Annotated in this window: 50 protein-coding genes and 1 tRNA gene (2 of these 51 cut by a window edge); 22 read left to right on the top strand and 29 right to left on the bottom strand. The window is 64.1% G+C overall.

The annotated features are described in order from the left end of the window. On the top strand, window positions 1-415 hold the 3' portion of the coding sequence (locus FFS37_RS01875) for an ActR/PrrA/RegA family redox response regulator transcription factor (RefSeq protein WP_137929226.1). It extends 149 nt beyond the left edge of the window; only the last 415 of its 564 coding nucleotides appear in the window; its start codon lies beyond the left edge, outside the window; its stop codon occupies window positions 413-415. Between the two features lie 75 nt (window positions 416-490). Beyond that, a complete protein-coding gene (gene nhaA, locus FFS37_RS01880; protein WP_137929227.1) occupies window positions 491-1,687 on the top strand; it encodes a Na+/H+ antiporter NhaA in 1,197 nt (398 codons plus the stop codon). 251 nt (window positions 1,688-1,938) lie between these two features. On the opposite strand, the gene FFS37_RS01885 is transcribed toward nhaA, so the two are convergent. Beyond that, complete coding sequence (locus FFS37_RS01885; protein ID WP_137929228.1) at window positions 1,939-2,439, bottom strand: MmcB family DNA repair protein; 501 nt, start codon at window positions 2,437-2,439, stop codon at window positions 1,939-1,941. Window positions 2,440-3,004: 565 nt separating this feature from the next. On the opposite strand from FFS37_RS01885, the gene FFS37_RS01890 reads away from it, so the two are divergent. Then, complete coding sequence (locus FFS37_RS01890; RefSeq protein WP_137929229.1) at window positions 3,005-3,283, top strand: hypothetical protein; 279 nt, start codon at window positions 3,005-3,007, stop codon at window positions 3,281-3,283. Between the two features lie 9 nt (window positions 3,284-3,292). On the opposite strand, the gene FFS37_RS01895 is transcribed toward FFS37_RS01890, so the two are convergent. Together FFS37_RS01895 and cueR are read right to left on the bottom strand one after the other, a co-directional pair. After that, window positions 3,293-3,366: transfer RNA gene (locus FFS37_RS01895), tRNA-Cys, on the bottom strand. A 71-nt stretch (window positions 3,367-3,437) separates the two neighbouring features. Next, window positions 3,438-3,842, bottom strand: coding sequence for a Cu(I)-responsive transcriptional regulator (gene cueR, locus FFS37_RS01900; RefSeq protein ID WP_137929230.1), 405 nt, complete (start codon window positions 3,840-3,842; stop codon window positions 3,438-3,440). Between the two features lie 226 nt (window positions 3,843-4,068). Here cueR and FFS37_RS01905 point away from each other — a divergent pair, with 226 nt between their 5' ends. Next, window positions 4,069-4,686, top strand: a complete 618-nt coding sequence (locus FFS37_RS01905) for a L,D-transpeptidase (protein WP_137929231.1) — start codon at window positions 4,069-4,071, stop codon at window positions 4,684-4,686. A 140-nt stretch (window positions 4,687-4,826) separates the two neighbouring features. On the opposite strand, the gene FFS37_RS01910 is transcribed toward FFS37_RS01905, so the two are convergent. From FFS37_RS01910 to FFS37_RS01940, 7 genes are all read right to left on the bottom strand, one after another. Beyond that, window positions 4,827-5,396: a NifU family protein gene (locus tag FFS37_RS01910; protein WP_137929232.1), complete on the bottom strand. Its 570-nt coding sequence runs from the start codon at window positions 5,394-5,396 to the stop codon at window positions 4,827-4,829. Between the two features lie 190 nt (window positions 5,397-5,586). Then, window positions 5,587-6,078 (bottom strand): universal stress protein, encoded by a 492-nt coding sequence (locus FFS37_RS01915; protein ID WP_137929233.1) that lies wholly within the window; start codon window positions 6,076-6,078, stop codon window positions 5,587-5,589. A gap of 111 nt (window positions 6,079-6,189) precedes the next feature. Then, window positions 6,190-7,257, bottom strand: coding sequence for a tryptophan--tRNA ligase (gene trpS / locus FFS37_RS01920; protein WP_137929234.1), 1,068 nt, complete (start codon window positions 7,255-7,257; stop codon window positions 6,190-6,192). Window positions 7,258-7,464: 207 nt separating this feature from the next. Then, window positions 7,465-9,063, bottom strand: coding sequence for a murein biosynthesis integral membrane protein MurJ (murJ, locus tag FFS37_RS01925; RefSeq protein ID WP_137929235.1), 1,599 nt, complete (start codon window positions 9,061-9,063; stop codon window positions 7,465-7,467). Window positions 9,064-9,109: 46 nt separating this feature from the next. Then, complete coding sequence (locus tag FFS37_RS01930; protein WP_137929236.1) at window positions 9,110-11,911, bottom strand: [protein-PII] uridylyltransferase; 2,802 nt, start codon at window positions 11,909-11,911, stop codon at window positions 9,110-9,112. A gap of 217 nt (window positions 11,912-12,128) precedes the next feature. Then, the gene (locus FFS37_RS01935; protein WP_137929237.1) at window positions 12,129-12,932 is read right to left on the bottom strand and encodes a glycosyltransferase family 25 protein; all 804 of its coding nucleotides are present in this window, start codon (window positions 12,930-12,932) and stop codon (window positions 12,129-12,131) included. A gap of 283 nt (window positions 12,933-13,215) precedes the next feature. Then, on the bottom strand, window positions 13,216-14,028 hold the full coding sequence (locus tag FFS37_RS01940) for a glycosyltransferase family 25 protein (protein WP_137929238.1): 813 nt from the start codon (window positions 14,026-14,028) through the stop codon (window positions 13,216-13,218). A gap of 196 nt (window positions 14,029-14,224) precedes the next feature. Here FFS37_RS01940 and FFS37_RS01945 point away from each other — a divergent pair, with 196 nt between their 5' ends. The 3 genes from FFS37_RS01945 (at window position 14,225) to FFS37_RS01955 (ending at window position 18,102) form a co-directional block, all read left to right on the top strand. Further along, window positions 14,225-16,735, top strand: coding sequence for a heavy metal translocating P-type ATPase (locus tag FFS37_RS01945; RefSeq protein ID WP_137929239.1), 2,511 nt, complete (start codon window positions 14,225-14,227; stop codon window positions 16,733-16,735). 43 nt (window positions 16,736-16,778) lie between these two features. Beyond that, window positions 16,779-17,168, top strand: a complete 390-nt coding sequence (gene copM / locus FFS37_RS01950; protein WP_137929240.1) for a CopM family metallochaperone — start codon at window positions 16,779-16,781, stop codon at window positions 17,166-17,168. A gap of 88 nt (window positions 17,169-17,256) precedes the next feature. Next, a complete protein-coding gene (locus FFS37_RS01955) occupies window positions 17,257-18,102 on the top strand; it encodes an aldo/keto reductase (protein ID WP_137929241.1) in 846 nt (281 codons plus the stop codon). Between the two features lie 15 nt (window positions 18,103-18,117). Here FFS37_RS01955 and FFS37_RS01960 read toward each other — a convergent pair whose 3' ends face one another. From FFS37_RS01960 to mutS, 3 genes are all read right to left on the bottom strand, one after another. Beyond that, window positions 18,118-18,717 (bottom strand): hypothetical protein, encoded by a 600-nt coding sequence (locus tag FFS37_RS01960; RefSeq protein ID WP_137929242.1) that lies wholly within the window; start codon window positions 18,715-18,717, stop codon window positions 18,118-18,120. A 13-nt stretch (window positions 18,718-18,730) separates the two neighbouring features. After that, window positions 18,731-19,126 carry a hypothetical protein gene (locus tag FFS37_RS01965; RefSeq protein ID WP_137929243.1) on the bottom strand — a complete coding sequence of 132 codons (396 nt, stop codon included), beginning with the start codon at window positions 19,124-19,126 and terminating at the stop codon, window positions 18,731-18,733. Window positions 19,127-19,237: 111 nt separating this feature from the next. Then, the gene (gene mutS, locus FFS37_RS01970) at window positions 19,238-21,970 is read right to left on the bottom strand and encodes a DNA mismatch repair protein MutS (RefSeq protein ID WP_137929244.1); all 2,733 of its coding nucleotides are present in this window, start codon (window positions 21,968-21,970) and stop codon (window positions 19,238-19,240) included. A 254-nt stretch (window positions 21,971-22,224) separates the two neighbouring features. On the opposite strand from mutS, the gene FFS37_RS01975 reads away from it, so the two are divergent. Next, complete coding sequence (locus FFS37_RS01975; RefSeq protein ID WP_137929245.1) at window positions 22,225-24,504, top strand: NADP-dependent malic enzyme; 2,280 nt, start codon at window positions 22,225-22,227, stop codon at window positions 24,502-24,504. A gap of 46 nt (window positions 24,505-24,550) precedes the next feature. On the opposite strand, the gene FFS37_RS01980 is transcribed toward FFS37_RS01975, so the two are convergent. After that, complete coding sequence (locus FFS37_RS01980; protein WP_137929246.1) at window positions 24,551-25,261, bottom strand: MbcA/ParS/Xre antitoxin family protein; 711 nt, start codon at window positions 25,259-25,261, stop codon at window positions 24,551-24,553. Window positions 25,262-25,673: 412 nt separating this feature from the next. After that, window positions 25,674-26,666, bottom strand: coding sequence for an adenosine kinase (locus FFS37_RS01985; RefSeq protein WP_137929247.1), 993 nt, complete (start codon window positions 26,664-26,666; stop codon window positions 25,674-25,676). Between the two features lie 281 nt (window positions 26,667-26,947). On the opposite strand from FFS37_RS01985, the gene FFS37_RS01990 reads away from it, so the two are divergent. Continuing rightward, a complete protein-coding gene (locus tag FFS37_RS01990) occupies window positions 26,948-27,850 on the top strand; it encodes an EamA family transporter (RefSeq protein ID WP_137929248.1) in 903 nt (300 codons plus the stop codon). Window positions 27,851-27,971: 121 nt separating this feature from the next. Continuing rightward, window positions 27,972-28,676, top strand: a complete 705-nt coding sequence (locus FFS37_RS01995; protein ID WP_137929249.1) for a sulfate transporter family protein — start codon at window positions 27,972-27,974, stop codon at window positions 28,674-28,676. Here FFS37_RS01995 and FFS37_RS02000 read toward each other — a convergent pair. From FFS37_RS02000 to FFS37_RS02025, 6 genes are all read right to left on the bottom strand, one after another. Beyond that, entirely contained in the window at window positions 28,668-29,666 is a 999-nt protein-coding gene (locus FFS37_RS02000) for a proline racemase family protein (RefSeq protein ID WP_137929250.1), read from the bottom strand. The two genes, FFS37_RS01995 and FFS37_RS02000, sit on opposite strands and share 9 nt — an antisense overlap. Then, entirely contained in the window at window positions 29,663-30,457 is a 795-nt protein-coding gene (locus tag FFS37_RS02005) for an isocitrate lyase/PEP mutase family protein (RefSeq protein WP_137929251.1), read from the bottom strand. The genes FFS37_RS02000 and FFS37_RS02005 overlap by 4 nt, the downstream gene beginning before the upstream one ends. Window positions 30,458-30,531: 74 nt before the next feature. Continuing rightward, the gene (locus tag FFS37_RS02010) at window positions 30,532-31,401 is read right to left on the bottom strand and encodes a hypothetical protein (RefSeq protein ID WP_137929252.1); all 870 of its coding nucleotides are present in this window, start codon (window positions 31,399-31,401) and stop codon (window positions 30,532-30,534) included. A 65-nt stretch (window positions 31,402-31,466) separates the two neighbouring features. Next, complete coding sequence (locus FFS37_RS02015; RefSeq protein ID WP_137929253.1) at window positions 31,467-32,129, bottom strand: HAD family hydrolase; 663 nt, start codon at window positions 32,127-32,129, stop codon at window positions 31,467-31,469. Then, window positions 32,126-32,611 carry a dUTP diphosphatase gene (dut, locus tag FFS37_RS02020; RefSeq protein ID WP_137929254.1) on the bottom strand — a complete coding sequence of 162 codons (486 nt, stop codon included), beginning with the start codon at window positions 32,609-32,611 and terminating at the stop codon, window positions 32,126-32,128. The genes FFS37_RS02015 and dut overlap by 4 nt, the downstream gene beginning before the upstream one ends. Window positions 32,612-32,716: 105 nt before the next feature. Next, window positions 32,717-33,187: an Lrp/AsnC family transcriptional regulator gene (locus tag FFS37_RS02025; protein ID WP_137929255.1), complete on the bottom strand. Its 471-nt coding sequence runs from the start codon at window positions 33,185-33,187 to the stop codon at window positions 32,717-32,719. Window positions 33,188-33,300: 113 nt separating this feature from the next. On the opposite strand from FFS37_RS02025, the gene FFS37_RS02030 reads away from it, so the two are divergent. The 3 genes from FFS37_RS02030 (at window position 33,301) to FFS37_RS02040 (ending at window position 36,008) form a co-directional block, all read left to right on the top strand. Beyond that, window positions 33,301-33,549 carry a DUF6356 family protein gene (locus FFS37_RS02030; protein ID WP_137929256.1) on the top strand — a complete coding sequence of 83 codons (249 nt, stop codon included), beginning with the start codon at window positions 33,301-33,303 and terminating at the stop codon, window positions 33,547-33,549. A gap of 129 nt (window positions 33,550-33,678) precedes the next feature. Next, a complete protein-coding gene (locus tag FFS37_RS02035) occupies window positions 33,679-34,479 on the top strand; it encodes a class II glutamine amidotransferase (RefSeq protein WP_137929257.1) in 801 nt (266 codons plus the stop codon). Window positions 34,480-34,634: 155 nt separating this feature from the next. After that, window positions 34,635-36,008 (top strand): amidase, encoded by a 1,374-nt coding sequence (locus tag FFS37_RS02040; protein ID WP_137929707.1) that lies wholly within the window; start codon window positions 34,635-34,637, stop codon window positions 36,006-36,008. On the opposite strand, the gene FFS37_RS02045 is transcribed toward FFS37_RS02040, so the two are convergent. Next, entirely contained in the window at window positions 36,002-37,075 is a 1,074-nt protein-coding gene (locus tag FFS37_RS02045; RefSeq protein WP_137929258.1) for an NAD(P)/FAD-dependent oxidoreductase, read from the bottom strand. The genes FFS37_RS02040 and FFS37_RS02045 overlap by 7 nt on opposite strands. 263 nt (window positions 37,076-37,338) lie before the next feature. Here FFS37_RS02045 and FFS37_RS02050 point away from each other — a divergent pair, with 263 nt between their 5' ends. The 3 genes from FFS37_RS02050 (at window position 37,339) to FFS37_RS02060 (ending at window position 42,348) form a co-directional block, all read left to right on the top strand. Continuing rightward, the gene (locus FFS37_RS02050; RefSeq protein WP_137929259.1) at window positions 37,339-38,931 is read left to right on the top strand and encodes a peptide chain release factor 3; all 1,593 of its coding nucleotides are present in this window, start codon (window positions 37,339-37,341) and stop codon (window positions 38,929-38,931) included. 301 nt (window positions 38,932-39,232) lie between these two features. Further along, window positions 39,233-40,843 carry a glycosyltransferase gene (locus FFS37_RS02055; protein ID WP_137929260.1) on the top strand — a complete coding sequence of 537 codons (1,611 nt, stop codon included), beginning with the start codon at window positions 39,233-39,235 and terminating at the stop codon, window positions 40,841-40,843. Between the two features lie 86 nt (window positions 40,844-40,929). Next, window positions 40,930-42,348: a glycosyltransferase gene (locus FFS37_RS02060; protein WP_171026141.1), complete on the top strand. Its 1,419-nt coding sequence runs from the start codon at window positions 40,930-40,932 to the stop codon at window positions 42,346-42,348. Between the two features lie 36 nt (window positions 42,349-42,384). Here FFS37_RS02060 and FFS37_RS02065 read toward each other — a convergent pair whose 3' ends face one another. The 3 genes from FFS37_RS02065 to FFS37_RS02075 form a co-directional block, all read right to left on the bottom strand. After that, window positions 42,385-42,855: a VOC family protein gene (locus tag FFS37_RS02065; RefSeq protein ID WP_137929262.1), complete on the bottom strand. Its 471-nt coding sequence runs from the start codon at window positions 42,853-42,855 to the stop codon at window positions 42,385-42,387. A gap of 29 nt (window positions 42,856-42,884) precedes the next feature. After that, window positions 42,885-43,412 (bottom strand): SRPBCC family protein, encoded by a 528-nt coding sequence (locus FFS37_RS02070; protein ID WP_137929263.1) that lies wholly within the window; start codon window positions 43,410-43,412, stop codon window positions 42,885-42,887. 117 nt (window positions 43,413-43,529) lie between these two features. Then, window positions 43,530-43,874, bottom strand: a complete 345-nt coding sequence (locus FFS37_RS02075; RefSeq protein ID WP_137929264.1) for an ArsR/SmtB family transcription factor — start codon at window positions 43,872-43,874, stop codon at window positions 43,530-43,532. Between the two features lie 196 nt (window positions 43,875-44,070). Here FFS37_RS02075 and ilvD point away from each other — a divergent pair, with 196 nt between their 5' ends. Beyond that, on the top strand, window positions 44,071-45,915 hold the full coding sequence (gene ilvD / locus FFS37_RS02080) for a dihydroxy-acid dehydratase (RefSeq protein ID WP_137929265.1): 1,845 nt from the start codon (window positions 44,071-44,073) through the stop codon (window positions 45,913-45,915). Window positions 45,916-46,078: 163 nt separating this feature from the next. Here the strand turns inward: ilvD and FFS37_RS02090 are convergent, their stop codons facing one another. After that, complete coding sequence (locus tag FFS37_RS02090) at window positions 46,079-47,833, bottom strand: ABC transporter ATP-binding protein (RefSeq protein WP_137929708.1); 1,755 nt, start codon at window positions 47,831-47,833, stop codon at window positions 46,079-46,081. 207 nt (window positions 47,834-48,040) lie between these two features. Here FFS37_RS02090 and FFS37_RS02095 point away from each other — a divergent pair, with 207 nt between their 5' ends. The 3 genes from FFS37_RS02095 (at window position 48,041) to FFS37_RS02105 (ending at window position 50,725) form a co-directional block, all read left to right on the top strand. Then, window positions 48,041-49,333, top strand: coding sequence for an amidohydrolase family protein (locus FFS37_RS02095; RefSeq protein WP_137929267.1), 1,293 nt, complete (start codon window positions 48,041-48,043; stop codon window positions 49,331-49,333). An 87-nt stretch (window positions 49,334-49,420) separates the two neighbouring features. Further along, window positions 49,421-49,681, top strand: a complete 261-nt coding sequence (locus FFS37_RS02100) for a hypothetical protein (RefSeq protein WP_137929268.1) — start codon at window positions 49,421-49,423, stop codon at window positions 49,679-49,681. Between the two features lie 120 nt (window positions 49,682-49,801). After that, on the top strand, window positions 49,802-50,725 hold the full coding sequence (locus FFS37_RS02105; RefSeq protein WP_137929269.1) for a DMT family transporter: 924 nt from the start codon (window positions 49,802-49,804) through the stop codon (window positions 50,723-50,725). On the opposite strand, the gene FFS37_RS02110 is transcribed toward FFS37_RS02105, so the two are convergent. After that, a complete protein-coding gene (locus FFS37_RS02110; RefSeq protein WP_137929270.1) occupies window positions 50,722-51,624 on the bottom strand; it encodes a phosphotransferase family protein in 903 nt (300 codons plus the stop codon). The genes FFS37_RS02105 and FFS37_RS02110 overlap by 4 nt on opposite strands. A gap of 93 nt (window positions 51,625-51,717) precedes the next feature. Here FFS37_RS02110 and FFS37_RS02115 point away from each other — a divergent pair, with 93 nt between their 5' ends. Next, entirely contained in the window at window positions 51,718-52,350 is a 633-nt protein-coding gene (locus tag FFS37_RS02115; protein ID WP_137929271.1) for a class I SAM-dependent DNA methyltransferase, read from the top strand. Between the two features lie 122 nt (window positions 52,351-52,472). On the opposite strand, the gene FFS37_RS02125 is transcribed toward FFS37_RS02115, so the two are convergent. Together FFS37_RS02125 and FFS37_RS02130 are read right to left on the bottom strand one after the other, a co-directional pair. Beyond that, on the bottom strand, window positions 52,473-54,926 hold the full coding sequence (locus FFS37_RS02125) for a GcvT family protein (protein WP_137929272.1): 2,454 nt from the start codon (window positions 54,924-54,926) through the stop codon (window positions 52,473-52,475). Then, window positions 54,923-55,810: a phosphotransferase family protein gene (locus tag FFS37_RS02130; RefSeq protein ID WP_137929273.1), complete on the bottom strand. Its 888-nt coding sequence runs from the start codon at window positions 55,808-55,810 to the stop codon at window positions 54,923-54,925. Before FFS37_RS02130 ends, FFS37_RS02125 begins: the two co-directional genes overlap by 4 nt. 455 nt (window positions 55,811-56,265) lie before the next feature. On the opposite strand from FFS37_RS02130, the gene FFS37_RS02135 reads away from it, so the two are divergent. Further along, on the top strand, window positions 56,266-56,852 hold the 5' portion of the coding sequence (locus FFS37_RS02135; protein ID WP_137929274.1) for a DeoR/GlpR family DNA-binding transcription regulator. 190 nt of this gene lie beyond the right edge of the window; 587 of the gene's 777 nt are visible here — the first part of the coding sequence; the start codon lies at window positions 56,266-56,268; its stop codon lies beyond the right edge, outside the window.

A 56,852-nucleotide genomic window follows, 5' to 3' on the forward strand; every position in this document is an offset into this window, starting at 1 on the left:
GGCGGTGGGCAAGGCGCGCGCCAACCCGCCGGCCTACGCCGTGGTGGACATGCGGCTCGGCGACGGCAACGGCCTCGACGTCGTCGCCGCCATCCGCGAAAAGCGCCAGGATTCCCGCACCATCATCCTGACCGGCTACGGCAACATCGCCACCGCGGTCACGGCGGTGAAGCTCGGCGCTGTCGACTACCTGTCGAAGCCGGCCGATGCCGACGATGTCTTCGCCGCGCTCACCCGCACGACAGGCGAGCGCGCGGCGCCGCCGGAAAACCCGATGTCGGCCGACCGCGTGCGCTGGGAGCATATCCAGCGCGTTTACGAAATGTGCGAACGCAACGTGTCCGAGACCGCGCGCCGGCTCAACATGCATCGCCGTACGCTTCAGCGGATTCTGGCCAAGCGCGCGCCGCGCTGAGAGCCATCGCTCTAGAGCCTTGAGGGGCCGGCAGCGAGTGACGCTGCCGACGCCCGGCAAAAATCAGGAGGCGACATGCAGGATCAGAAGCAGCGGCCGGTATCCGTCTTCCGCGAATTCCTCGACAGCGAGGCGGCCGGCGGCATCATCCTGATGGTGGCGGCTGCATTGGCGCTCATCGTTGCGAACTCGCCGCTTGCCGAAACCTATTTCTCGGCCCTGCACGCCTATCTCGGCCCGCTCAGCGTCTCGCACTGGGTCAATGACGGGCTGATGGCGGTGTTCTTCCTGCTCGTCGGGCTGGAGATCAAGCGCGAGATGCTGGACGGGCAGCTTTCGACCTGGCCACGCCGGGTGCTGCCGGGCATCGCGGCGGCCGGCGGCATGGTGGTGCCGGCCCTGGTCTACGTCGCCATCAATCGAAACAACGGTCCCGCACTCTCCGGCTGGGCGATCCCGACCGCCACCGACATCGCCTTCGCGCTCGGCGTGCTGTCGCTGCTCGGCAGCCGCGTTCCGGCCTCGCTGAAGGTATTCCTCACCGCGCTTGCCATCATCGACGATCTAGGCGCGGTCATCATCATTGCCATCTTCTACACCAGCGGCCTGTCGCTGGCCTATCTCGCGGCGGCCTTTGCCGTCATTGCCGTGCTCATCGTGCTCAACCGCATGCGGGTCATGAGCCTCGTGCCCTATCTGGTGCTCGGCGCCATCCTGTGGGTTCTGGTGCTGAAATCGGGCGTCCATGCCACGCTCGCCGGCGTGGCGCTGGCGCTCACCATTCCGCTCGAACGCTCACCGGGCCTCGGCCATGATCTCGACCATTCGCCGCTGCACCGGCTCGAACATGGCCTGCACAGGATCGTGCCTTTCTTCATCATCCCGATCTTCGGCTTCGCCAATGCCGGCGTCTCGCTCGCCGGCCTCAGCTTCGGCGCGCTGATCGAACCCCTGACGCTGGGCGTCGCCGCGGGCCTGGTCATCGGCAAGCTGGTCGGTGTCTTCGGTTCCTCCGCGCTTGCCATCCGCTTCGGCCTTGCCGACCTGCCGGCCAACGCCGGCTGGTCACACATGCTCGGCGTCTCGCTGCTCTGCGGCATCGGCTTCACCATGAGCCTGTTCATCGGCCTGCTCGCCTTCGCCAGCGATGTGGCGCTGCAGGATGCGGTCAAGGTCGGCATCCTCGCCGGCTCGCTTGTCGCCGCCATTCTTGGCGCCGCCGTATTGCTTATGGCGCCGGCTGCCGGTGGGGTGGACGAGGGCGAGGAGTAGAGTCCGTCAACAAGCCTGGTTCCTCGCCCCCGCAAGGCGGGGGAGAGGTGGCCCGGCGAAGCCGGGACGGAGAGGGGGACGACCTCCGCGAAGCCAGGGCGGTGAGGAATAGAGTGCCAGACTGGCCATGTTACGACGTCTGTCTGGCCTTTGACGCAACAATACTCGGACGCAGCGCTGCCCCTCTCCGTCCCGGCTTCGCCGGGCCACCTCTCCCCACTTCGTGGGGCGAGGAACCCAAGATCTGCGAACTACTCGCTCTCCCCCTCCAGCGCCGGCACCGAGACGCCGGCCAGTTCCGCCGCCAGCAGGCGCGCGGCGCCCGCGCGCGCTATCCGCAGCATCAGCGCCTTGCGTGTCGCAGCCGCCATGCGGTGCTCCGGCGCATCGCGCAGGATTTCCGCGCCATAGCCGTCGGAGAGGATGAAGCCGCATTCCTCCGGGAAGATCTCTGCCGGGACACCCGGATGGGTGGCGAAGAAGAAGCGGTCGGAGTGCAGCCGGTAATCGGGCCATTTGCGGTCGACCCGGAAATCCTCGATCGAGGATTTGATCTCAATGATCCAGATGTCGCCCTGCCGCGTCAGCGCCACGAGGTCGGCGCGCCGCCCGGTCGCCAGCGACAGTTCAGGCAGGACATGCGCGCCCATCTGCATCAGCAGCCGCTGCACGCCGCGCCGCACCAGCATGGCGCGCTCCGACTGACGGCCGTCGATGAGCGGGTTGAGGGGAATCGGGGAAATGATCGGCATGGTGGCACCATGCCAGATTTTGTTCACGGTTTGAACCCGGTTCGTGAGGGGCGATTATACATTTGACGGACCCACGCCTTACGGTTGTCGGCTACCTCTCCGCAACGGAGCCGTTTGAACCAGTTGCGTTATCGACGCTGACAGTTATTTCCTCACCTCTCTTCGCGCGGAAAAATTTGCGCTGTGCCCGTGACATTCTGTTGTTGAAGCTTCCTAAAAGATAACCCCCCGGCAATACGCACATTATCCCGGTTACGACGTTATTCAGAAGAACGAACTTCAAGAGCGCCATACCGACACAAGTTACAATAAATATCCACAATACCGTTCCCAGTGCGTCTTGCCACATGCGATTTGCAGGAAGGAATTGCTCCATCCATGGCATTACCAACGGGTTCTTATCCCAACACTGGTCAATTCGAATTGGGTCTTGTGGCATGGCTCCAGACGCTCCGCAGGCCACGGATTGGCCGACGTCACCATGCGCCCCGATGATAAGATGAAACCAATCACAAGCACGGCACTATCGTGACCCGGTCCCAAACCAGCGGATGAACGCGGCTCATTGTGGATTGTGGTTAAAAAGCACCAAGATAAGCCACAGGTAAAGCGCGAAGCTAGCGGGAACGCTCAAAGCCACTGCCAGGATGAATACGAAAAGTCGCTGATGTATCTCAAGGTTGCGAGACAGGAACACAACCAGCCCCAACACCGGCAGTATGATCATGGTGATTACGGCGACAATGGCGGTCACCTTGATGGCCTTCGCCTTACGATATTCGGCCGCTACGCCTTGGCCAGATTCGATTTAAAGCAGCGAATTTTGGACAGCAAAGCAAATTGACGCGGTTGCTGGAGGTCTGAATGGGAATTGAACCCATTACGTCGGTTTTGCAGACCGATGCGTCACCGTCCCGCCCTCAGACCTTGTCCGCACCTATGCGCAATCCGCGAGCATGTCGTCAAGCCATTCGGCGAGCAGCGCAGAACGCACGCCTTCAGGCGGATGCAGAAACGGCGCCCCCCGCCATGTCATCCAAGATCGGACAATCCGGCCGCTCGTCGCCATGGCAGGCGTGGACCAGCTTCTGCAGGGTCGCGCGCATCGACTGCAACTCGCGCACCTTCTCCTCGATTGCCGTGACATGCGCCGCCGCGATGGCGCGCACGTCGTGGCTGGCGCGCCCGCGATCCCTGTAGAGCGCCATCAACTGGCGACAATCCTCGATGGAAAAGCCGAGGTTGCGCGCCCGGCGCAGGAAGGCCAGCCGGTGGATGTCGTCGCCGGAATAGTCGCGATAGCCATTGGCGGCGCGCGCCGGCGCGATCAGGCCGATCTCCTCATAGTAGCGGATGGTCTTGGCCGGCAGGCCGGACCGGTTGGCTGCATCACCCACATTCATGGCCGATCCTCGATTCCAGGTAACCGTTTGATGTCGCCCTCATTGAATTTCCTTCACAATCCGGTGAGGGCTGTTGCCGAAATGCCATAGTGATACGCATACCAGCTCGTAAGTCTGCGCATATAGGCATCGTGTGCTTGGCAAGCAAAGCAAATGCCAGCATGAATGAAGGCGACAAAGCGGCCGACTCGTGCCGCACTGGTTTTGGCGGGGCACGGATCACCTCATGCGCATGAAGTCGCTAGCAGTCATTGCCGCACTGGCGCTCTCCACTGCACTCGCCGGTTGCAGCACCATCGGCGGGCAGATCTTCTCCAACGACTACGGCGCGGTGACCGATGCCGGATACCAGCTGCCGCGCATCCCGATCGAAAAGGTGCCGAGGCAGTATCACCGGCAAGAGGTGAACTACGACACCAAGGAAAAGCCGGGCACCATCATCGTCGATACGCAGAACAAGTTCCTCTACTTCGTCGAAGGCGACGGCCGCGCCATCCGCTATGGCATCGGCGTCGGCCGCGAGGGCTTCGAGTGGCACGGCACCGCCCATATCGCGCTGAAGCGCGAGTGGCCGACCTGGACGCCGCCCCGCGAGATGATCAAGCGCCAGCCGGAACTCGCCAAGTTCGCCAACGGCATGGATCCCGGCCTGAAGAACCCGCTCGGCGCGCGCGCCATGTACCTGTTCAACAAGGGCGGCGACATGGGCTACCGCCTGCACGGCAGCCCGGAATGGAATTCGATCGGCAAGGCGATGTCGTCGGGCTGCATCCGGCTGATGAATCAGGACATTATCGACCTCTACGACCGCGCCTCGGTCGGCGCCAAGGTCATCGTGATGTAAGGATCTTGCCCGTCAGGGCATGGCGAGAAAGACAAAGTTTCGTACGCGGACCGTCTAGGCAACAACGGACGTCCCAAACAAAAAACCGGGCAATTCGGCCCGGTTTTTTGTTGTCTCGAGACGGTGAATTTCGAGGAAGTCTACGAAACCTGTTCGACCTGCTGCACTTCGGGAACGAAGTGGCGAAGCAGGTTCTGGATGCCATGCTTCAGTGTCGCCGTCGACGACGGGCAGCCGGCGCAGGCGCCCTTCATGTGCAGGAAAACGGTGCCGTTCTCGAAGCCGCGGAAGGTGATGTCGCCGCCGTCCTGGGCGACGGCCGGGCGCACGCGCGTGTCGAGGAGTTCCTTGATGGTGACGACGAGCTCTTCATCGGCCTTGTCGTAGAATTCGCCGGTCTCGCTGGTTTCGGCGGCCGGTCCGGTCCTTGCCATGACAGGCGCGCCGGACATGAAATGCTCCATGATGGCGCCCAAGATCGCCGGCTTCAGGTGCTGCCAGTCGGGACCATCCTTGGTCACGGTGATGAAGTCATAGCCGAAGAAGACGCCGGTCACGCCCGGTATCTCGAACAGCCGGCCAGCCAGCGGCGAGGCGGCCGCGGCGCTGTCGGCATCACGGAAATCGGCGGTGCCTTCCAGCAGCACTTCCTTGCCGGGCAGGAATTTCAGCGTCGCCGGATTGGGCGTCGATTCGGTCTGGATGAACATGGCCGTCTCCATGCCCTGTTCGGGCAGCTAGTTTGGAATAGTTCTAAATAGGCTCTATCGGCTGGACATTCAAGCGAAACGCGTCGCCCGAACAGCTGGCTGGCGGAATGTTTTTGCTGGCTGGGGACCAAAATCCCGGGCAGGCTTCACGCGAGGCCGTCGGCCGGCCTCGGCTGAATATCAACACTTCTCAGGCGAGGCTGTCGATCTCCTCGTCCGAAAGGTTTTGTGGCACCACGGTCACCGGAATGGGGAAGGCCGCACCCTTGCCGGCCACCGCACCGACCAGCGGTCCGGGGCCTTCCTTGCCGGCGCCGGCCGCCAGAACCAGGATGGCGATGTCCTGGTCTTCCTCGATCAGCTTGTGGATCTCTTCGGTCGGCTTGCCCTCGCGAACCACCATTTCCGGTTCGATGCCAAGCTTCTGGCGCACCTTGTTGGCGTAGCTGTCCAGCGCCGCGCGTGCCGTTGCGGTCGCCTCCTCGCGCATGATCTTCTCGACACCCAGCCAATGCTGGAAATCGTCCGGCACGATGACATAGAGCAGCACCAGCGTGCCGCTGGTGCTCTGCGCCCGCTTCGAGGCATAGGCGACGGCGCGCTCGCATTCCGGCGTGTCGTCGATGATCGTCAGGAATTTCCGGCGATGACCGGCTTCGCGGCTGAGGCGTTTGGAGACCATGTCTATCTACTCGGTGTCATTTCGGCCGCAATCTGCCACCGCGGCGGACCGGCGGCAAGCCGCCGGTCTTGGGCCAGTATAGGCCTGCCATCGTCTCGTGGTGCGGACGGCTCAGTCCTGCAGCAGCCCGATAATGTCGCGCACGGTCTTCATCGTCGACTCGGCGAGCGTGCCGGCGCGTTCGCCGCCATCCCTGAGCACCGCGTCGACATAGGCGCTGTCGCCCTGGATGCGGCGCATCTCGCCGGCGATCGGCGCCAGTCTCTCCACCGCAAGGTCGGCCAGCGCCGGCTTGAACACGGAAAACTGCTGGCCGCCGAATTCCTTCAGCACGTCGGCCTTCGACATCTCGGCCAGACCCGCGTAGATGCCAACCAGGTTTTCCGCTTCCGGCCGGCCTTCCAGCCCGTCGACCTCGCCCGGCAAGGCTTCCGGGTCGGTCTTGGCCTTGCGGATCTTCTTCGAGATCGTGTCGGCGTCGTCCGTCAGGTTGATGCGCGACAGGTCCGACGGGTCGGATTTCGACATCTTCTTGGAACCGTCGCGCAGGCTCATGATGCGCGCCGCCGGTCCGCCGATGACCGGTTCGGTGATCGGGAAGAAGCCGTTCACCGTCTCTTCGCCAACCTGCATCTCGACGCCGACGCCCAGGGCCGCGATGCGGTCGGAGAAGTCGTTGTTGAACTTCTGCGCGATGTCGCGGGTCAGCTCCAGATGCTGCTTCTGGTCCTCGCCAACCGGCACGTGGGTGGCGCGGTAGAGCAGGATGTCGGCGGCCATCAGCGAGGGATAGGCGAGCAGGCCCAGCGAGGCATTCTCGCGGTCCTTGCCGGCCTTGTCCTTGAACTGCGTCATCTTGTTCATCCAGCCGATGCGCGCGACGCAATTGAAGATCCAGGCGAGTTCGGCGTGCTGCATAACCCGCGACTGGTTGAAGACGATATGCTTCTTCGGATCGATGCCGGAGGCCAGGAACGCCGCGGTGATCGAGCGTGTCTGGTCGGCAAGGTCCTGATGGACGAGCTGGGCGGTCAGCGAGTGCAGGTCGACGACGCAGTAGATGCAATCGGACGTGTCCTGCAGCGCGACGAATTTCTTGATGGCGCCGAGATAGTTGCCGAGATGCAGATTGCCGGTCGGCTGAACGCCGGAAAAGACGAGTGGCTTGAAGGCGGACATGGAGGTTTCCTCAGGGCTTGTGGAGGGCCGTTTCGCGCGCGGCGAAAGTCTTTTGGACGGCGCGCTTATGGACGAAGGGTGCGGCGGGATCAAGAGGTGTTGGCAATCGCGTCAGCCTAGTAAATAGGTACACGAACCGCTGATACGCACAGTCCGTGACGAATTGTCTGGCGAAGACTGATGCCTGTCGACGGCCGAAGTCAGGCTTCAAGGATCTGGAGACTGTTCTTTAGGTGCCGGTGGCCCCCTGCGTCCGACATTGCGCCGGATCATGCCGAAATCGGCGCCGCCGATGGCGAAGGCGGTGACGAAATAGAGTAGCGCCCCGCCACCAACCAGAGCCAGCAGCGTCGTCGCCTTGACGAACAGTGGTGAGCCGGGGCCGAGCCTGACGGCCAGCCAGTGCTCGGCGAAATACAGCGCCACGCCCATCACCACCGCCGACAGGATGAGGCGCGGAATGCGCTTCAGCAAAGGCACGTCGCGGCCCCAATGGCCGCGCCGGATCAGCACGGCAAGCAGCATCAGCGCGTTGACCCAGCCGGCCACCGCCGAGGCCACCGCGATGCCAGGTGCTCCCATGGAGGGAAACAGCGTCAGCGCGGTGATCACGTTCACCCCCACCGAAATGGCGGCGAAGATCATCGGCGTGCGCGTATCCTCGCGCGCGAAATAGCCCGGCGTGAAGGCCTTGATCAGCACGAAGGCGGGCAGGCCTAGGCCGAAGATGGCCAGGATCGCCGCCACTGTCGGTGTCGAATGGTTGGCGGCGAACGCGCCGCGCTCATAGACCAGCCGCACGATCGGCTCCGACATCACCCACAGCGCCACCGCGGCCGGCAGGGTCATGAACAGCGTGAACTCGACAGAACGGTTCTGCAGATTGGCCGCCTCGATCAGGTTGCCGGACTTCAGCGCCCGCGACAGTTCCGGCAACAGCACGATCGCCACCGCGACGCCGACCACGCCCAGCGGCAGCTGGTAGACGCGGTCGGCATAGGCGAGCGAGGAGACCGCGCTGTTTTGCGCCGAGGCGATCGCCGTGCCGATCAGCTGGTTGATCTGGGTGATGCCGCCGGTGATCGCCGCCGGCAGCGCCAGGATCAGCAGGCGTTTGACGTTCGGCGTCATGTGCGGACGGCGAAAACCGATCGAGATGCCGGCGTTGCGCACCGCCACCCAGACGATCGCGAGCTGCACGATGCCCGCGGCCAGCACGCCCCAGGACAGGGCAAAGCCGACATCATGAGCATCCAGGCCATGATACCAGGCATAGCCAAGCACGCTGATCAGGATGATGTTGAGGAAGGCGGGCGCGATGGCGGCGGCGAAATAGCGGCGCAGCGAATTCAGCATGCCGGCCATCATGGCGGCGAGCGACATGCAGATGAGATAGGGGAACATGATCGTCGCGAGCTGGACGGTGGTCTCGAACTTGCCGGGCGTTTCGGCAAAGCCCGGCGCCACGAGGTAGCGCACGATCAGCGGCATCGCCAGTTCCATGGCGATCGTCAGCACCAGCAGCGCGGAGAACAGCACACCGAACACTTCCTCGGAAAAGCGCTTGGCCCCGTCGGTGCCATGCGTCTCTATCTCCTTGGCGAACAGCGGCACGAAAGCGGCGTTGAAGGCGCCTTCGGCAAACAGCCGGCGGAAGGTGTTGGGAAACTGGAAAGCGGCGTTGAAAGCGTCGGCGACCGGCCCGGTGCCGAGCGCGGCCGCCATCAGCATCTCGCGGCCGAAGCCGAGCGCGCGGCTCATCAACGTGCCGGAAGCGACGGTAGCGAATTTCTTGACGAGGCTCATGCGTTCGGAAACTGCCTGTGGGATTGGGACGAAGTGATGGTCACGCTCACTCGGCGGCCGCCCTGGCCTTGCCGCCGCGCTCGGCCGCGATGCCTTCGAGCGTCGCCATCAGCCGGTTGCGGATGGTAGTGATACGGGCCGGGTTGTCGATCTTCTGGCCGGTCAGATCGGTGACGTAGAAGGTGTCGATGACCTTCTCACCGAAGGTGGTGATGTGCGCCGAGGCGATGTCGAGCGACAGGTCGGACAGCGTGCCGGTGATCTCCGACAACAGGCCTGGCCGGTCGAGCCCTTCGACCTCGATAACTGAAAACCGGTTCGACAGCGTGTTGCGGATTTCGGCACGTGGCGGAATCTTGAAAACCTTGGCGCCGCGCCTGGGCTTGGTCCGCTTCTCGATCATCTCCGGTAGCCAGCTCTTGCCCGACAGCACGTCCTCGATCAGCCGGCCGACCCGCTCGGCGCGCCGCCGCTCGTCCTCGTCGCGGTCGAATTCCCTGGAAATCAGGATCGTGTCGAGCGCGCGGCCGTCGGAGGTGGTGAAGATCTGGGCGTCGACGATGTTGCCGCCCGCGGCCGCGCAGGCACCGGCGATCACTGACAGCAGCCTGGGATGGTCCTGCGCCAGCACGGTGATTTCGGTCACCGCCTCGAACTGGTGCGTCTTGACCATGGTGGCGAGCTTCTTGCCGGCCGCGTCCGCCTCATGGACGAAGCCTGCGTGGCGAAGCTGATCCGGCAGGTCGACGGTCAGCAGATAGTTCTCATAGTGAAGTCCGACATAGCGTCCGCGCTGCTTTTCGGGCCAATCGGCGAGCGCCGCGGCCAGCTGCTCGCGCGCCGCCGCCGTGCGTTCGGCGCGCGACACTTCCGAGAAACCGCCGGTCAACAACAATTCGGTTTCATAGTAGAGCGTGCGCAGCAGCTGGCCCTTCCAGCCGTTCCAGACACCCGGTCCGACGCCCCTGATGTCGCAGACGGTGAGGATCAGCAGCAGCTTCAGCCGCTCGACGGACTGCACGATCGAGGCGAAATCCTCGATGGTCTTGCGGTCGTTGAGGTCGCGGGTCTGTGCGGTCATCGACATGACGAGATGGTTCTCGACCAGCCAGGCGACCGTTTCGGTGTCGGCGGCGGACAGTCCCATATGCGGGCAGATGCGCCGCGCGATGCGGGCGCCAGCCTCGGAGTGATCTTCCGGCCTGCCTTTGGCGATGTCGTGCAAAAGCACGGCGACGTAGAGCGCCTCGCGGCTCTTCTTGAGCCCCGGCATCAGCGAGTGCGACAAAGGATGGATCTTTTCACCGTCGCCGCGCTCGATCTCGGCCAGCACGCCAATGCAGCGGATCAGGTGCTCGTCGACCGTGTAGTGGTGGTACATCGAGAACTGCATCATGGCGACGATCTTGCCGAAATCGGGGATCAGCCTGCCCAGCAGCCCCGCCTCGTTCATGCGCCGCAAATTGAGTTCGGCGTTGCGGTCCGAGGTCAATATGTCGAGGAACAGCCGGTTGGCCTCCTCGTCGCGCCGCAGCGACTTGTTGACCAGGCCGAGCGAGCGGGTCAAAAGCTTCAGCGCGTCGGGATGAAATTCCAGCCCGTGCTTGTCGGCGAACCAGAACAGTCTCAGCAGATTGACCGGATCGCGCTCGAATACACTGTCATCGGCGACATTGATGCGGTGATTGTCGACGATGAAATCGGACGTGCCGGCGAGCTTGCGCTTGCGCCTCTGAAAGGTGAGGAAGATGCGGTTGAAGCCTGGCACGTGCTTGGCCTGCTCTTCCTCGAGCGCCGCGCAGAAGATGCGTGTCAGGTCGCCGACATCCTTGGCGACCAGGAAGTAGTGCTTCATGAAGCGCTCGACCGCCGACAGGCCGGGATGGCTGGTATAGCCGAGCCTTTCGGCGATCTCGCGCTGGATATCGAAATGCAGCCGCTCCTCGGCCTTGCCGGTGAGAAAATGCATGTGGCAGCGCACCGCCCACAGGAAATCCTCGGCCTTCTGGAATTCCCGGTACTCGGCCTCGGTGAAGACGCCTTTCTCGACCAGTTCCTGGCCGGTGCGCACGCGGTAGAAATATTTGCCGATCCAGAACAGCGTCTGCAGGTCGCGCAGCCCACCCTTGCCGTCCTTGACGTTCGGTTCGACAAGGTAGCGGCTCTCGCCTGCCTTGGCGTGGCGCTCGTCGCGTTCGGCGAGCTTGGCCTGGACATATTCCGGGCCGGTCGTGCGCACCACCTCGTGGTCGAAGCGCAGCATCAGCTCGTCATAGAGCTTGCTCTCGCCCCACAGGAACCGCGCTTCCAGAATCGATGTGCGGATGGTGATGTCGGTGCGCGACAGCCTGAGGCATTCGTCGATGTTGCGGGTGGCGTGACCGACCTTAAGCCCCATGTCCCACAGCATGTAGAGCATGTATTCGACGATCTGTTCGCCCCAGGGCGTCTGCTTGTAGGGCAGCAGGAACAACAGGTCGATATCGGATCCGGGCGCCAGCGTGCCGCGGCCATAGCCGCCGACGGCAACGACCGCCATGCGTTCGGCAGCCGAGGGGTTCTTCACCCTGTAGACATGGGTCGCGGCGAAATCGTAGAGCGCCCGGATCAGCTCGTCCATGAGATGCGAGAGCCGTTCGGCGCAGGCATTGCCGCCGCCATCCTCTTTCAGCATGGCCTCTGCTGTCCGGCGCCCCTCGGCCAGCCGGCTCTTGAGAAGCTGCAGCACGCCGCCGCGGGCGGCGGGTCCCGAGCCGTCTCCCGCCGTTGCCGCCGTCAGCGCGGTCATTTCGTGGCGCAAGGCTTCGCCGTCGATCAGTTCATCGAGCTTCAGGGTGATTTTCGCCATAGGTACCGGTTGGCCTTGCCTTTTGGGCGGCGTCTATAGCGCGTTTTCGCGACGCTGGGTATGGGGCCTGCCGACACCCCGGCAACCAGCCCGGAGGCCGGATGATTTCAGGGTAGATTCGGACTGAGACATGAATCCGGCGCTAAATCAGAAGGATGTCTGGACGAACGGAGACGTTCGTCCGGGAAAACCGCTTCGCACTTTTCGGCGTCATGCGCTAGTCGCCGGCCTCGACAGGTCCGAGGGGAACGACAATCTGCCGCCGCAGCCTGCAGAAATCGGCAGCCCACCGCGCCATCCGCCAGGCTTCCCTCCTGATCCGCGCCATCACCGGTTTTTTGCGCTCAGCCGCAAGTCCGCTGGCGGCCCATGCGGCGTCCCTGTCCTCGGCAAGCAGGCTGGGTAGCTTGGCGCCAACGAACCGTTCTTGGGCGCAAAGGGCGGGGACAAGCTGGTAGATCGTCTTGCCGGTCGATATTGCGAATGCCGGATCAAAAATGAGATTGTCCACCGCCACGTTGATGTCGGCGGTCACCAGGAGAAGGTCGCGGGCCGCCTTCCTTGAGATCAGGTAGCCTCCGGCCCCGATATGGTTCTTGCGAAGCCGGAACATGGAAAAGCCGTGACCGACGGGAAATCGCTCTCTCTGGATCACCGTGGTGTGGAAGTACGTTTCAAGCTTGACCACATCGGCATCTGCTGGAATCCAGCTCGCGTCGGCAAGCAGTGCGCCGGCATTGGCCGAAAACACCATGTCGTCCTCGAAGACGGCGCCATAGGATGCTTCGCCTTGTGCAATGATGGTCCAGCAGGCGCGATGACTGTGCAGGCACGCAACCTCACCGGCGGACAGCCTTTGCGCGGCGTGCTTTGGGTGCTGGGATTGCAGTGCCAGTTCCGGGTGTTGCCGCGCGTCGATCGCCGCGACACGCTCAAACCCGATGCCGAGGCGGGCAAACTGCGCCGCCATGTGGGCAAGCCGGTTGGGTGAGCGATCCAGATTTATGACGAGGCACTTCATTTCCGCACGAAATCTTTACTATCAGGCGAGCTGCGGGCATCCGTCTAGCACGGGTAATATCACGGTTTGATGATTTTTTCTGGGTAGATTCTTTCGCGGCGATTAAAGGAAACGCCCAGGCGCAAGCGTAGACGCCAGACATTACTTCAAGGTTACATTCTCCGTGGGCACTCGATCTTCATGATGGATTCCATGACGACAGACCGCGTGTCAAGCAGGTCTGTCAGTCTGACCAGGAGGGCAGCGAGCGCGACAAATGTGTAGTGCCGCAGGCAGCGGCGGGCTAATCCCTTGGCGTCGGCGAATCGAGAGGAATGATCGTCCGTCGCCGAAATTTGCAGAAGTCGACGACCCGTCCAATGATCCGTCCGGCCTCGGTCCGGAGCTTTTCAGCCGCTGGCCGCCGGCGCTTTGTCGACAGCCCGCTGGTAACCCATTTGGTGTCCCGCTCTTGGTCGAGCAGGCTTGGCAACACCGCCGCCATGGGGCCGAGGAACTGGCCCTGCGCGCACAGCGCAGGGACAAGCTGGTAAATCGTTTTGCTGGGCAGGTTCGAGAACGCCGGGTTGAAGACTAGGTCGTCGGCGGTCAGATTGACCCTCTCTGTCGCTTCGAGAAGATCGCGCGCGGCTTGTCTGGAGATGATGTAGCCCCCGGTTCCCGGGTGGAACCTGCAGAGCCGGAACACGGAGAAACCGTGACCGGCGAAAATCCTGGTTCGGTGGATCATGGTCTTGCTGAAGAAGGTCTCCAGCTTGACGATGTCAGCGTCGGGAGGAATCCAGCCGCTGCCGGCAAGTACCCGGCCTGCATTCGCCGAGAAAACCACATCGTCCTCGAAGACGGCGCCGTATGGTGCATCGTCTTGCACGATGATCGACCAGCAGGCGCGATGGCTGTGCAGGCAAGCGATCTCGCTGCTCGACAACTGCCGGGCCCCGTACATCGGATGCTGGGGCTGTTGTTCGAGCTCCGGCCGGTTGGAACCGTCGACTGCCACGACGCGCTCGAAGGCGATGCCGATCCGGGCAAACTCGGCCGTCATATGGGCTAGCCGATCCGGTGATCGATCCAGATTTATGACCAGGAGCTTCATTGTCGACCGCGATCTGACGGGATGAACCTGAAACGCAGAGCAATATTGGAAATCTAAGCTTTAGCACCGGATATACGCTTGTGGGTGTTCGGTCAATTTCGCGGTGCTGTAGCAAGAAAAGCAAAACGGCCCTTGACCTTCCAGTTACTGGAAGCACTACCTCGGACCCGAAGCAGTCACATTAAGGCATTTTGAAATGACGCATTCGCACCACGACAACCACTCCCATGGGGCACATGGTGGCTGCTGTGCGCCGAAAGGCGCGGCCGTGGCGGCGGCGGTCCTGCGCGATCCGGTTTGCGGCATGACCGTGGATCCGGCGGCCGGCAAGCCGACATCGCAGCATGGCGGAACGCTCTATCACTTTTGCAGCGAGGGATGCCGTAAGAAGTTCCAGGCCAACCCGGACAGCTATCTGACGGCCACCGATCCGGTCTGCGGCATGAGCGTCGACCGCGCCACGGCCAAGCACTTTGTCCGCCACGAGGGGCAAGGCTTCTATTTCTGCTCCGCCGGCTGCAAAGCCAAGTTCGAGGCAGCGCCGCAAAACTATCTTGGCGACAGGCCGGCACCGGCACCGATGCCGAAGGGCACGCAATACACCTGTCCGATGCACCCCGAGGTCATCAGGGACAAGCCCGGCTCGTGCCCGATCTGCGGCATGGCGCTGGAGCCGATGGGCGTGCCGTCGGGCGATGAAGGACCAAATCCCGAGCTGGTCGATTTTACAAGGCGGTTCTGGGTGAGTGCTGTCCTGTCTGTTCCGCTGCTGATCATCGCCATGGCGCCGATGGTTGGGCTGAGCCTCGAAACCCTGATCAGCGACCGGGCGAAAACCTGGCTGGAGCTCGCTTTGGCGAGCCCGGTGGTGTTGTGGGCCGCCTTGCCATTCTTCCATCGCGGCTGGAGTTCGATCCTCAACCGCAGTCCCAACATGTGGACGCTGATTTCGCTGGGTGTCGGCGCGGCCTATCTCTACAGCATCGTCGCGACGCTGTTTCCCGACATCTTCCCGCATCAGTTCCGCGTCCATGGTGGCGGGGTACCGGTCTATTTCGAAGCCGCGGCCGTCATTGTCGCCCTGGTCTTCCTCGGCCAGGTGCTGGAACTGCGCGCCCGCGAAAAGACCGGTTCGGCAATCCGTGCCTTGCTTGATCTCGCGCCCAAGACCGCGCGCCGCATCGCCCAGGACGGCAGCGAGGGCGACGTGCCGCTCGACAGCGTCAACACCGGCGATCGCTTGCGTGTCCGGCCAGGCGAAGCGGTGCCGGTGGACGGCGTCGTGCTCGAAGGCCGCTCTTCCGTCGATGAATCGATGATCACGGGTGAGCCCTTGCCGGTCGAGAAGGCGCAAGGCGATGCCCTCACCGGCGGCACGCTCAACAAGAACGGCTCGCTGGTCATGCGCGCCGAGCGTGTCGGCGCGGAGACCACCCTTTCGCGCATCGTTGAACTGGTCGCCAAGGCACAGCGCTCGCGTGCGCCCATTCAAGGCCTGGCGGACCGGGTTTCCTTCTATTTTGTCCCGGCCGTCGTCCTTGTCGCCATCGTGGCCTTCTTTGCCTGGGCGGTCTTCGGTCCCGAACCCAGCCTCATCTTCGCCATCGTCTCGGCTGTATCGGTGCTGATCATCGCCTGCCCCTGTGCGCTGGGCCTCGCCACGCCGATGTCGATCATGACCGCCACAGGGCGCGGCGCGCATGCCGGCGTTCTGATCAAGGAGGCCGCCGCGCTCGAACGCTTTGCTTCCGTCGACACGCTGATCATCGACAAGACAGGCACATTGACCGAGGGCCGGCCGAAATTGACCGATGTCGTCGCCGCCGCCGGCGTTTCAGAGGACGAATTGCTGGCATTGGCCGCGAGCCTGGAGAAAGGCTCGGAGCATCCGCTGGCCGAGGCCATCGTCGAAGGCGCGGCCCAGCGCGGCATAGCCGTCGCCGATGCCGTCGATTTCGAAGCCGTCACCGGGAAAGGCGTTTCCGGCACGGTATCGGGCAGGGCTGCCGCGCTCGGCAATGCCGCCATGATGCACGACCTCGGTGTCGATGTTTCCCCGATCCTGGCCAGCGCGCAAGCGCTGCAGGGCGATGGCAAGACGGCGATGTTCGTCGCTGTCGGCGGCAGGCTGGCCGGCATCCTGGCGGTCGCCGACCCGGTCAAGGCGACCACGGCTGAGGCGATCAAGGCCCTGCATGAAGGCGGCTTGCGGATCATCATGGCGACCGGCGACAATGAGCGCACCGCCAGGGCGATTGCCGGAAAGCTCGGCATCGATGAGGTTCGCGCCGGCTTGCTGCCGGAACAGAAGGCGGCGCTCGTCGACGAACTGCGCGGCAAGGGCGCCGGCGTCGCCATGGCCGGCGACGGCGTCAATGACGCACCGGCTTTGGCCGGCGCCGATGTCGGCATCGCCATGGGCACGGGCGCCGATGTCGCCGTTGAAAGCGCCGGCATCACGCTGGTCAAGGGCGATCTCAACGGCATCGTGCGGGCACGCACGCTGGCCCGCGCGACCATCCGCAACATCAGGCAGAACCTGTTCTTTGCCTTCCTCTACAACGTGCTCGGCGTGCCGGTCGCGGCCGGAGTCCTCTATCCGCTTACCGGCACGCTTCTGTCGCCGATGCTGGCGGCTGCGGCGATGAGCCTGTCCTCGGTCTCGGTCATAGCAAACGCATTGCGGCTGCGGACGTTGAAACTCTGATCCAAACCCCCAAATACGAACCCCAGACAACAGGAGATCATGAATGACCTTGGCTAAGAAACTCGTGCTTTTGCTGATGGCGGCTGGAATGCTGCTCGCCGTCTTCCTCGAAAGCGTTCCGGCGCAAAGCGAGGAGATGAAACACGACATGGCCGGCATGGCGACGGATGCCACCACCCCTTCGACCGAAGGCTACAAGGCGGCGATGGACAAGATGCACGGCGACATGATGATCGACTATACCGGCAATGCCGATGTCGATTTCGTCCGTGGCATGATCCCGCATCACCAGGGCGCCATCGACATGGCCAAGGTCGAACTCGCCAATGGCAAGGATCCGGAAATCCGCAAGCTGGCCGAAGGCGTCATTGCCGCGCAAGAAGCCGAGATCAAGCAGATGCAGGACTGGCTCGCCGCTCATCCGGTCAAGTAGGCCCTTTCGCCACGGAAGGATTTGGGTGAGAACGCCTCTGGATTCTCACCCGCCTTGCAAGACGATCCGGCCTCGAATGGAGCCTGCCATGCCATCGACCATCAGAACCACCGCGCTGCCTTCTGGCGAAGCCGTTCAAGTGCTCGGTCAGGGCACGTGGAAGATGGGCGAGGATTCGCGCCGGCGCGTTCAGGAAGTGAACGCGCTCAAGCTTGGTCTCGATCTCGGCATGACACTGATCGACACCGCCGAAATGTACGCCGGCGGCGGTGCCGAGGAAGTCGTGGCCGAAGCGATTGCCGGGCGCCGCGACGAGGTTTTCCTGGTCTCCAAGGTCCTGCCGTCCAATGCTTCGCGCGCCGGCGTGCGGCGTGCCTGCGAAAGCAGTCTCGAGCGCCTCGCAACCGACCGCATCGACCTCTATCTCCTGCATTGGCCCGGCAGCGTGCCCTTGGGCGAGACAGTCGAGGCCTTCGAGGCCTTGAAGAAAGCCGGCAAGATTCGCCATTGGGGCGTCAGCAATTTCGACACCGAGGATATGGAGGATCTGGTCGGCCTGCGTGAAGGTGCCAATGTCCAGACCAACCAGGTGCTCTACAATCTGGTCAGGCGCGGGCTCGAATTCGATCTCGCACCCTGGAGCCGGCAGCGCGGTATCCCGCTGATGGCCTATTCGCCGGTGGAGCAGGGCGCGCTGGCGCACAATGCCAGGCTGGAGACCATTGCCACCCGCCACAACGTCACGGCGGCCCAGATCGCCCTGGCCTGGGTGATCGCGCGGGACGGCGTCATCGCCATCCCGAAGGCCAGCAGCCAGGAACATGTGAGGCAGAATTTTGCCGCTCTCGACATCAGGCTGACGGAGGAGGATTTCGCCGATCTCGACCGTGCCTTCCCGCCGCCGACCCGCAAGCGCGGTCTGGAGATGATATAGCAAGCCTCTGACCCGTCAGAAGCGGATCAGGGCGAGCACGATGTTCTTCAAGGTTGGATAGATCACCGTGAGCGCGCCGATGGCCAGCAGCAACGCCACGGCCATGCGGTGGATCGGGCGCCGGTACTGCCGCAGATTGAGGTCGGCATGATAGAGGCTCTTGGCGCTGTCTTCCCATGAACCGCCGGACGTCAATTTCCTCGCAATGTCGATCTGCTGGCGCAGGAACATCATCGCTCCGTCCGGCGGATTGAAATAGATGCTGCCCTGCGCCGACTGAAGGAGGTTGGTTGCGAGCAGCAGCCGGGACTGGAAGAAATTCCAGTCGGCAAGGCCGCCCATGCGGCCGACGATCTCGTCGATTTCGCCGGCGCGCCGGAACTCGATCGGCGCCAGCACGGCGAAAGACAGATATCCGGCCAGGAAGACGAACCCGCCCCAGAAGACGAAGCGGGCCGAATCCATGTCCATGCCGGCCTCCTCGAGTTTCGGGGCGGCATTGGCCAGCACGAAGGCGGCAAGCGACAGGGCCGTCAACGCCTTCGACAGGAACGAATTGCGTATCCGTCCAAGTGAGGTCCAGGATATCCAGCCATTGATCGTCTGCCAGTCCATGACGACAGGCTCGCTAAGCTGCTCTTGGGATCTGCCGGCCTGTCGCCGCGGCCAGCGTCTCGATGACTTCGGACAGGCTCTGTTGCCGCCATTCGGCGCTAAAACGCTCATCTCCCCGTTCGATCACCAGCCGTTCGAGCCAGCTCCGGTCGTCGGCGGTTTCATCCGGCGCGAAGCCGCGAATGGCAAGCGCCATCCGCGCGAGCACCGCACCCCTCACCCCCACCACGCGGCCCGACAGGCTCGAAACCCGGTCCTTATTGCGAAACAGATTGGTCATGGCCGTAGAGAACTCGTCCTGGTCACAGCCCGCCATGCAGGGTCCGTAGGGGTCGACGAAAACCGCGTATCCCGATCCCGGGCAGTCGATGCTGCAATCGGGATGCCCCGGACTTGAAATGGTTGCCATGACAATCCCCCGCAGGACGTTGCACCGCAGGGCCGGAGCTTAGACCAGATGCGCCTCCAGGCAAAGCCGGCAGTAACGGCCGCCACGAGTTGTTCGGCAGCCCGGCGCGGCCTAGCTTCTGCCGGCGATCCCCTTCAGCCGGTAAAGCGCCTCCAGCGCTTCTCTCGGCGTCATTTCGTCGGGATTGATCTCGTCGAGCGCCACGCCCAGCGCGTCGCTCTTCACCGGCTTTGGCGCTTCGCGCTTCACGGCGACCGAAAACAGCGGCAGGTCGTCGACCAGCCGGTTGGTCTTGCCCGAAACCTCGCCTTCCTCAAGCTGGTGCAGCACCGCCTTGGCGCGGTCGACGACCACTTCAGGCAGGCCGGCGAGCCGCGCCACCTGCACGCCGTAGGAACGGTCGGCGGCACCCTTGCCGACCTCGTGCAGGAAGACGACGTCGCCCTCCCACTCCTTGACCCGCATGGTGACGTTGGAGAGCCGCGCCAGCTTGCCGGCGAGCGAGGTCATCTCATGGAAATGCGTGGCGAAGATCGCCCGGCAGCGGTTCTTCTCGTGCAGATACTCCACCGCCGCCCAGGCGATCGACAGGCCGTCGAACGTCGCGGTGCCGCGGCCGATCTCGTCGAGGATGACGAGTGCCCGTTCGCCGGCCTGGTTGAGGATGGCCGCAGTCTCAACCATCTCGACCATGAAGGTCGAGCGGCCGCGCGCGAGGTCGTCCGAGGCGCCGACGCGCGAGAACAGCCGGTCGACGACGCCGATATGCGCGGACGCCGCCGGCACGAACGACCCGGTCTGAGCCAGGATGGCGATCAGCGCGTTCTGCCGCAGGAATGTCGACTTACCGCCCATGTTCGGGCCGGTGAGCAGCCAGATGGCGCCGTTCCTGGCGCTGCCCTCGGGCGAGAGGTCGCAATCATTGGCGACGAACGGCCCTTCGCCCGAGCGGCGCAGCGCCTGCTCCACGACCGGGTGCCGGCCGCCCGAAATATCGAAGGCAAGACTGGCATCCACGACAGGCCGGCACCAGGCTTCGCTCTCCGAAAGCAGGGCAAGTGCGGCCGAGACGTCGAGCACGGCCAGCGCATCGGCGCCGGCGCGGATCGCCTCGGCCTCGCTGACGGCTTCAGCCGTCAGCGCGTCGAAGGCCGCCAGCTCGATGCTCAATGCCCGGTCCGCGGCATTGGCGATCTTGGTCTCCAGCCCGGCAAGTTCCGTCGTGGTGAAACGCATGGCGTTGGCCATGGTCTGGCGATGGATGAAGCGCGCCTTGGCGTCGTCGCTGCCGGTCATCACGGCATGGTGGTTGGCCGTCACCTCGATGTAATAGCCAAGCACGTTGTTGTGCCGGATTTTCAGCGACCGGATGCCGGTCTCCTCGATCAGCGAGCGCTCCATGCCGGCGATCACCTTGCGGGATTCATCGCGCAGCGCCCGCATCTCGTCGAGCTCCGGGTGGTAGGCGCCCCGCACGAAGCCGCCATCGCGCTTCAGCAGCGGCAGTTCCTCGCCCAGCGCCTGCGCCAGGTGCCCGGCGAGCCCTCGCGGCAGGGCCTTAATGGCGCCGAGCGCGGCGGCAAGCTCGTGGGGCAGGGCGGTCGCGGCAAAGATTTCGGCGATGGCGCCGGCCGCCTCGAAACCGGCGCGCAGCGCGCCGAGGTCGCGCGGGCCGCCGCGATTGAGCGCCAGCCGCGACAGCGCGCGCGGCATGTCGGCGACGCTCTTCAGGCTTGTCCGCACCGCCTGGCAAAGCCGCGTCTCCGAGCGGAAGAACGATACCGAATCCAGCCTGGCGCCGATCGCGGCGGGATCGGTCAGCGGCGCCATCAGGCGGTCGGCCAGCAGCCTTGCGCCGCCGCCGGTCACCGTGCGGTCGATCGCCTTGAACAGCGAGCCTTCGCGGCTGCCGGACAGTGTGCGCAAAAGTTCGAGATTGCCGCGCGTCGCCGGGTCGATGAACAGGGTCGAGCCCTGCGCCTCGCGCTCCGGCCGCGACAGCGGCGGCCGCTCGGCCTTCTGCGTCTTCTCGATATAGGCTATGGCGCCGGAGATCGCCGACAGTTCCGCACGCGAGAAGGTGCCGAAACTGTCGGGGGTTGCCACATCGAAGAAGCGCGCGATGCGCCCGGTGGCCGAGGCCGAATCGAACAGCGACGGCGGCTGCGGGCTGGCGACGCGGCCGAGCACGTCGAAGATGGGCTTCAGCTCGGGATCGTAAAACACCGGCTCGGCCAGGATCAATTCGCGCGGGTCGACGCGGAAGATGTCGGCGAGCAGCCGGTCGGCGGTGGTCTCGGCGACGCGGAAGGCGCCCGTCGAGATGTCGATCCAGGCTATTGCGAAGGAATGGTCCGCCCCGCCCTTCACCCGCCCCAGCGCCATCAGGAAGCTTGATTCGGCCGGCGCCAGCAATTTGTCCTCGGTGATCGTGCCTGGTGTAACCAGCCGCACCACGTCGCGGCGCACCACGGATTTCGAGCCGCGCTTCTTGGCCTCGGCCGGATCCTCGATCTGTTCGCAGACGGCGACGCGGAATCCCTGGCCGATCAGTTTCTGCAGATAGTCGTCGGCCGCATGCACCGGCACGCCGCACATCGGAATGTCGTGACCCTGGTGCTTGCCGCGCTTGGTCAGCACGATGCCCAGCGCCCGGCTCGCCTTCTCGGCGTCGTCGAAGAACAGCTCGTAGAAATCGCCCATGCGGTAGAACAGCAGCGAATCCGGGTTCGCCGCCTTGATCTCGATGAACTGCTCCATCATCGGCGTCACCCCGGCCGTGCCGGGCTGCGGTGGCGTGATCACCTCGGGGGCGTCGGGTTCGCTGGGGCTGTGCATGTTCATGGCGCGGCACGCTAGCAGATGTGGCGGCGCGATTTAATGCCGGAGCCTCGAAAAACAGGGGACGACGGCCCGCCGCCGACGCTGAGAACTCCGGCGCTCACACCGGCCCGCAAGGACCTTCGACCGGCCTCGTTCGCATTGAAGCAGCTTTGCCGAGCTTGGCGGTTTACAGCGCGCCGCGCGTAGTCTTAATTCGAACCCTGCAAGGCGCCCGCTTCAAGGAGGCGCTGCAATGGCGAGGACATCAAGACATCATGGCAAGGAAAACCGAAAACAGCGGTCCGTCGGTCAGCGCGCAGGAAGCGCTCGAATTCCACGCCATGGGCCGGCCGGGCAAGCTGGAGATCGTCGCCACCAAGCCGATGACGACGCAGCGTGACCTGAGCCTCGCCTATTCGCCCGGTGTCGCCGTGCCGGTGCGCGCCATCGCTGAGGACCCCAGCCGTGCCTTCGACTACACGACGCGCGGCAACATGGTCGCCGTCATCTCCAACGGCACCGCCATCCTCGGCCTCGGCAATCTCGGTGCGCTGGCCTCGAAGCCGGTGATGGAAGGCAAGGCGGTGCTGTTCAAGCGCTTCGCCGACGTCGATTCCATCGATCTCGAGGTCGACACCGAGGACGCCGACGAATTCATCAACTGCGTGCGCTTCCTCGGCCCCTCCTTCGGCGGCATCAACCTGGAAGACATCAAGGCGCCGGAATGCTTCATCATCGAGCAGCGCCTGCGCGAACTGATGGACATCCCCGTCTTCCATGACGACCAGCATGGCACGGCCATCATCTCGGCCGCCGGTCTGATCAACGCGCTGGAAATCACCGGCCGCGACATGAAGACCACCAAGCTGGTCTGCAACGGCGCCGGCGCGGCCGGCATCGCCTGCATCGAATTGATGAAGGCGATGGGCTTCGCGCCGGAAAACATCATCCTGTGCGACACCAAGGGCGTGGTCTTCCAGGGCCGCACCGAAGGCATGAACCAGTGGAAGTCGGCGCATGCCGTGAAGACGGAAGCGCGCAGCCTCGCCGAGGCGCTCGACGGCGCCGACGTCTTCCTCGGCCTCTCGGCCAAGGGCGCGCTGACCACCGCCATGGTGCAGTCGATGGCCAAGAACCCGGTCATCTTCGCCATGGCCAATCCGGATCCCGAGATCACGCCGGAGGAAGTTGCCGAGATCCGCACCGACGCCATCATGGCGACCGGCCGGTCGGACTATCCGAACCAGGTCAACAACGTGCTCGGCTTCCCCTACATCTTCCGAGGCGCGCTCGATGTGCGCGCCACCACCATCAATGACGACATGAAGATCGCCGCCGCCCGTGCCTTGGCCGAACTGGCGCGCCAGGACGTGCCTGACGACGTTGCCGCTGCCTATCAGGGCAACCGGCCGAAATTCGGCCCCAACTACATCATCCCGGTGCCGTTCGACCCGCGCCTGATCTCGGCCATTCCTCTGGCCGTGGCCAGGGCGGCCATGGAATCCGGCGTCGCCCGCAAACCGATCCTCGACCTCGACCGCTACGCGCAGGAACTGTCGGCCCGCCGCGACCCGATCGCCTCGACGCTGCAGCGCATCTATGACCGCGTACGCCGCCAGCCCAAGCGCATCGTCTTCGCCGAGGGCGAGGAGGAGCAGGTCATGCGCGCCGCCGTCTCCTATGTGAACCAGAAGCTCGGCACCGCCATCCTGCTCGGCCGCGACGACGTCATCAAGGAAAACGCCAAGCACGCCGGCATCGACCTCAACAAGCAGGGCATCGAGATCATCAACGCCCGCCTGTCGCGCCGCAACGGCATCTACACCGACTATCTCTACGAGCGCATGCAGCGCAAAGGCTTCCTGTTCCGCGACTGCCAGCGCCTGATCAACAACGACCGCAACCACTTCGCCGCCTGCATGGTGGCGCTGGGTGATGCCGACGGCATCGTCACCGGCGTCACCCGCAACTATTCCACCGCGCTCGACGACATCAGGCGCGTCATCGACGCCAAGCCCGGCCACCGCGTCATCGGCGTGTCGATCGTGCTGGCGCGCGGCAAGACGGTGCTCGTCGCCGACACCGCCGTGCACGACATGCCGAACGCCGAGCAGATCGCCGACATCGCCGAGGAGGCGGCCGGCTTTGCCCGCCGCATGGGCTATGAGCCGAGGCTCGCCATGCTCGCCTATTCCACCTTCGGCCACCCGCAGGGCGAGCGTTCGGAGCGCGTCCAGGAAGCCGTGCGCATCCTCGACAAGCGTCGCGTCGATTTCGAATATGACGGCGAAATGGCCGCCGACGTGGCGTTGAATGCCCGCGCCATGGCGCAGTATCCGTTCATAAGGCTGACCGGCCCGGCCAATGTGTTGATCATGCCGGCGTTCCACTCGGCCTCGATCTCGACCAAGATGCTGCAGGAACTCGGCGGCTCGACGGTCATCGGCCCGCTGTTGGTCGGCCTGAACAAACCGGTGCAGATCGTCTCGCTGAACGCCAAGGATAGCGACATCGTCAACATGGCGGCGATCGCGGCCTATTCGGCGGGGACTTGACGGGGCAGGGCACTGCCGGCGAAAGCCGACAGCCACAGCGTCTGGACTAGCCCGCGGCAAATACCCTTGCCGCCTCGACAACTTCCTCGACCTGGTCGGCGCGCATCAGGTCGATCGGAATGCGGCCGTCAAGCTGCGCCGCCGGGCGTGTCAGCCACAGCCAGGCCAGCCTTGGATTGCCGATCAGTGCCTGGACTTCGCTTATGCCAGCCACCGGCCTGCCGTCGACGAACTGCGCCAGCGGGAAGACGTGCCTGCGGCCGCCTTTGCGCAAGGCAACGACGTCGTTGCGTCTTTGCCAGCGGTGGAGCGTCGAGCGCGCAATGTGGAGGTTTTCCTCCAGATAGGTCGAGCCGGCGACGCGGCCGGCCCAGTCCTCGATCAGCATCGATTCCAGGTCGTCCGACTGCGGCAGCGGGGAAGGGGTTTCGGCGTTGGCCGGCGACGCCGAAGGCAGATTGTCGGCGCCCGTGGTGCCGGCTTCGCTGCGGCGCGCGGCTTCCGCTGCCAGCGCGCGCACGAATTTCGAGGCCAGCCCGGGGAGGTCGGCATGGATGGTGTCGATGGCGCGCTGGTGCTTGGGCGACAGCAAGGTGACGGCCGATGCTATGGATCCGGCGATCTTGCCGACCGAGACCATTGTGGGCTTGTTGATGGCCTCGTCATAGTGGGCAAGCGCGCGTTCAACCTTTTCCGCCACCATGTCGGCGAAATCGTCCTGCGTGATGCCGGTCGTCTCAATCTGAAATTTGGTCATGCATCTGTCTCTGAACCGCGCGCTCTCCTCCCTCAGCGGCGGCCGTTTGTTGAACGGCTACGGCTGAAAGCGGAAAGCGCAACGGCGACAGAAGCAGCGACCCGACAGGTAGCTGTCCTGCATTCTTCCACACCCCGATAAGCGTTCCGAAATGTCAGTCACGGAGCGCTCTCATTTTCGTGTAGAAGCGATATGTGACAACCGCGCGACGGTAAAGCGGTCGATTTCCGTCTCGTGGGGATATGCCCAACAGCGCTGAAGGGGAGGCGCGAAGGATCGCCACGCGGCGACGTTTGTGCACCCCGCCGTTCGGCCTTGGATGGGCAGCAATACTTGGAACTGGAGAGCCGGCGGGACGGCATTCCCTCCGGTCCGCCGGCATCTCCCGGGGGAGACGGTCGCCTGACGCGTCCTAGAGCAGGCCGGCCAGTTCCGCCTCTTTGCGCAAGTTCTGCCTTGGCCTGGGGCCGATCTGCTGGATCACAAGTCCGGCCGCCAGTGAGCCAAGGTCGCCGCAAGTCTGCAGGTCGCGGCCCTGCGTATAACCGTGCAGGAAGCCGGCGGCGTAGAGATCGCCGGCGCCGGTCGTGTCGACCAGTTCCTTGATCGCGGTCGCCTTGATGACCACGGTCTCATCGCCGCGCACGATGACGGAGCCTTTTTCCGACCGCGTCACGGCGGCTATCTTGCAGTCCTTGCGGATCTGCGCCAGCGCCTCTTCGAACGAGGACGTCTGGTAGAGCGACTTGATCTCGTGGCTGTTGGCAAAGACGATGTCGACCGTGCCCGAGCGCATCAGGTCGAGGAATTCGTCGCGATAGCGGTCGACGCAGAACGAATCCGACAGCGTCATCGACACTTCGCGGCCGGCCGCGTGCGCCAGCCTCGCCGTCTGCCGGATAGCCTCCTTGGCGCGCGGCGGATCCCACAAATAGCCCTCGAAATAGGTGACCTTGGCGCCCGACGCCTTGTCGGCTTCGACATCTTCCGGGCCAAGCTCGACGCAGGCGCCGAGATAGGTGTTCATCGAGCGTTCGCCGTCGGGGGTGACGAAGATCATCGAGCGCGCCGTCGGCGGTTCGCCCTGGAGCGGCCTGGTGTCGAAGGCGACGCCTTGGGCATGGATGTCGTGCGCGTAGATTTCGCCCAGCGCATCGTTGGAAACCTTGCCGAAGAAAGCAGCGCGTCCGCCGAAGGAGGCAACGCCCGCCGCCGTGTTGCCGGCACTGCCGCCAGAGGCTTCGATCGCCGGCCCCATGCGGCTGTAGAGCAGTTCGGCGCGCTGGGTGTCGATGAGGTTCATCGCGCCCTTGATGATGCCGTTGGTTTCGAGGAAGTCCTCCTCGCACTGGGCGATGATATCGACAATGGCATTGCCGATGCAAAGCACGTCATAGTCCGGCATCAATGTCTCCACCAAAAACCTAGAGCAATTCCAGGAAAAGTGCGTAGCGGTTTTCCCACAGGAATTGCGTACAAAGAGAGAGCCGGCTTCTTGCCATGTCGGCCGGGCGCGGGTCTAGCGATTCGCGACGGCTTTGCCTAGAGCGCGGCAGCAGTTTGGCCGGCGGCCTCGAAGTCCGGCGCCCAAGACCAGGCGCTACGACAATTCGACCGTGGCCGAAACATTTCATCGCCAGCTTGCCTAGAACAGGCCGTTCAACCCGGCCCGAAGGCAACCAGTCGATGACGGCAAGAAGCGACACCACCACTGACCTTGCCCTGCTCGGCGTGCTGGCGGTGCTGTGGGGTGCATCCTACACTTTCATCAAGATCGGCGTCGAAACCATCCCGCCGGTTACCTTCATTGCCGCGCGCACCCTGATCGCCGGCGCTCTTCTTCTCGCCGTCATCCGCTGGCGCGGCCTCGCCGTGCCGGCAGATGCGGCAAGCTGGCGCCGCTTCGCCTTCCAGGCCTGCCTCAACAGCGTCGTGCCGTTCACGTTGATCGCGGCTGCTGAACGGTCGGTCGACGCCGGCCTCGCCACCATTCTCAACTCGACCTCGCCGATCTTCACCTTCTTGCTCACCGCGCTCATCACCCGCCATGAGCCGGTGACGACGCGCAAGCTCGTCGGCGTCGGCGCGGGCATTATCGGCATCTGCCTCATCATCGGCACCGAGGCGCTGGGCGGCCTCGGCCATGAGATGTGGGCTCAGCTCGCCATCGTCGTCGCAACGATTTCCTATGCCGGCGCCGCGATCTTCGGTCGTGGCTTCAAGGGCCTCGATCCGATGCTGCCAGCGGCCGGGTCGATGCTGTGCGGTGCCGTCATCCTGGTGCCCCTGAGCCTGGTGGTCGACCACCCCTGGACGCTCGCGCCATCGATGGCGTCGATCCTCGCCTTGCTCGGCCTGTCGGTGTTTTCGACCGCACTAGCCTTTGTCATTTATTTCCGCCTCATCCACACGCTGGGTTCGGTCGGCACCACATCGCAGGCCTATCTGCGCGTGCCGATCGGCGTCGGCATCGGCGCGGTGTTCCTCGGCGAAAGCCTCGGCCCCGCGGCATGGCTGGGTATGGCCTTTGTCGTCGCCGGCGTCGCGGCCATGACCATTCCGGTCCGCAAGCCTGTCCTGGCGCGTTAGGTCACCATCCCTGTGGGGCGTGAACTGTTCTACAGGACCGCGGCGCTTGTGCTTGCGGCCGGCGCTGCCTATTTCAGCCTCGCCCGCCAAATTCGGCTGACATGAACCGGGGTGACGCAAAGTGATCTTCGACGCCGCTCGCACTGCGGCCCTTGAACTGCTTACACCGCCCTTCCGCGCCGTGTTCATCAAGACGCTTGGCCTGACGCTCCTGGCGTTGGTCGCCCTGTGGCTCGGCCTGACCAGTCTCGTCGAATGGCTGGCACTGCCGTGGCTGCAGGCATTGTTACCGGGCATGCCGATATGGGCCGGGTGGCTCGGCGGCATCGTGGCGGCAATCGCGCTCGCCTTCGGCATGGCCTTGCTCGTCGCGCCGGTCACCGCCGTGATCGCCGGCCTGTTCCTCGACGACGTCGCCGAGGTCGTCGAGCGAACCGATTATCCCCGCGACCCGGCCGGGCGCGCCATGCCGGCGTTGCGCTCTCTGGTGCTGGCGGTGAAATTCTTCGGCGTCGTCATCCTGGGCAACATCGTGGCGCTGATGCTTCTGCTGGTTCCCGGCATCAACATCGCCGCCTTCTTCGTCGTCAACGGCTACCTGCTCGGCCGCGAGTTCTTCGAATTCGCCGCCATGCGCTTTCGTTCGGAGGAGGAGGCTAAGGCCTTGCGCCGGCAATATGCGGGAACGGTGTTCCTCGCCGGGCTGGTCATCGCCGCCTTTCTGGCCGTGCCGCTGCTCAACCTTCTGACGCCGCTTTTCGCCGCCGCCATGATGGTGCATCTGCACAAGGCGGTTTCGGCACGCGCGGTTGTCCGGTCAGCGTAGAAGAAATCCGCGTCCAAGCTCGTCATCGGCCTCGATGATGAATTCCGCGCGACCGGAGTAATAGGCGCGGCCGCCGACGCGCGCGATGACAGCCTCGTGCGGGCCGGCCTTCGCCGTCCGCGCCACCGCGCCGGAAAAGCGCGATCCGGCGATGCTCTCGAAAGTTCGCGTCTGGCCGATCGCGATCTGGCCCTTGGTAAACATCGCCGCCAGCCGCGCGGTGACGCCGGAGCCGGTCGGCGAACGGTCGACCTCCGCCTCGGCGAAAACGCAGACATTCCTGGTCACGTCTCCCGAGAACGCGTCGCGGCCATCGGTCAGGATCGTGCCGTAGAGGAAGGCGAGATCATCGTGATCGGGATGCGATAGCGGGAATTCGGTCTTCAGCCGGTTCGTCAGCGCGGTTGCGGCATCGACGAAATCGCGCACGCGGTCGCGGCCGAATTCCAGCCCAAACTGATGGCAGTCGGCCAGCGCGTAGAAGGCGCCGCCATAGGCGATGTCGAAACCGATGGCGCCGTAGCCCGAAAGGTCGATCTTCTGGTCAGCGGAATAAAGGAAGGCCGGCACGCTTTCGAACGACACCGCGCCTGCCTTGCCGTCCCTGACCTCGACCGACGCGACGACAAGCCCGCACGGCGCCTCGATGCTGACGGTGGTGACCGGCTCCTGCTTGGCCACCAGCCCTTCATCGACCGCGTAGCGGCCGAGCGCGATGATGGCGTGGCCGCACATGGTGGAATAGCCTTCATTGTGCATGAACAGCACCGCAAGGTCGGCGCCGGGCAGGTCCGGCTCGACCAGAAGGGCGCCGTACATGTCGTAATGGCCGCGCGGCTCGAAGATCAGCAGCTTGCGCAGATGGTCGAGATGGTCGCGCACATAGGCGCGCTTTTCCAGGATGGTGCCCTTCGGGATGGCCGGATAGCCTGATGTGACGATCCTGAGCGGTTCGCCGCCCGTGTGCATGTCGACGACGGTCAGTGTCATTTGCCGTAAAGCGCCTGCAATTTGCCGAACGGCATCGCCGCGCGGGTGAAGCCGAACGTGCCATCCTGCTGTATCTCGCGCGCCGCCGTCTCCAGCATGCCATAGGCGAAATTGGTCAGCCATGGTCCGAGCGAAATGCGCTTTACTCCGGCCATGGAGAGGTCGGCTATGGTGAAACCGGGTTTCGCCATGACATTGACCGGCTTGCCCACCGCAGAGCAGAGCGTGCGCACCATCTCGACGTCGCCGATGCCCGGCGCATAGAGCACGTCGGCGCCAGCCTTCTCGAAGGCCTGAAGCCGTTTGATGGTGTCGTCAAGGTCGGATTTGCCCCACAGGAAATTCTCGGCCCGGGCCGTGAAGACGAAATCGCGCTTCAGCGCCCGCGCCGCTTCGGCGGCCGCCGCCACGCGTTCGACGGCGTGCGAGAAATCATAGATCGGCTTGTCCGCGTCGCCGGTGTGGTCCTCGATGGAGCAGCCGGCAAGCCCGGCCGCTTCGGCCGCGAAGATGGTTTCGGCGGCCTGCTCGGCGCTGTCGCCCTTGCCCTTTTCGAGATCGGCCGAGACCGGCAGTTCGGTTGCCGCCGTCACATCGCGGCAGTGATGGATCATCTGTTCGAAGCTCACCGCGCCATCCGGCAGGCCGCGCGAAAACGCAAAGCCGGCGCTGGTCGTCGCCAGCGCCTTGAAACCGAAGGAGGCGAGCAGCTTCGTCGTGCCCGGATCCCACGGATTAGGCATGACGAATGTCGAGGCATGCAGGTCGCGAAAGATCTTGCCCTTGTCCATGAATGCTCCCCATCATGAATTTTGGAGCGGATGCTACCGCGCTGTTCGCGGTCGGGCAAACGAATGCGGTTGGCTCAGAACCGTTTGGCGTTTTCTGCTGACAAACGCTCGAATGCCTTGGAGTCCTTGACGTAGCGCGACCGCTTCCTGTTCCAGTGGTAGGTGACGGAAATCCGATGCGAGGCTGCTTTCGGAGGCGCCTCGCCGCAGCTGTCACCGGTAGGTCCGGTGGTGTCCGTCACGGTCGCCTTGATCGCGGCATGGGGCCGGCCCTCCGCAATGGCTTCGAAGGTGACGTCCTGCGTCCGGCTGTACTCACAGACGTGCTCGTCGAGCATATAGATCATGTCGATCAGCTCGAACTTGTCGCTGGCGATCATGATCATCGATGCGATCATATAGTTCTGGTTCGAATTGGAATGCGAGCTTTCGATTGTAAGGATGTCGTCATTGGCGCCGATGGCGAGTTTGCCCGGTTTCTGGAAATAGGTGTTGCGGTCGACCGCGACGTTGGCCTTGTCGAGCAGCTTCGGCTTGGCGGTGATGTCGTAAAGCGCCAGCACCGCGTAGCCCTCGGCACTGTCGGGAGAATCGCCGAGGTCCAACAGCATCGCCAGCCGGTCCCTGCCGCCAACCCTGATGGGAAGCACCTCGGCATTCGCGAAGCTCGATGTTTCAGGTGGCGATCCGCCGCTGTCGGGGCCGCCGACATGACGCATTTCGATCGGCAGCCCGCCCTTGAACGTGCCGCCCGTGTCGGCCGCGAGATCGGGAATGACCATCCTGGCAAGATCGAGATAGGTGACATCGCTGCGCCCGGGCAGCGCGCTCTCGAGTGTCGGAAAGCTCACGGCCTTTGCCCCGGCGGCTTCCGCTCCGGCCGCGGCCGAAAGGAACGGCAGCAGGATCATGACGAGTACGAAGCGAAGCAGGATGGGTTTCATGCGCGGCCCGGGTTGGCGAGCGGCACGCTAACACAGCCGGTCGCGGCGTGGGGCCGAAAATCAGTTCAGTGAATCGGCACCAGCCCGGCAAGCTGGCGCATATCATCGAACAGGATGCCTCCAGCCTCAACCAGGCCATCGCGGTCCGAATAGGGGTCGCCATGGTAGGAGAACACCCGCATGCCGGCGGCAATGCCCGCCTGCGTGCCGGCGACGCTGTCCTCTATGACGACGCAGTCGGCGGGGGCAAAACCCATCGTTTTGGCCGCGTGCAGGAACAGGTCCGGGAACGGCTTGCCGCGCGACACCATCGTGGCGCTGAACATCGCATGGTCGAACAGCGGCAAGAGGCCGGTCTGGCCGAGCGTGATGTGCATCTTCGACACCCTCGCCGAGGTGGCGACGCAATAGGCGATGCCGGCCGCGCGAACCGCCTCGATGAACTCCCTGACATAGGGGATCGCCTCGACGCCATGCGAGAACAGGTCCGGCAGGCCGGCATTCCAGCGATCGACGAAATCGGCGCCCAGCCTGACCTCGGTCTGCCCCTCGATCTCCTTCTGCACCGAGACCATGCTGCGGCCGGAGAAATGCTTGCGGCAATATTCGAAGGTCGTGGGATAGCCGTCGGCGCTCAGCCATTCGGCGAGTCGCCGATTGGCGAGATTTTCGGTGTCGACGAGAATCCCGTCGCAGTCGAAGATGACAAGCTTTGGTATCTTGTTCACGCTGTGCCGGTCGATCCGAATCCGCCGGCGCCACGCACCGTGCCGCCGGCCAGCGAACGCTCTTCCACCGCTGCTTGCGTCACGGAAGCGAAAACGATCTGGGCAATGCGCATGCCGCGCGTCACGGCGAAATCCTCGTCGCCGAGATTCACCAGCAGCACCTTCACCTCGCCGCGATAGTCGCTGTCGACCGTGCCTGGTGAATTGAGCACGGTCAGGCCATGCTTGAAGGCGAGGCCGGAGCGTGGCCGCACCTGGCCTTCCATGCCTTCGGGAATCTCCAGGATCAGCCCTGTCGGCACCAGAGCGCGTTTCCCAGGCAGGATCAGCAGCGGACGGTCGTCGGGCACCGCCGCACGCAAATCCATGCCGGCGGCGCCGGCGCTTTCATAGGCGGGGAGCGGAAGGCCCTCAGCATGCGGCAACCTGACGAAGCCGACAGTCGGACCGATGACGGAGGGAGTTTGGAGAGCTGCGCGCATAAAAGTGATCCTATCGGCGCGATTGCCGATTCGGTCAATTCGCCTGCGGGCGTATCAACGGCTTTCTTTCGGGCATCACTATGGCCAGCCTGCCGGATCGGGCGGTTAACGCACTTCCATAGGAACCACCGTCGTCTCCTTGATCTCCTCCATGACGAAGGAGGCCGAGACGTCCGACAGCGCCACCTTGGCGATCAGCCGCTGGTAGAGCCGGTCATAGGCCTTCACGTCGGCGACGCGGGCGCGCAGGACATAGTCGAGATCGCCCGACATGCGGTAGACGCCGGTGATTTCGGGAAAGCCGGTCACCGCGGCGCGGAATTTCCGCAGCCAGTCGGGATCGTGATTCGATGTGCGGATCAGGATGAACACCGACAGGCCAAGTCCAAGCTTGTCGGCATCGACCAGCGCCACGCGGCCGGTGATGACGCCTTCCTCCTCCAGCCTCTTCACGCGGCGCCAGCAGGCATTGCGCGACAAAGCCACGCGCTCCGAAAGCTGGTCGACCGACAAGGTGCCGTCGCGTTGCAATTCGCCCAGCAACTTCCGGTCCATTTCGTCGATGTCGAAAGCCATATTGGGATATTTGTCCCAATGATGCGCCAGATACAAGGATATTTTGAGACCAATGAACCGACGAGCCGTGTCACGATACTCATATTCGAACTCGAGCGCCGAAGGGGACCCAAATGTCGGTCGCAGGCATCTTCACATCGCATCCGGCCAAGGTCGGCGAGACCTATTTCGGCCATATGGCCTTCGCGGCCTGGTTCTCCTCCCGCCTGCTGATGGCCGCGGGGGCAGCGCTCGTTCACGCTTTCTTGCCATTTCTCTTCGAGACTACCGCCAGCCGAATCGTTCGCGAGCTTTACGAGCGGACGCACAACAGAGGCAAGCACGCGATCAAGGAGCCTGCGGCTCTTATGGATCGCGCCTAGAGCCGGATGATTTCATGTCGAGTCGACCTGAAATCTGAATCCGGCTCTAAATCAAAGAGATAGAGCATGATGTCGTCCGAAAACCGCGTCACACTTTTCGGCATCATGCTCTAGAGGACGACAGAAGCGATGTGCCGTTGGGCGGCCTATCTAGGTGAAGCGGTCTTTCTGGAAGACATCCTCACGGCGCCCTGTCATTCGCTGATCGCCCAGAGCCACTGCGCCCAGGAAGCGAAGTCGCCTACCAATGGCGATGGCTTCGGGCTTGCCTGGTATGGAGACCGGCCGGAACCCGGTCTTTATCGCGATATCCTGCCGGCCTGGTCCGATCCCAATCTGAAGAGCCTGTGCCGGCAGATCAGGTCCGGCCTGTTCCTTGCCCATGTCAGGGCCTCGACCGGCGGCGCCACCAGCCGCATGAATTGCCACCCGTTCATTTCGGGGCGCTGGTCGTTCATGCACAACGGCCAGATCGGCGGCTTCGAGAAAATCCGGCGGGCGCTGGAGAATACCCTGTCCGACGCCGTCTTCGATCAGCGCGAAGGCACCACCGATTCCGAACTCTTTTTCCTCCTTATGATCGACGAGGGATTGGCCGTTGATCCGCAAGGCGCCGTATCGCGCGCCACCAGCCGCGTCATCGAAGCCTCGCGCCGCGCCGGCGTCGAACCGGCGCTGAAACTCACCGCCGCTTTCTCCGACGGCCAGGCGCTGCATGCGGTGCGCTATGCCACCGATGCCCAGGCGCCGACACTTTACACCTCCGTGTTCCGTAAGGGCGGCGGCCGCTGCATCGTCTCGGAGCCTTTCGATCGCGACGGTGGCGACTGGCAGGCGGTGCCGCCATCGAGCTTCGTCACCATGACCCGGGAGGGGATCACCATTCATCCCTTTGCACCGGCAACCGCAAAGCTCGCACTGGTCGGATAGTTTTTCGCCGGATTGCCAATCGCGGCAACGTCGCCGACCTCAAAGGCGCAATTCCGATCAAGGGCCGCCGGTCCTCGAATGCTCAATTCCGCTTGAAGTCATGCTGCTGTCGGTCATCCTGATCCGGTCAGCGCGGCCAAGCCGGAGCATCAATGATGGACCTCGTATTTTCCTCGGCAACCGATCTCTCCGCCGCGATCCGTGACCGCAAGATTTCCGCCGTCGAGCTCCTCGACGCGCATCTGGCGCAGATCGACCGGCACAATGAAGGCGTCAACGCCGTCATCTCGCTCGATCGCGAAGGCGCGCGCGAACGCGCCCGAAAGGCTGACGTGGCACAGTCGCGTGGCGAAGCGCTCGGGCCGTTGCATGGCGTACCCTTCACGCTGAAGGACACGCATGAGGCATCAGGCATGAAGACGACGGTCGGGTTTCCGGCTTTCGCTGACTATGTGGCGAATGAAGACAGCCCGGTCGTTGCCAGGCTCAGGGCCGCCGGGGGCGTGCTCATGGCCAGGACCAATGTCGCCACCATGCTGTCGGACTGGCAATCAAACAATCCGCTCTTCGGCCGCACCGGCAATCCATGGAATCTCGAACGCACCGCAGGCGGTTCCAGTGGCGGCGCCGCGGCGGCGGTTGCCGCCGGGATGACGCCATTCGACATCGGCACCGACATGCAGGATTCGATCAGGTTGCCCGCCGCCTTCTGTGGCGTCTACGGGTTGAAACCGACGGAACACCGCGTCTCGCTGGCCGGCGCTTTTCCGAACCCGGGCAGCGCTGCGCGCAGCGTGCGGCTCATGTCCTGCCTCGGACCGCTGGCGCGCAGCGTCGACGATCTGGCCTTAATTTACCAGATCATCGCCGGGCCTGACGGACGCGACACCGATCTCGCACCGGTGCCGGTCGAGGCTATGCCGAAGCTCGGTCTCAAGGCATTGCGCATCGCCTTCGCGCCGTCCTCCCCCGGTTTTCCTGTGGCCGGCGAGATCAGCGACGCCGTCGAAAATCTGGCAAGGCAGTTGCAAGGCGCGGGCGTCGTCGTCGAGGAGGCGAAACTGCCCAGGCTCGACCTGCACGACGATCTCGCCCAGGGTGGCGCACTGATCGGTATGATGATGGAAGCGGCGCAGCCCGAACCACCACAACAGCCCACACCGGTCTCGCGCTGGTTCGAGGCGCTTGCCCGCCGCGACAGATCCATTGTCGCCTGGGAGCAGTTCTTCGAGAACTGGGATGCGCTGCTGTGCCCAGTCACCATGACCACGGCTTTCCCGCATTGCGAGGCGGGCACGCAGATCAGCGTCGACGGCAAGGAGCAAAGCTATTGGATGCTGCCGGCCTATGGCGCCATCTTCAACTACAGCGGCCACCCGGCGCTTTCGATGCCATGCGGGCAGGACAGTGATGGCCTGCCGATCGGCCTGCAACTGGTCGGCAAGCGCTGGTCGGAGTCGCGGCTGCTCGGCATGGCCAAGGCGATCGAACCACTGACTGGGGGTTTTCGCCGTCCGCCGGGCTATTGAGCGAAGCGCGACAGTCCGTATGGCGTCAATAGCGGGTCGCGCTCGCCATCCAGAATTTCGCGCGTGGCGAACAGGCCGACGGCCGGCGCCAGCGTGACGCCAGAATGCATCACCGCGATATAGAGCCCGTCCATCCCGTCGGCGCGGCCGATGATCGGAAAGCCGTCGACCGGCGTCGGCCGGAAGCCTACCGTGTGGAAATCGAGTTCCAGCCCATCGCTGTCCCGCAGCATGGCTTTCATGGCCGCGAACAGGTCGAGGGCAGTGACGTCGGCATCCATTCCCGGATCGGCGCCACCGAAATCGGAGCCGGCGATGATGCGACCTTCCGCCGTCTGGCGCATGTGCAACCGTTCGGCCAGCACCAGGCCGTTGAGCAGTTTCTTGTAGGGCCGGGAATGGACGATCAGCCCCGGCGGCGTCTCGATCGGCAGCTTGATGCCGGCCGTGGCGGCAATATCGGGCGAGCCGACGCCGGCCGCGATCACCACCTCGTCGGCTGCGATCAGCCCATGCGAGGTGTCGACGCCGGTAATCTTGCCGTCCGTCTGGACCAGTGCCGTGACGGTGCTGGACAAGATGCGGGTGCCATGGCGCCCGGCGTCGGCCAAAAGGGCTTTCGTGGCCGCGACCGGTTCCGCCACGCCTTCCTCGGCGACATGCAAGGCAAAGTCCGGAAGGTCCGCGACATTGGGTTCGATGCGCGCGGCTGTGGCACGGTCGACGCGTTCGATGCCATAACCCCAGGATGAATGCTGCGCGGCATAGCTGTCCATCTCGGCCGCCGGCAAATCCCAGCACAGGCCGCCGCACCAGACGAGCGGCAGGCCGGGAAGGTCTTTCGCCAGCCGCGTCCATTCGGCCATGGCGCGGGTGCGCAGGCGGAAATAGATCTCGGGGTTACCCCAACTGGCGTTGATCCAGCCAAAGGAGTTCGGCGTGGCGATGCCGCCGGGGGCGCTGTCGGCAATGACCGTCACGCGTGCTCCGGCCCTCGTCAGGTGCCAGGCGATCGAAGCGCCGATGATGCCGGCGCCGACGACGATGACTTCTTTCGCAGCGACCATCTCTATTCCTTCGCGATCCAATCCCCGGGGATGGTTCATTCCAGTGCCATCAGGTCGGGCGTTTGCCAACCGCGAAAGTGGCGGAATTATCTGGTTTGACATTGTCGGGCACCGTTCCCGACGCCGCGATCGCGCAAGCCGGTGCTGCGCCTGCCCCAACGGAGCGGCCTGAGGCCGCTGCGGGTCTCCTGCGCCGCCGGACCGGTCGACAGCCCGGCGCTGCGCTGCTAGAAGCCCGGCCTGTCATACGGATACCCCTAAGAATGCCCGACACAATACCTGAGGAAGTGGCGCGCCGCCGCACCTTCGCGATCATCGCCCACCCGGACGCCGGCAAGACGACGCTGACCGAAAAGCTGCTGCTGTTCGGCGGCGCCATTCAGCTTGCCGGTGAGGTCAAGGCGAAGAAGGATCGCATCCAGACACGGTCCGACTGGATGAAGATCGAGCGAGAGCGCGGCATTTCGGTCGTCACCTCGGTGATGACCTTCGAGTATGAGGACACTGTCTTCAACCTGCTCGACACGCCCGGCCACGAGGATTTCGCCGACGACACCTACCGCACGCTGTCGGCGGTCGATAGCGCCGTCATGGTCATCGATGCCGCCAAGGGCATCGAGCCGCGCACGCTGAAGCTGTTCGAGGTCTGCCGCCTGCGCGACATCCCGATCATCACCTTCGTCAACAAGATGGACCGCGAGAGCCGTGATCCGTTCGAGATACTCGACGAGATCGAGCAGAAGCTGGCGCTGGACACTGCGCCCATCACCTGGCCCATCGGCCGCGGCAAGACGTTTTCAGGCACCTACCACCTGGCGCTGAACGCCGTGCGCAGGGGCGATGACGAAAAGGAACGCACGCCCGTCAACGGCCCGGATTCCAACCGCGTCGCCGGTCTTTTGCCGGACAATGAGCGCGAGGCCTTCATCGAGGAACTGGAACTCGCGCGGGAGGCGTGCAGGCCCCTTGATATCGAAGCCTTCCGGGAAGGTCACCTGACGCCTGTCTATTTCGGCTCGGCGCTGCGCAACTACGGCGTTCGCGACCTGATCGAGGCGCTCGGCGCTTTTGGCCCGCCGCCACGCGCGCAGGAGGCCGACAGCCGCAAGGTCGAGGCCACGGAGGAGAAGATGACCTCCTTCGTCTTCAAGATCCAGGCCAATATGGACCCCAACCATCGTGACCGCATCGCCTTCGTGCGCGTCTGTTCGGGCAAGCTCGAGCGCGGCATGAAGGCGAAGCTGGTACGCACCGGCAAGCCGATGAGCCTGTCGGCGCCGCAGTTCTTCTTCGCCCGCACCCGCGTCACCGCCGACGAAGCCTTTGCCGGCGATGTCGTCGGCATCCCCAATCACGGCACGCTTCGCATCGGCGACACGTTGACCGAGGGCGAGGAAATCCTGTTTCGCGGCGTGCCGAACTTCGCTCCCGAAATCCTGCGTCGTGTCCGTCTCGGCGATGCCATGAAGGCCAAGAAACTCAAGGAGGCGCTGCACCAGATGGCCGAGGAAGGCGTCGTGCAGCTGTTCTCGCCCGAGGACGGCTCACCCGCCATTGTCGGTGTCGTCGGCGCGCTGCAGCTCGACGTCCTGAAGGAGCGGCTGAACATCGAATACACGCTTCCGGTGGACTTCGAGATGTCACGCTTTTCGGTCTGCCGCTGGATCTCGGCCGACGACAAGGCCGAGCTTCAGCGCTTTGTCGAAGCGCATCGCGGCGACATCGCCCGCGACCTCGACAATGACCCGGTGTTCCTCGCCCAGCACGCCTTTTCGCTGAACTACGAGGCGGAACGCTGGAAAGCGATCCGCTTCGCCACGATCAAGGATTATCAGGTTCGCGACAAGGCGGCTTGATGAGGTCATCTCTCTCGGCCAAAATGCCCCCAATTTAAGTTCGGCCGTTCCCATTGCCCCGGCGTGACTGGCCGGGAGCAATGTGCTTATCAATCCGCGCTCGCCGCTGCTGGTTCCCGGCGGGCTGGATGGACGGGGCGCGCCTGACAGCGATGAAGGTCCTGCTTACCGGATTGGGGGACTTTGTGGCGCCTGACCTGCTTGAAGCCCTCGGAAGGAGCTTCTGCTCCCGCGCGAAGATTCCCGGAAAACATTGTCGCGTGACCGCCGGCCAGGGCGCGGGTGATCGGTGGCCGACCGCATGAGCCGGCGGCGGGATGATGCCCTCCTGGCGGGATACGAGGACTGGCGGCAATCCAGGGCGACCGAAAGAAAATGGTCACGCCGCGAGCAGCCCGCCTGGAACCACCTGATCACGGTTTTCGTCTATCCGGAAGCATCGTCGTCCGCGACCGGCCTGTCGCGGACCCTGTCGGCTTTGCTGGATCAGACCTATCGAAACATCGAGGTCGTGGTGATCGGGACAGCGGAGCGGGACCTGCCGGATGCGGACCGGTTCGCGACCCTGCGCGGATTGTTCGCCGAGCCGGCGCTCGACGTGCTGGATGTCTTGTCCGACCCGGCGACCGACCGTGCCTGGCGCGGCAGCCATCTCGTCTTCGCGGCCGCGGGAACCACGTTCGATCCGGACGCCTTCGATCTGCTGAACCGGATGCTCACTCCGCCGCCGGGAAGGACGGCGCCGGAATTGATCATCTGCGACCATGACCGCGCCGCGGCGAGCGGACCGGCACGGCTGCCCTGCTTTCTACCCGGCTGGGATCCCGATCTGATCGTTGCGATGGACTATGTCGGGACCGCGTTCATGGCATCCCGCAGACTTGTGCTTGACCGGCGGTCATCGCGCCCGGCGTCCCTGCATGCCTGGCTGTGTGGTCTTGTCGATAGTCCGCTGGCGACAGGCCGTCTCACCGAGCCGGTGATGCATCTGCCCGCGGGTCCGCCGCGACTTGCGGCGCAACCAGGCATCGGCGTCTTCCCGACCGCCAGCTCCACGGCGATCGTCATTCCCAACCGCGACAAGCCCGAACTCCTGCAGCAATGCGTGCGGTTTCTGGAGTTCACCGAAATCCCGGGGCTTGAACTGGTCATCGTCGACCATGCCAGCACCGACCCGCGGACGTTGGCGCTCTATGCGCGGCTCCAGGAGCAATATGGCGCCCGCATCCTGAGAGTTGACGGTCATTTCAACTTCTCGCGCATGGTCAATATGGGCGTGGCCGCCACGACCGCTCAGATGCTGATGCTGGTCAACAACGACGTCGAGGTTAAGAAGGCGCACGAAATCCAGGTGATGATGGCGCACGCCATGCGGCCCGAAGTCGGGGTGGTTGGCGCGCGCCTGCTCTATCCCAATGGCACCGTTCAACATGCCGGCGTCATCCTCCGGCCGGGTTCGGGCCGGGACTATCCCGTATGGGCACAGCATGTCCTGCGCCGCGCCGCGGGCGATTCGGAGGGATATCTCCACGCACTGCGTACCGTCCGCAACTATCAGGCCGTGACCGGAGCGATCATTGCGACGCGGCGGGACGTCTTCGACAGGGTCGGCGGCTTCGATGAGGTCAGCCTGCCTGTCGAATTCAATGACGTCGATTACTGCTTGCGCGCCCGCGCCGCCGGGCTGCGTGTCGTCTGTTTGCCGACGGACGGGATTGTGCATTCAGAGTCGTCGACGCGCGGCCTGGCGACCACACCCGATGTGATGAGGATGCGCCTTGCGGCCATGGAGTTGATGATCGGCCGCTGGCCGGATGCGGTGGATCATGACCCCTTCTTCAATCCGCATGCGGATTGGGGGGATCGCCCGCATCCCCTCTTTCCCTGGACCGACTGGTCGGAAGTGCAATGAAGGCGGACCATTTCATCAGACGTTTCTTGCGGCGTGTCCGGCGCGCCATCCCCTGGAGGGATCGGTTGAAGCGGAAATTGAGATCGATGTTCCGCATGGAAGCGCCGCGCGATCCCCTGCGGGCATTGGCCGAGTTCACGGGCGTCTTTGACGCCGGGTGGTATGCGAGCAGGTATGGGGATGTCGCGTCCAGCGGCCTCGATCCGTTCGCCCACTACATGGATCGTGGCTGGCGGGCGAAGCGGGAGCCGGCGGCCGGCATCGACATCGAAAGCCGCGCGGCGCTGGTTCCTGGGTTTAGGCTCGGCCAGGACAATCCGATGTCCTATCTGTTGCAAAACCTCGCACGGCTCGACGCTCAGCCGCCGAGGCCGCCTGAGTTCGTCCCGGCCGTCCGGACCTTGGACGACGGCTTATGCGTGAGCGGATACCTTCGTTCGGAGATCGGCCTTGGCCAGACGGCGCGCAATATCGTCTATGCCTGCGACGCTGCCCGACTGCCTGTATCCTCCCGCGCCCTGGCTGTGCCCGGTCGGGAAAACGACGACGAATTTACAAGCAAGAGCAACCCGATCGTCGACCGCAAGGCCCAGCTCGTGGTGCTAGGCTTGAGTTCCATCGACAACCATCGTCCCGACATTGCTCCAGGCAGGCTGAACATCCTCTATCCGCTCTGGGAGCTTCTGAGGGTTCCCGGGGACTGGCGTCCCGCTATCAGCGATTTCGACGAAGTCTGGGCCCCGTCGCGATTCGTCGCCTCGGCGCTTTCGGATGTCCCAGGCATTACGCCGCGCTACGTGCCGCACCCCATGCGCCTCCCCGCTCTGCGGCCACAGCCGCGAGCCGGCCGTGCGCAATTGCGCTTCTTTACGTTTCTGGATTTTGACTCCTATGGCGCGCGGAAAAATCCGCAGGCCGCCGTCGATGCCTTCCGGGCGGCCTTCCAGCCCATGAAGCGCGATGTTGAGCTCGTCGTCAAAACGCGCGGTAAGCGAGACCAGGGGCTGCGTGCCTGGCTTGGCGAGGCCGCGGCGCAGGACGACCGGATCCGGATCGTGGATCAAACTCTCGATCGGCCCGGCATGGACGCGCTGATGATGCAATGCGATGCCTTCATCTCGCTCCACCGGTCCGAGGGCTTTGGCCTGGGCGCCGCCGAGGCTCTCGCGGCAGGCAAGGCCGTCGTGGCCACCGACTATGGCGGCACGACCGATTTCATCAACGAGGCGACCGGATATCCAGTCGCTTACAGTCTGGAGCCTGTTCGAGACGGCGAATACCTGCACACCGAAGGGCAGGTGTGGGCGACCGCGGACAGGGATGCCGCGGTCGAGGCCCTGCGTGCCATCCATGATTCCCCGGACGAAGCCGAAGCGCGGGCGCGAAATGGCTTCGCGTTGCTCAGGCAGCAGCATTCCTTGTCCGCTGTGGGCCGGCGCATCGGCGAGCTTCTTGCCGAGAGGGGCGTCATGCCGTCGGGATGGGCGCCGCGGCACGACACCTGACCATGGCAGGCTGAATGCTTGCCTGGCCGGTCTGGATCAGCCCTTTGCCGCCGCTTCGAGATTGGCGATGTCGATCTTGCCCATCTGCATCATCGCTCCCATGACGCGGCCGGCCTTGGCCCGGTCGGGATCCTGAAGCAGGCGCGGCAATTGCTCCGGCACGACCTGCCAGGAGACGCCGAACTTGTCCTTCAGCCAGCCGCAGGGGCCGGGTTCGCCGCCACCCTCGGTCAGCTTTGTCCAGAAATGATCGACCTCTTCCTGCGTCTTGCAATCGATCGAAAGCGAGATCGCCTCAGTGAACTTGTATTGCGGACCGCCATTGAGCGCCTGGAACTGCACCCCGTCGAGCTCGAACGAGGCGACCAGCACCTTGCCTTCGTCGGCGTGGCCCTTGGGCCAGCGCGTGACGCTCAGCACTTTCGAATTCCTGAAGATGGAGACGTAGTGGTTCATGGCGTCCTCGGCCTGGCCGTCGAACCACAGGAAGGTGGTGATCTTTTGCATGGGGTCTCTCCTCGTTGCTTTAGTGGAAATCAGGCCGCGCCCTTCGAGGCGTCGCGGAGCGAAGTCAAATAGGCGTCGAGCTGGGCATAGCTTTCGGCAATGCCGCCGGTCATGCCTGTGCCGAGTGCCCCGTCACGGGCGGCCTGGGAGGCATAGAGCACCGTCTGGGTCAGCAGGGTTTTCCCGGTCTGTTCGGTGAAGACGACCGTTCCGACCGTCTCGCCGCCGGTCCAATCCTCATCGAACAGCTCGGTGGCAACGATCCGGCTCGGCCGCACGATCTCGCGGTAGGCGCCGCTCATGCCCATGGTGCGGCCGTCACGGTGCTGCCAGACATAGCGTGTGGCGCCGCCGACCCTCAGGTCGATCTCGCAGACCGCCAGCCGCCAGCCGTCCGGCCCATGCAGCCAGCCCTTGAGCAGTTCAGGCACCGTCCAGCAGTCGAAGACCATGGGGCGGGGCGCGTCGAACAGCCTGACGATCTGGACTTCGCGATCGGACGGCGTGGTCACGGCCAGCGTCGCGACCGTCGAACCGGGCAAGTGCGTGGTGCTCAAGACGGTATCTCCTCAACCGTGGGTGTTTCTCCAAGGACGTTCGGTCGGCGGGCAATCCGACACGGGTCCCGATTTTCTTTGAAGGGCGCAGCCCGCTTCGGGTACGCCCGGTGACGGCTATTGTTCCGCTTCACCCGTGGGCTTGTTGGCCTGCAAGGCGCCCAGCAAGGCGTCGAGGCGCTGGAAATTGCCCTCCCAGATCTTGCGATAGCGCTCCAGCCATTCATTGGCTTCCGCCAGGGGTTTGGCTTCCAGCCGGCAGGGTCGGCGTTGCGCATCGCGGCCGCGTGAGATCAGCCCGGCGTTTTCCAGCACCTTGAGATGTTTCGAAATCGAGGGCTGGCTCATCGAAAATGGCTCGGCGAGCTCCATCACCGATGCCTCGCCCTGGATGAGCCGGGCCAGGATCGCGCGGCGGGTGGGGTCGGCAAGAGCCGCGAAGGTAGCGTCCAACTGGTTCATGAATAATCCATAGCCAAATAGATATATACCCAATTAGCTATATACATGCCGACCGATCCGGTCAACCCGGCATCTGATTTGCTGGCGCATTGCAAAAATGTGGCCAGACCAAGCTTGCGCGTCTATAACGCCTGCGGTCCGAATTAAGCGCCGCCACGCTCCGCATCGAGCGCAGCCAGCCAGCTAAGGAAAAGTCATGCCTGCCTATCGCTCCCGCACCACCACCCATGGCCGCAACATGGCCGGCGCCCGTGGCCTCTGGCGCGCCACCGGCATGAAGGACAGTGATTTCGGCAAGCCGATCATCGCCGTGGTCAATTCCTTCACCCAGTTCGTGCCCGGCCATGTCCACTTGAAGGACCTCGGCCAGCTCGTCGCGCGCGAGATCGAGAAGGCCGGCGGCGTCGCCAAGGAATTCAACACCATCGCTGTCGACGACGGCATCGCCATGGGCCATGACGGGATGCTCTATTCGCTGCCGTCGCGCGAGCTGATCGCCGATTCCGTCGAATACATGGTCAACGCGCACTGCGCCGATGCCATGGTCTGCATCTCCAATTGCGACAAGATCACCCCCGGAATGCTGATGGCCTCGTTGCGCCTCAACATCCCGACCGTCTTCGTCTCGGGCGGCCCGATGGAGGCCGGCAAGGTGGTGCTGGCCGGCAAGACGCAGGCGCTCGACCTGGTCGACGCCATGGTCGCGGCGGCCGACGACAGGATTTCGGACGAGGACGTCAAGGTCATCGAACGCTCGGCCTGCCCGACCTGCGGCTCATGCTCGGGCATGTTCACCGCCAACTCGATGAACTGCCTGACCGAGGCGCTCGGCCTGTCGCTGCCCGGCAACGGTTCGACGCTGGCAACCCACGCCGACCGCAAGCGCCTGTTCGTCGAGGCCGGCCATCTCGCCGTCGATCTCGCCCAGCGCTATTACGAACAGGACGACGAGAGCGCCCTGCCGCGCAGCATCGCCTCCAAGGGCGCCTTCGAGAACGCCATGACGCTCGACATCGCCATGGGCGGCTCGACCAACACGGTGCTGCACATCCTGGCCGCCGCCCATGAAGGCGAGGTCGACTTCACCATGGAGGACATCGACCGGCTCTCGCGCCGTGTTCCGGTGCTGTGCAAGGTGGCGCCGGCCAAGTCCGATGTCCACATGGAGGACGTCCATCGCGCCGGCGGCATCATGGCCATTCTCGGCCAGCTCGACGAAGCCGGACTGATCAACCGCGACCTGCCGACCGTGCACACGGCCACGCTCGGCGAGGCGCTCGATCATTGGGACATCTCCCGCACATCGAGCCAGAATGTCCGCGACTTCTTCCTCGCCGCTCCCGGCGGCGTGCCGACGCAGGTCGCCTTCAGCCAGGACCGCCGCTGGGACGATCTCGATCTCGATCGGGAGAAGGGCGTCATCCGTTCGGCCAAGACGCCGTTCTCAAGGGATGGCGGCCTCGCCGTGCTGAAGGGCAATCTGGCGCTCGACGGCTGCATCGTGAAGACGGCGGGCGTCGATGAATCGATCCTGAAGTTCACCGGCCCGGCGCGGGTGTTCGAGAGCCAGGACGCCTCGGTCAAGGCGATCCTCGCCAACGAGATCAAGGCCGGCGATGTCGTCGTCATCCGCTACGAGGGGCCGCGCGGCGGCCCCGGCATGCAGGAAATGCTCTATCCGACCAGCTATCTGAAATCGAAGGGGCTGGGCAAGGCCTGCGCGCTGGTTACCGACGGACGCTTCTCCGGCGGCACGTCGGGCCTGTCGATCGGCCACGTCTCGCCTGAAGCCGCCGAGGGCGGCACGATCGGGCTGGTCCAGGAGGGCGACACGATCGAGATCGACATCCCCAACCGCACCATCCGCCTTGCTGTCAGCGACGCCGAACTTGAAGCGCGCCGGGCGGCGATGGCAGCCAGGGGCGCCCAGGCCTGGAAGCCGGAGGAGAAGCGCAAGCGCAAGGTCACGACGGCACTGCGCGCCTACGCCGCCTTCGCTACCAGTGCCGACAAGGGCGCGGTCAGACACGTGCCGGAGTAAGGGTTTCTTCCTTCTCCCCTTGAGGGAGAAGGTGTCGCCGCAGGCGACGGATGAGGGGTGTTCCAGCGGAGTGAGACGTTGGCGTTCCCTGGAACACCCCTCATCCGTCTTGCCGCTTCGCGGCAATCCACCTTCTCCCGCAGGGGGAGAAGGGAAGAGTGTGCTACGGCATCAGCTGGTACTCGTAGAGCTTCTGGTATAGCCCGCCCTGCTTGAGCAGGGCGCGGTGCGGTCCGCTCTCCACCACCTTGCCGCCTTCCAGCACCACGATCGTATCGGCCTGATGCACGGTCGACAGGCGGTGCGCGATGACGATCGTCGTGCGTCCCTCGGTCAACTGTTGCAGCGCGTCGCGGAACAGCGCTTCCGATTCGGCGTCGAGCGCGCTGGTCGCTTCGTCGAGCAGAAGGATTTCGGCGTTGCGCAGCATGGCGCGCGCGATCGAGATGCGCTGACGCTGGCCGCCCGAGAGCAGGCCGCCATTCTCGCCGACATCCGTTTCGTAACCCTTTGCCTGCGCCATGATGAAATCATGCGCGTTGGCGGCCTTGGCCGCGGCGATCACCTCTTCGTCGGTCGCGCCCTCTCGCCCAAGCCGTATGTTGTGCATGATCGTGCCGGCGAAAAGGAACGTCTCCTGGCTGACATAGGCGATCTTTTCCCTGAGCGAGGCGAGAGTGGCATGCGAAATATCCTGGCCGTCGAGCAGCACCTGGCCGCTCTTGGGGTCATACATGCGCATGATCAGGTTGAGGATCGTCGACTTGCCGCCGCCGGAAGGGCCGACCAGCGCCGTCATCTTGCCGGCGGCCAGGGTCAGGTCGAACCGGTCGAGCACCGGCGGGCCGTTCTGGTAGGCGAAGCTGACGGCGTCGAACCTTATCTCGCCAGGCCCGGCCTTGAGCGGCCTGGCATCCGGCTTTTCGGCCAGCGTCAGTGGTTCATCGGCGAGCTGGAACATCATGCGCACGCCGACAATGCCGCTTTCCAGGGAGATGCGGACGCGCGCGAGACGCTTTGCCGGCTCATAGGCAAGCAGCAGCGCCGCGATGAAGGCCATGATATTGCCGGGCATCTGGCCGCCCTGCAGCACAAGCAGGCCACTGACCATGACGGCGCCGGCGATCGCCAGCCCGGCGAGCGTCTCCATGACGGGGTTGGTCACCGCCTCCAGCGCGGCGATGTTGTTGGCCCGGTCCTCGACATCCGCGACCGCCCTGTACATGCGCTTGCGCATCAGCCCCTCGAGGTTGAAGGACTTGACCACGCGCACGCCGATCGCGGTTTCCTGCATCACCTGCACGATCTGGCCGACCGAGCGGAACTCCATGGCCGCGAACTTGCGCACCCGCTTGAGGATGCGGTTGACGCCATAGATGGCCACGGGGCCGACGACGAAGCAGATCAGCGACAGCGCCGGCTGCTGCCAGACCATGACCCCGATCAAGGCAGCCAGGGTCACGAGATCGCGCACGTAGGAGGTAACGATGAGGTCGAGCACGTTGCGCGCCGCCTGGGCGTTGTTGGTCATGCGCGTGATCAGGTCGGACGAGGAGGTCGAATGATAGAACTCGATGCCTTGCGCCAGGATGCGGTCGTAGATCTTGCGCTGCCGGTCGGCGATAATGGCGTTGCCGACCCGGCTCATGAAATAGGCCTGGACGAAGTTGGCGAGGCCCTTGACGATGAAGATCCCGGCGACCGCCACGGCGATCATGTTGACGCGATCGACCCTCTTGTCGATGACGAATTCATTGGTGATTTCGCGCAGGATCCATGCGCTCGCCGCCGTCATGCCGGCCACTACCAGCATCGACAGGATGGCCGCGCCGTAGCCCGCCCGGTGCTGGCGGAAGGATTCCCTGAGCAGCCTTGCGATAAGGCGCTGGTTCTCCATCGAGCGCTCGTCGCGTTTCAGGAACGTCAAGTTCAAGTTCACACGGGACTTCCATGGTTTGCGACTTATGGCCTTGAGTCCGAAGCCGATCGCTGCGTGGACTAAAAGCGGCTTATAGAGCGAGTTACCGCCAGAGGGAACCTTTCACGGCCGACTAAAGAAACGGCTGCGGCAAGCTGTCTTTTGCGTCACCATGGTTGGGTGATTCTGGAAATAGGATGACGACAGATGGATTTCGACCTTATCGTTCGTGGCGGCACGCTGTTGGATGGCCGGGTTGCCGATATCGGCATCAGCGGCGAAACGATCGCGGCGATCGAGCCGAAACTGCAAGGTTCCGCGCGAACCGAGGTCGACGCCAGCGGCAGTCTGGTATCGCCACCCTTCGTCGATCCGCATTTCCATATGGATGCCACGCTCTCCTACGGCATTCCGCGCATCAACGCTTCGGGCACGCTGCTGGAAGGCATTTCGCTGTGGGGCGAACTGAAGCCGCTTTTGACGCATGAAGCGGTGCGCGACCGCGCGCTTTCTTATTGCGACTGGGCGGTGTCGATGGGCCTGCTCGCCATCCGCACCCATGTCGACGTCTGCGACGACAGGCTGCTTGCGGTCGAGGCGCTGCTCGACGTCAAGAAGACGGTGGCGCCCTATATCGATCTGCAACTCGTGGCCTTTCCGCAGGACGGCCTCTACCGTTCGCCGACGGCTCGGCAGAACACCATCCGCGCGCTCGACATGGGCGTCGACATCGTCGGCGGCATCCCCCATTTCGAACGCACCATGGCCGATGGCACAAGGTCGGTGACCGAACTCTGCGAGATCGCGGCAAAGCGCGGCCTGATGGTCGACCTGCATTGCGACGAGACCGACGATCCGCTGTCGCGCCATATCGAGCAACTCGCCTATGAGACCGCGCGGCTCGGCCTGCAGGGCAGGGTGGCCGGCTCGCATCTCACCTCGATGCATTCGATGGACAATTACTATGTCTCCAAGCTCTTGCCGTTGATCGCCGAGGCCGGTGTGTCGGCCATTCCCAATCCGCTGATCAACATCATGCTGCAGGGCCGCCACGACACCTTCCCCAAGCGCCGCGGCCTCACCCGGGTCAAGGAGATGCTGGCTCTCGGCATCCGTGTCGGCTGGGGCCAGGATTGCGTGCTCGACCCCTGGTATTCGCTGGGCACTGCCGACATGCTCGACGTCGCCTTCATGGGCCTGCATATAGCCCAGATGTCGAGCCCGGCCGACATGGCGCGCTGTTTCGATATGGTCACCAGCGTCAACGCCGCCATCATGGGGCTCGATCATCTCGGCCTTGCCGTCGGCAAGCGCGCCAGCCTTGTCGTCCTCGACGCCGGCAATCCGGTCGAGGCCCTGCGCCTGCGTGCCGAGCGCATCTGCGTCATCGCCAGGGGCAAGGTGGTTGCGCAACGGACGAGGCAGGACACCAGGCTGTCCATTGCCGGCAGGCCCTCGCAGGTGAACCGCCGTCACCGCGTGCCCGGTCAGGCCCAATAGGACATGCTGTCTGCATCAAATCGCCCGCTTCGTCTTCGTCGCGAATAAGTTTACAAAAAACCTCCACTTTAATCCGAGGAGGTTTTCATGTGGCGCAAGGCAGTGACGGTGACGGTGCTGGCGGTGATCTGCGCCGGCTGTACGGCGATGTCGGCGCAGGATCGGCGTGCCGCCGATGAGGCAAAGTGCCGGTCCTACGGGTTCCTCAAGAAGAACGACGCGTTCGCCGAATGCCTGCAGCGCATCGATCTCGATCGCCGCGCCGAACTGAGGAGCATGCCGACCTTCGATCCCTGGGACCGGCCGGTGATCTATCGGCCGATCATCGTCAGGCCGCAGCCGAAGTAGCAAAACCGGCGAGAGCCAGCCGATTTCTGGCCCTGGCCTTGCGCTTTTCCGGTTTTCTCCTCGTCAAAGCCGCCGCTTCCGTCTACGAGGCGGCTCGGGCAAAGAGGAATCGGGATTGGCATGACGCAACCCGTGACGCGGAACTTCACAATCAGGAACGCGCTTCTGGCCGGTATCTTGCTGATGCTGGCGGGCGACTTCATGTTCGCTCTCAACGATGCGATGGGCAAATGGCTGGTCGCCAGTTTCTCCGTTGGCCAGGTCGTGCTGATCCGTTCGATTGGTGCCTTCATCGTGCTCGGTCCGATGATCGCCAATCAGGGCGCCGGCAGACTGTTCCGGATGGAACGGCCCGGGCTGCAGATCCTGCGCGTGGCGGCGACGACGCTGGACACCGCTTTGTTCTATGCCGCCGTTGTCTATCTGCCGCTTGCCGACGTGATGAGCTTCTACATGGCCGGGCCGATCTATGTGGCCGCGCTGTCGCATTTCCTGCTGGGTGAAAAGGTCGGCTGGCGCCGCTGGCTGGCGATCCTGCTCGGCTTCTGCGGCGTGCTGATCATGCTGAAGCCATCGTCCGCCGCATTCTCCCTGTCGTCGAGCTTTGCGCTGGTCGGCAGCATCGCCTTCGCCTTCGCCATCATCCTCAGCCGGCGCTTGCGCGGCACCAGCGACACCAATCTGGTGACCTGGCAGACGATCGGCACGCTGCTGGTCGGCGGCGTGCTGACCATTGGCACCTGGCAGACGCCTTCGGCGCTCGATTTCGGCGCCATGCTCCTGCTTGGCGTCGTCTCCTGCGCGGCGCATCTGATGATCACCAGGGCGCTCAAGCTGGCGCCGGCCTCAACGCTTGCGCCGCTGCACTACACGCTGCTCTTGTGGGCCGTGGTGTTCGGACTGGTGTTCTTCGGCGACGTTCCCGGCCCGCGCATCCTGATCGGCTCCGGCATCGTCGTTCTGGCCGGCCTGTTCATCTTCCACCGTCAGAAGGTGGTCGACACCACGGTGCCGCCGGAGAACGTGCCGAAGGGTGTGAACTAGCCCTCGCGTACCGCAGCCAGGTGCCTTGAAAAGTCCGGGGTCTCCATCAGCGCCTTGCAGCGGGCGAAACGGCCGTCGGCATAGGCCCGGAAGTCATCGGCCGGATTGTTGTTGGCGAGCTGGATCAGCCCCCACAGCGTCCACAACAGGTCGCACATCGCCTTGTAGATGACGACGCGGCCGCGCTCGGCCGGCCTGGCTTCGCCGCCGAAATAGGCGCGCATCATCTCTTCATCCTGGACGGCGTCGAACTTGCCTTCGACGCTCAGGTCGCCGAGATCCCAGAGCGGGTCGTTCATGCCCGAATATTCCCAATCGACGATCCACATGCGTTCGCCGGTGTCCAGGAAGTTCTCGCAGAGCGGATCGCAGTGGCAGGCGACGAGAGGCAGCGGGTGCGCGGCAAGGGCTGCGCGCACGCCGCCGGCCTCGCGCACTACGTCATGATAGCCGGCGGGCAGGGCAACCGCCTTGGTGGACAGCACCTTGAGATAGTCGTCGATCATCGCGAACAGTTCGAAGCGGAAGGGGAACACCGCGCCGGACGCGTGCAGCTTGCGAAAAGCCTCGCCGGCGCGCGCCGGACTGCCCGGCCTGTCGCGGAATTTCTCCGGCGACATGGTCTCGGCCCCCTCGATATAGCGTGTCACCATCAGGCCGGTGGCGGCATCGGCATGCAGCACCTCAGGGCTGACGCCGGCTGTCGCCGCTTCGCGCGCCGCGACCGCTTCATTGGCTCGGTTGATGTATTCCTCCGTGCCCTTGCCAGGAATGCGCAGGCAGAAATCGCCGGCCTTGAAGACAAGGTTGGTGAGGCCGCCAAGCCGGTCGAGCGGCCCTGTATAGCCGGCCAGCACCGGAATGGCGGCCAGTCTTGCCCGCGCCTCGTCTGTCGTCATGCTCCGCGCCCCCACGCCGTTATTTCTTTGCCGCAACGGTTCCACAATTTTCCCCGTTTGGCTATCATCCCCGCCAGACAAAGGGATTGGGCAGTGGCGGACAGCAAACATCAGGGCGCGCTCGGCGAAGTCTACGCGGCCAAGCGGCCCGAAGAAGTGGCCGCACTTTATGATCGCTGGTCGCAAACCTACGACGCCGACATGTCGGCCGCCGGCTACCGCCACCCGACCATCTGTCTTGCTCTGTTGGCGCGCCATCTGCCGCGCGGCGCTGCCCCGCTGCTCGACGCCGGCGCGGGTACCGGGCTGATCGGCGAATGGCTTGATATTGCCGGTTATCCCGATGTCGAGGCGCTCGACATTTCGCGAGGCATGCTGGATCAGGCCGCGCGCAAGGGCGTCTATTCGGCGTTGCATTGTCAGGCGCTTGGCGGCGACCTGCCTTTTGCCGATGGCGCCTATGCCGGCATCATCTCCGCAGGCGTGTTCACATCGGGCCATGTCGGCGCCGAGGGGCTGGATGAACTGATCCGCATCTGCCGGCCGGGCGGGGTGATCGTGCTCACGGTCAAGAACACGCTCTGGGATCACGGCTTTGCCGCGCGCATCGCCGAGTTGGAGGCGCAAGGCCGGATCACCCGCATCGAGGAAACGCGCCCTTACGTCTCCATGCCCGGCGAGGCCGACACCGTGCCCAGCCGCGGCCTCGTGCTGCGTGTGAACTAGAGCAATTCCAGGAAAAGTGTGAAACGGTTTTCCCGGGAGAAGCGCGAAGCGCTTCCCCTTGGGAATTGCGTAAAAACAAAGAGTTGGAGTTGTTCAACGATTCCGTGAAGCGTTGAACGGCTCTAGGCTTTCACTCTCTCGGCTTGCGGATCGTACATCGGCGCGAGATGGATCCTGGCCGGCGTCCGCTCCATCGCCACGACGAGTTCGTAGCTGCCGGTGGCGAGAAAATCATCGCTCACACCATCGGCGTTGCGCACATAGCCGTAGCCGATGTTCTTGCCGACCGTGTAGCCGTAGCCGCCGCTGGTCAGGTAACCGACCGGTTCGCCATTGCGCAGGATGGTCTCGCGGCCCACGAGCACGATTTCGGGATCGTCGACCGTGAAGCCGGCAAAGCGCTTTTTCAAGGCAGCGCCGCTGGCCTTCTCCAAAGCGCGCCGTCCGACGAAATCGGTGTTTTTCCGGAGTTTGACCGCCCAGCCGAGCCCAGCCTCCTGCGGCGTGTCGTTGGGGGTGATGTCGGAACCCCAGGCGCGATAGCCTTTCTCGAGACGTAGCGATTCCAGCGCCCGGTAGCCGACCGGCCGGATGTCGTGCTTCCTGCCGGCGGTCATCAAGGCATCGAAGACTTCGCCGGTGGCGGCGATCGGCACATGCAGTTCCCAGCCGAGCTCGCCGACATAGGTGACGCGCAACGCCCGGACCATGTGGCCGGCAATGGTAATTTCGCGGACATGGCCGAACGGGAAGGCCGCGTTCGACGCATCCGCATCGGTCACATCGGACAGCACGTCGCGCGCGAGCGGCCCCATCAGCGACAGCGTGCCGAAATTCTCGGTGACGTCGGTCAGTTCCGCGTCGAGTCCTTCGCCGATATGGTCGCGGATCCAAGAGGCATCATGCGTGCGGAAGCCCGTACCGGTGACGATGTAGAATGTCTCCTCGGCCAGCCGCGCCACGGTCAGGTCGGCCTCGATGCCGCCGCGTGTGTTGAGGAGTTGCGTATAGGTCAGCCGGCCGGCCGGCTTGCCGACGTCGTTGGCGCAGATCCAGTCCAGCGCCTTCACCGCGTCGGGGCCGGTCAGTTCGTATTTTGCAAAGGACGATTGATCGAAGATGCCGACCTTCTCGCGCACATGCCGGTGTTCGTCACCGACGGCCGTGAACCAGTTCTGCCGGCCCATCGAGTAGACATCCTGTGGTTCGACGCCTTGCGGCGCGAACCAGTTCGGCCGCTCCCAGCCGAGTTTGGAGCCGAACACGGCGCGATGTCCCTTCAGCCTGTCGTAGAGCGGCGAGACGATGCGCGGCCGTCCGCTCGTATATTCCTCATGTGGGAAGCCGATCGTGTAGTGCTTGCCATAGGCCTCCAGCGTGCGCTCGCGCACCCATTGACGGTCACGGTGCAGGCTGGAGAAACGCCTTATGTCGACCACCCAGAGATCGAGCGGCGCCTCGCCGTCGACCACCCATTGCGCCAGCACCCAGCCGGCGCCGCCGCCCGAGGCGATGCCGAAGGCGTTGAAGCCGGCGCCGACGAACATGTTGGAACATTCCGGCGCCACGCCGAGGATGAAATTGCCGTCCGGCGTGAAACTCTCCGGCCCGTTGATCATCTGCTTGACGCCGACGGTTTCCAGCGCCGGCACGCGCGCGATCGCCTGGCTCATATGCTGTTCGAAATGGTCGTAGTCGTCGTCGAACAACCGGAACTCCCAGTCGTTGGGAACGTCGCCCCCGGGGAGATCAGTCGTCCAGGCCTGCGGATTGGGCTCATAGCCGCCCATCACCAGGCCGCCGACCTCCTCCTTGAAGTAGGTGCGCCGGTCCGGGTCGCGCAGCGTCGGCGCGTCGGTCGCCAGCCCGTCGATCTTCTGCGTGATGATGTACTGGTGCTTGACCGGCTGCAGCGGCACGTTGATGCCAGCCATCGCGCCCACTTGCCGCGCCCATTGTCCGGCGCAGTTCACCACCTTGTCGCAGGCGATGTCTCCCTGGCTGGTCTTCACTTTGGTGATGCAGCCGTCCTTCATCTCGAAGCCGATGACGCGCACATCCTCGTAAAGCCTGGCGCCATGCATGCGCGCGCCCTTGGCCAGCGACTGCGTGATGTCGGAAGGGCTCGCCTGGCCGTCGGTCGGCAGCCAGGAAGCGCCGACGAGATCGCCGGTTTCCATCAAGGGCCACATCGCCTTGACCTCGGCCGGCGACAAAAGCTGCATGTCCATGCCGAAGCTTTTTGCCGTCGTGGCCAGCCTCTTGTATTCGGTCCAGCGGTCGGCGTTGGTGGCGAGCCGCAGGCAGCCGGTCATTTTCCAGCCCGTTGCGAGCCCGGTCTCGGCCTCAAGCCCCTTGTAGAGGTCGACGGAATATTTGAGCACGCGGGTGATCGAGGCCGAGGAACGCAATTGCCCGACGAGGCCAGCGGCGTGCCAGGTCGAGCCGGAGGTCAGCTTGCCTTGTTCCAGAAGCACGACGTCGGCCTTGTGGTCGCGCGCCAGATGATAGGCTGTCGAACAGCCGATGATGCCGCCGCCGATGACGACGATCGCGGCCCGGTCAGGCAAGGTCATGGTTTCAGGATCCCGTATTTGGTCCGGTAGTTGTCCAGCGCCGCATCGAGCCGCGTCAGGTTTTCCTCGGTGTAGGCGACGTAATCGATGCCCGGCGCGTCGAGATAGAGTTCGGACACCATGCTCCACATCGCCTCGCGCAGCAGCGAGGCGCATTGCATGGCGGCGTGCGAGCGGCGGATCGCCTCGTCCGGCTCCTTCACGAAATAGGCGGTCAGGAAGGCGAAGGATTCCTCATCGCTCATGCCGGCGTTCGAGGCCACGCCGGCGAGATCGAACATTGCCGTGTTGAAGCCGGCATATTCGAAATCGATCAGCCACAGCTTGCTGCCGTCGTCGAGGATGTTGGCCGGCAAAAGATCGTTGTGTCCGAAGACGATCGGCAGCAGTTTCTGGGCCCGCTCCAGTTCGTCCGCCAGCGCCAGGAAACGGGGCAGGTCGGCGCGCTTGCGGCTGCCGCCTTCCTCCAGCGTGCGCGCATAGTCGCGGATGACATGGAACACCCAGAACATGAAGCCGGCGCCGGAAATGTGGTTCGGCATGTCCCGATGGAAGCCGCGCATCAGGGCCGCGACGCGGCCAAGGTTGGCGCGCACGTCTTGCGCCTGATAGGTCCTGGCGCCGAGAAATGCCGTCACCAGAATGCCGGGTTCGGCATAGTGGACGGCCGGAGCAAAGCCCGCGGCATGCGCGGCGCGCGCGGTCATCACCTCGCGCTCGCGGAAGACATGGTGGAAGGGATAGTCCCTGCCGAAACGCACGACATGTTTGCCGGCAGTGTCGGTGACGACATAATTGGCATTGCTCAGCCCGCCTGGAAGTGGCGCGATCTCGATGCTGCCGGTCCAGCAGGGCAGGGCGCGGATGCGGTCTTCTGCGGTCATCGATCGGCCCCCTGTCGACCAGCGTCCTGCCGGCTTGGACATCGGCAGCGCCGCGCCGGGAAGGCGAGCCGTTGCGACGAATGCTCATCCTGGTGAAGATCTCGTCGGCGCGGCATGCCGGATCGGTATCCCGCGTCGCGCCGACGAGTCCCATGTGCCGGGCTCTTCGAGGCCGGCATCCGCCCCCGCGGATCGAAAAATTCCTTTCGCCCCTGCGCCGGACGCTCTCCAGGCCCTTGGGCGTGCAAATTCAAATGCGGCTCTGCCATCATTCTCCCGTGGCAGTACGTGCCTGACACACGTCCAATGTCACGCCACGCAACATCAGATGTCAACGGGATTCTGTGGCTTTTTCTGCTTTTATGACCGGTTGATGGCAAGATTTCTTGTATTGCACGGAGGTTTTGCCTTAGAAGCGGTCAACTGTTTCGCGACGATGCGACCGGAAGCACCCAATGACCCATTCGAAACGGCATGGCGAAATCCTGCGGCTGCTGCAGGAAGAGGGCACCGTCACCATCGCCAGCCTGGCCGACCGGCTGGGCGTTTCGCTCGAAACCGTTCGCCGCGACGTCAAGCCCCTCACCAGCGACGGCTCGGTGCTCAAGATGCATGGCGCTGTCGGGTTGCCGTCCATGGTCGGCGAAGCGCCGTTCGAACGGCGCATGCGGGAGAATGCCGACGCCAAGCGGCTCATTGCCCGCATGGTCGCCGCCACCATCCGCGACGGCGAATCGATCATGCTCGACACCGGCACCACCACATCGTTCCTGGCGCGGGAACTGCTCGGCCACCGGCGCTTGACCGTGGTCACCAATTCGTCCGACATCGCCCGCACGCTGGCCACCGTCAACGGCAACAAGGTCTATATGGCCGGCGGAGAACTGCGCAGCGATTCCGGGGCCGCCTTCGGCGCTTCGGCCATCGAGTTCGTCAGCCGCTTCTCGGTAAGCCATGCGGTCATCTCGACCGGCGCCGTGGACGCTGTCACGGGCGTGATGGACTATGATCTGGAAGAGGCCGAATTCGCCCGCATGGTGCT

It is taken from the genome of Mesorhizobium comanense, assembly GCF_005503535.1.
GTDB classification, from domain to species: domain Bacteria; phylum Pseudomonadota; class Alphaproteobacteria; order Rhizobiales; family Rhizobiaceae; genus Mesorhizobium; species Mesorhizobium comanense.

Excerpts from the sequence above, each read along its gene's own strand:
- nhaA (WP_137929227.1), top strand. The coding sequence starts at position 491 with ATGCAGGATCAGAAGCAGCGGCCGGTATCCGTCTTCCGCGAATTCCTC.
- FFS37_RS01885 (WP_137929228.1), bottom strand. The coding sequence starts at position 2,439 with ATGCCGATCATTTCCCCGATTCCCCTCAACCCGCTCATCGACGGCCGT.
- cueR (WP_137929230.1), bottom strand. The coding sequence starts at position 3,842 with ATGAATGTGGGTGATGCAGCCAACCGGTCCGGCCTGCCGGCCAAGACC.
- FFS37_RS01905 (WP_137929231.1), top strand. The coding sequence starts at position 4,069 with ATGCGCATGAAGTCGCTAGCAGTCATTGCCGCACTGGCGCTCTCCACT.
- FFS37_RS01910 (WP_137929232.1), bottom strand. The coding sequence starts at position 5,396 with ATGTTCATCCAGACCGAATCGACGCCCAATCCGGCGACGCTGAAATTC.
- FFS37_RS01915 (WP_137929233.1), bottom strand. The coding sequence starts at position 6,078 with ATGGTCTCCAAACGCCTCAGCCGCGAAGCCGGTCATCGCCGGAAATTC.
- trpS (WP_137929234.1), bottom strand. The coding sequence starts at position 7,257 with ATGTCCGCCTTCAAGCCACTCGTCTTTTCCGGCGTTCAGCCGACCGGC.
- murJ (WP_137929235.1), bottom strand. The coding sequence starts at position 9,063 with ATGAGCCTCGTCAAGAAATTCGCTACCGTCGCTTCCGGCACGTTGATG.
- FFS37_RS01930 (WP_137929236.1), bottom strand. The coding sequence starts at position 11,911 with ATGGCGAAAATCACCCTGAAGCTCGATGAACTGATCGACGGCGAAGCC.
- FFS37_RS01935 (WP_137929237.1), bottom strand. The coding sequence starts at position 12,932 with ATGAAGTGCCTCGTCATAAATCTGGATCGCTCACCCAACCGGCTTGCC.
- FFS37_RS01940 (WP_137929238.1), bottom strand. The coding sequence starts at position 14,028 with ATGAAGCTCCTGGTCATAAATCTGGATCGATCACCGGATCGGCTAGCC.
- FFS37_RS01945 (WP_137929239.1), top strand. The coding sequence starts at position 14,225 with ATGACGCATTCGCACCACGACAACCACTCCCATGGGGCACATGGTGGC.
- copM (WP_137929240.1), top strand. The coding sequence starts at position 16,779 with ATGACCTTGGCTAAGAAACTCGTGCTTTTGCTGATGGCGGCTGGAATG.
- FFS37_RS01955 (WP_137929241.1), top strand. The coding sequence starts at position 17,257 with ATGCCATCGACCATCAGAACCACCGCGCTGCCTTCTGGCGAAGCCGTT.
- FFS37_RS01960 (WP_137929242.1), bottom strand. The coding sequence starts at position 18,717 with ATGGACTGGCAGACGATCAATGGCTGGATATCCTGGACCTCACTTGGA.
- FFS37_RS01965 (WP_137929243.1), bottom strand. The coding sequence starts at position 19,126 with ATGGCAACCATTTCAAGTCCGGGGCATCCCGATTGCAGCATCGACTGC.
- mutS (WP_137929244.1), bottom strand. The coding sequence starts at position 21,970 with ATGAACATGCACAGCCCCAGCGAACCCGACGCCCCCGAGGTGATCACG.
- FFS37_RS01975 (WP_137929245.1), top strand. The coding sequence starts at position 22,225 with ATGGCAAGGAAAACCGAAAACAGCGGTCCGTCGGTCAGCGCGCAGGAA.
- FFS37_RS01980 (WP_137929246.1), bottom strand. The coding sequence starts at position 25,261 with ATGACCAAATTTCAGATTGAGACGACCGGCATCACGCAGGACGATTTC.
- FFS37_RS01985 (WP_137929247.1), bottom strand. The coding sequence starts at position 26,666 with ATGCCGGACTATGACGTGCTTTGCATCGGCAATGCCATTGTCGATATC.
- FFS37_RS01990 (WP_137929248.1), top strand. The coding sequence starts at position 26,948 with ATGACGGCAAGAAGCGACACCACCACTGACCTTGCCCTGCTCGGCGTG.
- FFS37_RS02000 (WP_137929250.1), bottom strand. The coding sequence starts at position 29,666 with ATGACACTGACCGTCGTCGACATGCACACGGGCGGCGAACCGCTCAGG.
- FFS37_RS02005 (WP_137929251.1), bottom strand. The coding sequence starts at position 30,457 with ATGGACAAGGGCAAGATCTTTCGCGACCTGCATGCCTCGACATTCGTC.
- FFS37_RS02010 (WP_137929252.1), bottom strand. The coding sequence starts at position 31,401 with ATGAAACCCATCCTGCTTCGCTTCGTACTCGTCATGATCCTGCTGCCG.
- dut (WP_137929254.1), bottom strand. The coding sequence starts at position 32,611 with ATGCGCGCAGCTCTCCAAACTCCCTCCGTCATCGGTCCGACTGTCGGC.
- FFS37_RS02025 (WP_137929255.1), bottom strand. The coding sequence starts at position 33,187 with ATGGCTTTCGACATCGACGAAATGGACCGGAAGTTGCTGGGCGAATTG.
- FFS37_RS02030 (WP_137929256.1), top strand. The coding sequence starts at position 33,301 with ATGTCGGTCGCAGGCATCTTCACATCGCATCCGGCCAAGGTCGGCGAG.
- FFS37_RS02035 (WP_137929257.1), top strand. The coding sequence starts at position 33,679 with ATGTGCCGTTGGGCGGCCTATCTAGGTGAAGCGGTCTTTCTGGAAGAC.
- FFS37_RS02040 (WP_137929707.1), top strand. The coding sequence starts at position 34,635 with ATGGACCTCGTATTTTCCTCGGCAACCGATCTCTCCGCCGCGATCCGT.
- FFS37_RS02045 (WP_137929258.1), bottom strand. The coding sequence starts at position 37,075 with ATGGTCGCTGCGAAAGAAGTCATCGTCGTCGGCGCCGGCATCATCGGC.
- FFS37_RS02050 (WP_137929259.1), top strand. The coding sequence starts at position 37,339 with ATGCCCGACACAATACCTGAGGAAGTGGCGCGCCGCCGCACCTTCGCG.
- FFS37_RS02055 (WP_137929260.1), top strand. The coding sequence starts at position 39,233 with ATGAGCCGGCGGCGGGATGATGCCCTCCTGGCGGGATACGAGGACTGG.
- FFS37_RS02060 (WP_171026141.1), top strand. The coding sequence starts at position 40,930 with ATGTTCCGCATGGAAGCGCCGCGCGATCCCCTGCGGGCATTGGCCGAG.
- FFS37_RS02065 (WP_137929262.1), bottom strand. The coding sequence starts at position 42,855 with ATGCAAAAGATCACCACCTTCCTGTGGTTCGACGGCCAGGCCGAGGAC.
- FFS37_RS02075 (WP_137929264.1), bottom strand. The coding sequence starts at position 43,874 with ATGAACCAGTTGGACGCTACCTTCGCGGCTCTTGCCGACCCCACCCGC.
- ilvD (WP_137929265.1), top strand. The coding sequence starts at position 44,071 with ATGCCTGCCTATCGCTCCCGCACCACCACCCATGGCCGCAACATGGCC.
- FFS37_RS02095 (WP_137929267.1), top strand. The coding sequence starts at position 48,041 with ATGGATTTCGACCTTATCGTTCGTGGCGGCACGCTGTTGGATGGCCGG.
- FFS37_RS02100 (WP_137929268.1), top strand. The coding sequence starts at position 49,421 with ATGTGGCGCAAGGCAGTGACGGTGACGGTGCTGGCGGTGATCTGCGCC.
- FFS37_RS02105 (WP_137929269.1), top strand. The coding sequence starts at position 49,802 with ATGACGCAACCCGTGACGCGGAACTTCACAATCAGGAACGCGCTTCTG.
- FFS37_RS02110 (WP_137929270.1), bottom strand. The coding sequence starts at position 51,624 with ATGACGACAGACGAGGCGCGGGCAAGACTGGCCGCCATTCCGGTGCTG.
- FFS37_RS02125 (WP_137929272.1), bottom strand. The coding sequence starts at position 54,926 with ATGACCTTGCCTGACCGGGCCGCGATCGTCGTCATCGGCGGCGGCATC.
- FFS37_RS02130 (WP_137929273.1), bottom strand. The coding sequence starts at position 55,810 with ATGACCGCAGAAGACCGCATCCGCGCCCTGCCCTGCTGGACCGGCAGC.